This is a genomic window from Phenylobacterium sp., assembly GCF_030646615.1.
In the GTDB taxonomy this organism is placed as follows: Bacteria; Pseudomonadota; Alphaproteobacteria; order Caulobacterales; family Caulobacteraceae; genus Phenylobacterium.
The window spans coordinates 1-54,578 of record NZ_JAUSLG010000105.1; the positions used below are offsets into that span (position 1 = coordinate 1).

Below are 54,578 nucleotides of genomic sequence, written 5' to 3' on the forward strand. Positions count from 1 at the left end.
GCGGAGCGGGGTCCGGCCAGGTTGGCGAGGCCGAGGCGAACCGCGCCCCGGGCCAGGCGGCGCGCGCGGCCAGCGCCCCAGGCGGCGGCCAGGCCCAGCAGGCTGAGCGCCAGGAAGGCGCCCGCCGCCCCGCCGATCAGACCCGCCGCCGCCCAGCGGCTGGGGGCTGTGAGGATGGCGAGGCCCGCCAGGCCCAGGGCCGCGGCGACGGCCAGGATCGTCTCCAGGCCCAGCGTCGGGCGGCCCGACATCTCCTGGCGAAACAGGGACGACGGCGGCGTGGTCCGGACCCGCGCCAGGGGCCAGAGGGAGAAGGCCGCCGCGGCCAGCAGCCCGAAGGCGCCGGCGCGGATCAGGGGTTCCGGATAGACCGCGAACAGGGCCGGGATCGGCAGTTGGTCGGCGGCGAGCGCGCCGATGACGAGCGGCGTCACCGCGCCGATCCCCAGGCCGATGGCCACGCCCAACAGGGCCAGCGCGCCGATCTGGATCAGATAGATGTCACGTACCAGCGCCCCTTCAGCGCCCAGGGCCTTGAGCGTGGCGATGGAGGCCTTTCGCCCCTCCAGATAGGCCGAGACCGCCCCGCCGACGCCGAGGCCGCCGGCCACCAGGGAGGCCAGGCCAATGAAACCCAGAAAGTACTCCAGCTGGTCGATCAGCCGTCCGGCGCCGGCGGCGGCCTCGGACCGGTCGCGCGCCTGGAACACGGCGTCGGGGAAGGCCTCGCGCACCTCCTCGATGGCCGCCTTGGGGTCGGCGGCGGCCGGCAGCAGCACCCGCACCGCCTCGCCAAACAGGCCGCCGCCCAGCAGGCCGGTGGCCTCCACCGTGCCCACATCGGTCAGCACCCGGGGACCCAGCGCAAAGCCGCGGCCGATGCGGTCGGGCTCGGAGATCAGCACCGCGCCGACCCGCAAGCGCGCCTGGCCCACCGTGAAGATGTCCCCCATTTCCAGGTCCAGGCGGTCGAGCAGGGCCTGCTCCACCACAGCCCCAGCCACGCCGTCCGTCGGCGTCAGGGCTGCGGCCAGGCTTTCGGCGCCCTCCAGCTCGACCGCGCCCACCAGGGGATAGCCGTCCGCCACCCCGCGCACGTCCACCAGCCGCCGCTGGCCCTCGGCCGTCTGCGCCATGGCGTTGGCGCGGACGGAATAGACGCTGGGACCGAGGCGCGCGAACGCGGCGCGCTCCTCGTCGGTGAAGCGCCGCTGGTCGACGCTGAACACCACGTCGCCGCCGAGGATTTCCCGCGACTGGCTGGCCAGGCCCTGGCGGAAGGCCTCGGCCGTGGAGCCCGCCGCGGCGATGGCCGCCACGCCCAGGGCCAGGCAGGCCAGAAAGATGCGGAAGCCCGCGACCCCGCTCCTCAGCTCCCGCCCGGCGAACCGCAGGGCGAGCCTCATGCGTGAGCCTCAGGGGCTTCAGGCACGATCAGACCGTCGGCCATGCGCACGATGCGGTCGGCGCGGGCGGCCAGGGCCGCGTCATGGGTGACCAGGACCAGGGCCGCGCCGGCCTGCGCCAGCAGGTCGAACATCAGGTCGGCGACCATGGCGCCATTGGCGCCGTCCAGATTGCCGGTGGGTTCGTCGGCGAACAGAAGCTCGGGCCGAACCGCCAGCGCTCGGGCCAAAGCCACCCGCTGCTGCTCACCGCCGGACAGCTGATGGGGATAGTGGGTCAGCCGCGCCGCCAGCCCCACCCGGTCAAGCCAGGCGTCGGCCTGCGCCATCGCGTCGCGCCGCCCGGCCAGCTCCAGGGGGGCGGCGACATTCTCCCGCGCCGTCATGTTGGGCAGCAGGTGGAAGCTCTGGAAGACCAGGCCCAACCGGCCCCGCCGCAGGCGGGCGCGGCCATCCTCGTCCAGGGCGCCCAGGTCCTGGCCAAACAGGCGCACGGTCCCGCTGGTCGGCGTCTCCAGCCCGGCGGCCACCGAGATCAGCGACGACTTGCCCGAGCCCGACGGGCCGATGATGGCCACCGTCTCGCCAGGCGAAACTGTCAGGTCCACCCCGCGCAGGATCTTCACCGGGCCCGCCGCAGAGGGCAGGCTGAGGGTCAGGGCCGAGAGGGCGAGCGGTGGCGGCGCAGGCAGGTTTTCGGCCATGGGGCTCCCGATGGCGGGCTTAAGCGTTTCCTGCCCGCCCGGCCGACCTATATGGGGGACCACAGCCATGATCGCACGCCGAACCTTGCTCTCCCGTCGAACCCTTCTGCTGGGCGCCCTGGCGCTTGGCGCCGCCGGCTGCGGCGGCGAGGCCGTTCCGCCCGCCCCGAAAGACGCGCCTGCCGCCGAGCCACCGCCTCCGCCGGGGGGCGGCGCGGACCTGCCGGTGGTCGCCATCCTGGGGGACTCCATCACCGCCGGCTATGGCCTGCCGTCCCGCGAGGCGCTGCCGGCCCAGCTGGAGGCGGCCCTGGCGGCGGCCGGAACGCCGGTGCGGGTGCGGGCCGCCGGCGTGTCGGGCGACACCACCGCCGGCGCCCTGGCCCGGCTGGACTTCAGCATCCAGGACGACACCGACCTGTGCGTGGTGGCCGTGGGCGGCAACGACATGCTGCAGGGGATCGAGCCCGCGCGGATGCGCGCCAATCTGGAGGCCATCATCACCGGGCTTCAGGCGCGCAACATCCCGATCCTGCTGGCCGGCATGCAGGCGCCCCCCAGCTATGGCGCCTACGCCACAGACTTCGCCGCGGTGTTCGAGAGCCTCGCCCGCGACCACGACGTCCCCCTCTATCCCTTCCTGCTGGACGGCGTCGCCCTCGACCCCGCCCTGAACCAGGGCGACGGCATCCACCCCAATGCGGAAGGCGTAAGGATCATCGCCCAGCGCCTGGCCCCCGCGGTCGCAGGCGCGCTGGCGGGGGATTAGGAGGAGAAAAGTTCTCTTCTTGTTCTTTTATTCCTCCCGTCGCCGTGCCAAGCTTTTCAAGCTCTGCCGGGCGGGCGGACCGTATGGCGATCAACAGAAGGCGAGGAGGACGCACGGTGAAGATCAGGCCGTTTGCAGAGTTCGAAACCGAACTGCCCTATGACGGCGTCGAAGGCGACGAGTCGGTTGATTTCGAAGAGATTGTGCCTGCCGGCAAGAACATTGCCGAAGCCTGGGCGATAATCCTGAGGCCGCTCGGATATGAGGCCTCAGAGCCTATTCAGGACGACCATGGTTGGTGGCTCAACGTCAGGGACGGCCGATACAAGTATGAGCTTTTTATCGCCCGTGTGTTTGACAGTGAATGCCATCTTCACGCCAAGGAAGCGTTCGGACTTTTTAGAAGTAAGAATTTCCCATCGTTTTTGACCCAGCTGAACTCGGCGTTGAACGCCGATCCTCGCTTCATGAATATAGGTTGGGCCGGCTCCCTCAATGACAGGACCACGACACCTACGCCCGTTGTAGAATGAGCGAATGGGCCCGCCGGCCCCGCTTGCCAAGGCGCAGATCGGCCGCCCTACTGTCTCCATGAGCGAAGACAGCATCCGAGACCGTTCCCGCCGCACCCTTGAGCGCGCCCAGGCCCGTTATGAGGTCGATCCCTCCCTGCCCGCCACCGTCTGGTATGGGCGGGTGCTGGGGTTCCGATATCGGATCGAAGAGGCCATCGCGGTGTTCAGCGAAGGCCTGGAGCGGTTTCCGGATTCCTTCGAACTGTTGCGCCAGCGGGGCCATCGCTATCTGTCGACCCGGCGGTTCGCCGAGGGCAAGGCCGACCTCGCCCGGGCCGCGGCGCTGATCGAGGGCATGGCCGAGTGGATCGAGCCTGATGGCCAAGACAACGAGTTGCCGGTGCCGCCCACCAGCATCCAGTTCAACACCTGGTACCACCTGGCGCTCGCCCACTATCTGCTGCGCGAGTGGGATGAGGCCGAGGCCGCCTATCGCCAGTGCCTCAAATGGGTGCGCGAGGACGACTATGACGGGCTGACCGCCTGCAACGACTGGCTCTACATGACCTTGCGCCGCAAGGGCGACGAGACCGCCGCCGAAGCGGTGCTGGCCACCGTTCCCGAGGGCCTGGCCGATGAGGCCTTTGTCGAGGGGCCATCCTATTACCGCCGCCTGCGGATGTATCGCGGCGAACTGGCGCCCGAGGACCTGCTGAGCCCCGACAAGGGATCGCAGGTGATCCATGACCTGGAAACCATCTACGCCACCCAGGGCTATGGGGTCGGCAACTGGTATCTCTACAATGGTGAGACCGACCGCGCCCGGGCGGTGTTCGACCAGATCCTGCAGGGCCGCAGCCGCTTCGCCTTCGGCTACATCGCCGCCGAGCTCGACCTGCGCGAGATGGCGGAGGCGTGACGAAATGGAGCTGGCTGGAGTTCGCCCCCGCCTGCGACCTGGCGCGAGACGGTGGCGGTGAGAGAGGGATTCGAACCCTCGATAGAGTTTCCCCTATACACGCGTTCCAGGCGTGCGCCTTCAACCACTCGGCCACCTCACCACACCGGTCGGGGGCGGGCCCCCGGCGGAAGGGCGTCTATATAGCGAGGTGGGCGGCCGGGGCAAGCGGCCCTGTTCGGATGGCCTGCGGCGTCCTATCTGTAGGGCAAGAGCCATCCCTATCTGTCCGAGGTCGCCATGTTGTTCCGCAAGCCTGCCGAGATGCCGACGGCGCAGACCGCCCTGCCCGGCCGCAGCCAGCCGATCCCCACCGCCAAGACCCATTTCGTCAACGGTCAGCCCCTGCAGGGCCCCTATCCGGAAGGCTCGGAGACCGCGGTCTTCGCCATGGGCTGCTTCTGGGGGGTCGAGCGGCTGTTCTGGCAGATCCCCGGCGTGCATGTGACGGCGGCCGGCTATGTGAACGGCTTCACCCCCAACCCCACCTATGAAGAGGTGTGCAGCGGCCGCACCGGCCACACCGAGGCGGTGCTGGTGGTCTATGATCCCCGCGTGATGACCTATGAGCAACTGCTGAAGGTGTTCTGGGAAGGCCACGATCCGACCCAGGGCATGCGCCAGGGGGGCGATGTGGGCACCCAGTACCGCTCGGGCGTCTATGTGGCCAACGAGGCTCAAGGTTCGGCCGCGGCCGCCACCAGGGGCGTCTACCAGCAGGCCCTGTCGGCCAAGGGCCTGGGGGCGATCACCAGCGAGATCGTCGAGGCCGGCCCCTTCTATTTCGCCGAGGACTATCACCAGCAGTATCTGGCCAAGAATCCCGGCGGCTATTGCGGCATCGGCGGCACCGGCGTGACCTGCCCGATCGGGACCGGCGTCGAGGCGTGAGCCCGCAGGCGCTGGACACCGCCGCCCTGGCCCTGCCGGCGGCCACGCTCAGCGTCCAGTGGGGCGCTGAGCGTGTGTTCAAGGTGGGCGGGCGGATGTTCGCCGTCGCCAGCCCGGATGGCGGGCTGTCGTTCAAGGCCACCGACATTGCCTATGAGGCCCTGGTGGAGAGCGGCGTGGCGCGGCCGGCGCCCTACCTCGCCCGGGCGCGATGGGTGCGCTTTGATGACCTGGCCGCGCTTGACGCCGATGAGGTGGCGGCATGGCTGGCCACCGCCCACCGCTTGGTGAGCGCCAAGCTGACCCGCGCGCAACGGCAGGCCCTGGGCCTGGCCTGAGCTCGAGCTTAGGGTCCACGCCCCTCCACCGGCTTGACGCCCACCGGACTGTCGGTGATCGTCACCTGCAACCTTTGGACGTAGATTCGCCGTGCCTGAGCCCAAGGAGCCCGCGCCCTGGACGCCGCCCTGGCCGTCGTGGCTCAACCTATCGTGGTTGTCGGGCATTGCGCCCTGGGTGCGGTTGCTGACCCGGCTGGTGGTGGGCGCCTTCCTGCTGGCGAGCGTCTGGGGTGCGGCCACGACGCCTTCGGTCATGGCCGCGCTGATCGAGAAGGTGGCGCTGCAAGGCGCCCCCGCGGCGGGCTTCGCCGTCCGGATCGCCGTCTACGTCCAGATCGCCTGTGGTCTGGCCTTCATCACGGGCCTGCTGACCCGCTGGGCCGGACTGGTCTGCGCCATCCTCTTCACCGTGACGGCGGCGTTCGTCTATCGAAGCGGCGGGCTGACGGCGGCCATGCCAGCCGTCCTCCTGGCCTTGATCGGCCTGGACATGCTGGCCCGGGGTCCCGGTCCGTTCAACCTGCGCGCCCTGCTGGTCGGCCGCTGAAGGCTCTCAGGCCCGCGGCGTCTCGTCGACATCCTTGGCGCGGCTGGGGTTTGCGACGGCCGGCGGCGCGCCTTCCAGGACGGTGCGGATGTCGGCGATGGCGTGGGCCGCGGCGGAATTCCGCTGGCGCCAGATCAGCAGCGCCACGGCGCTCAGGGTCGCGACGATGAAGGCCGTGGCGCCGAAGATCCAGCTGGCCGCCGCCAGGGCGAAATAGTAGCCCCGCACCCCGGCGTTGAAGGCCGAGAGCGCCGGGTTCAGCAGCCGCCCCGCCGCGGAGCCATAGACGCCGGCCAAACCCACCGCCTCGTCCGGCGCCGCGCCCACCACGGCGATGGTGTAGTTGAGCTGGCGGATGGCCCAGATGAAATCCAGCAGGCCGCGCGCCAGGGTGATCAAGACCAGGGCCACCTGCACCTCGAACAGCAGCCGGGTGGAGGTCTCGATGACCAACAGGCTGGAGGCGCTGCGGAAGGCCGACTCGCCCCCGAACAGCACCCCGGACGCGCCGGCGATCAGGATCAGATTGGACGAGGCGAAGAAGGAGGCGGAGTTGATCGTATGGCCCAGGAGCTGGCTGTCCATCAGCCGGCTCTCCCGCCGGGCCATATTCCCCATCCAGGCGCTACGGATCACGGCCATGTCGAGATTGATCATGTGGCGACGCCCCAACGCCGCCTTGACCAGCGGCTCATAGGCCAGCCAGGCGATGGCGAAGATGGCGAGCGCCACGGTGTCCAGGGTGGAGAGTTGCAGGCCAAACATCGGCGCGGTTTCCTAGTCCTCCAGGATGCGACTGTGGCGGCGGCTGTCGCGCAGCAGCAGCGAGGTGATCAGCGCCACCCCCATGATGGCCGACACATAGATGTAGAAGGCGCTCTCCACCCCCTGCCCCTTGAAGCCCAGGGCGACGGCTTCGGCGGTGCCGCCGAACACGGCGTTGGCCATGGCGTAGGGCAGCGCCACCCCGAGCGCCCGGACGTGGGCGGGGAACAGCTCGGCCTTGGTCACCGCGCTGACCGAGGTATAGCCGGCGATGATCACGATCAGCACCACCATCAGGCCGAAGGCGATCAGCGGCTCGGTGACCCCGGCCATGGTGGTCATGATCGGATAGGTCAGCAGCATCCCAGCCCCGAAGGTGAAGGCCAGGTTGGTCCGCCGCCCCCACTTGTCCGACAGCCAGCCGAACAGGGGCAGGATGAACAGATAGACCACCAGGGCGGCGGCCGTGATGTTGGTCGCCGTCTCCTTGGTGAACCCCGAGGTGTTGACCAGGAACTTCTGCATGTAGGTCGTATAGGCATAGAAGGCGAGCGACCCGCCGGCGGTCAGCAGGAAGATGGCGGCGGTCTCCCACGGATGGTGGGTGAACAGCATCATGGTCCGCGCCCGCTCTGCGCCGGACGCCTGAGCGTTCTGGAACGACGCGCTCTCCTCCAGGCCCCGGCGGATCCAGAACACCACCACCGCCAGCAGGGCGCCGATGACGAAGGGAATGCGCCAACCCCAGGACTCAAGATCCTCGGTCGGCATGACCCGTTGCAGCAGGATCAGGACGCCCAGCGCCAGGAGCTGGCCCGAGATCAGCGTCACGAACTGGAAGCTGGACCAGAAGCCGCGGCGCTCCTTGCCGGCCATCTCCGAGAGATAGGTGGCGCTGGCGCCATATTCGCCGCCCACGGACAGTCCCTGGAGCAGGCGCGCGAGCAGCAGGACAGCCGGCGCGGCCACGCCGATCACCTCGTAGTCGGGGATCACGGCGATCACCAGCGAGCCCGCGCACATCATGGCGACGGCCAGGCTCAGCGCGGCCTTGCGTCCGGCCCGGTCGGCATAGAGTCCCATGATCCAAGCGCCGACCGGACGGGCCAGGAAGCCGATGGCGAACACGGCTGCCGCCTGCAGCAACTGCGAAGTCGGGTCGCCGGTAGGGAAGAAGTGCGGCGCGAAATAGAGGGCGAAGGACGAATAGGCGAACCAGTCGTACCACTCAACAAGGTTCCCCGCCGAGCCGCCGGCGATGGCCTTGAAGCGCTGGATGGGGGTCAGGCCAGGGACGAGAAGTCCCGGCGGCGCCTGAGAGTCTGCGCCTGTTTCAGTCGCCGTCATGCCCGCCGCCCCCCGGTGCGTCTTATCGTTCTGGCGATGCTAGAGCGCGTTCCGTAAAAGTGGAATCCGGTTTTCCGGATGAAACGCGCTCCAACTCTGAAGTCTAGAGCATGATCAACGATCAGGCGGGTCCGTCTGATCGTTGAATCATGCTCTAGGGACGTCCGCCCGCCAGCGGAAGCCCTCAATCGAGCCACCGCCGGCGGGATAGGGCCGGGAGAGGCTAGATCCGACCCATCAGCACCAGGATCAGCACGATCACCAGGATGAGGCCCAGGCCGCCTGACGGGAAATAGCCCCAGCTCCGGCTGTGGCCCCAGGTCGGCAGGGCGCCGATCAGCGCCAGGACCAGAATGATCAGAAGGATTGTGCCAAGCGACATCGGATGTTCTCCCAAGGCGCGAACCCCGTGGTCCGCGCAGCCTTGACCAGAGAACGAGCGCTAAAGGCGCAGGTTCCAGGCGCATCGGCGCAGAGGCGCCCACGGCGAGCGCGGGGCGGGCCGGCGCCTCAGTCGGCGGCGTCGGCGCTGTGCAGGTGGGCGTCGGACTCCTTCACCCCCAGCACATAGAGCCCACCGATGAAAGCGCCCTTGATCCGTGGCAGCAGCAGGAGGGTCAGCCCCGCCAGGGGCAATAGGGTGGCGGGGATCACCACCCAGAGCGGCGCCTGCCAGATGAACGGAAATAGCAGGATAGGGGCCACGATCAGGTGGCCCACGATCAGGATGGTGAAATAGGCCGGGCCGTCGTCCGCCGGATACTGGGCCAGGTCATGACCACAGGCGGGACAGGCCGGCTCCACCTTCAGATACCGCCAGAACAGCTGCCCGTCGCCGCACACCGGACAGCGGCCCTTCAGGCCACGCTTCAGGGCGGTGAAGAAGCTGGGACGTGCGGCCTGGGTCATGGAGACCATATGCGCCCTTCTCCGTCCCGGCGAAAGGGCGGCGCCCCGTCGCATGGTCGGCCTCTTCGCCGCCCCTCGGACGCGCCGCAGATGTCTAGCGCTTGATGTCCTCAGCCGTGCTCTTCACCGCTGAGCCTGCGGCTTCCATGTCGCGGCCGACGCCGGCCACGGTGTTGCAGGCCGAAACCATCAGGGCGGCCGTCGCGGCGGCCAGGATCAGCACCTTGCGCATCAGATGTCAGGTCTCCGGAGCGCCGGACCCCCTGGCCCAGCTTGCGGCGTGATCTAAGCGACGCCGCAGGCTGGGATCAATGAAAATGGCGCGGCCTCAGCCGGCGCTGTCGTCCTGCACGCCGGCGTCAGGAGCGTTCTTCTTGATCGACTCGATCATGGTCTTGGCGCTCGCCTTGGACGCATAACCCTCGGACGAGAACATGATCTCGCCATTGGAGGCGCGGAACCGCACGCGGAACTCGCCCGCCTTGTCCTTGAAGATTTCGAATTTGTAGGCCATCGCGCCCTCCCGGATGGAATTGTCGGAAACCCGACCTTGCCTCCCCTTCGGACGACGGGCAACCGCTTGGCCTCGGCCCGGGGCCAGGGCATGCTGGCGCCGAAAGGGGCCGTCGCTGGGGCGTGGCAGGCCCTAAGGACCACGGGCCCCACCGGGAAGGAAACCATGGTCGATCTGACCCATCTGCCGGCCGACGCGCCGGCGAACGCCATAGCCGCGATCCTCGACCGCGACGGCGCCCTCGTCCTCGACGCCGTCTTGACGCCCGCCATGCTGACCGAGCTCAGGGCCGAGCTTGCGCCCTTTGTCGAGGCCACGCCGGTCGGCCAGGACGGCTTCACCGGCGTGCGCACCACCCGGACAGGCGCCCTGGTCGCCCGCGCGCCAGCCTGCCGTCCGCTGGTGACCCACCTGCAGATCCAGGCGCTCTGCGCCCATCTGCTCAAGCCCAACTGCGAGCGCTGGCGCCTGCACCTCACCCAGCTCATCCGCATCATGGAAGGTCAGGGCGCCCAGCCGATCCATCGCGACCGCTGGGCCTGGGGCGCGCATCTGAAGGGGATCGAGCCGCAGCTCAACACCATCTGGGCGCTGACCGACTTCACCGCCCAGAACGGCGCCACCCAGGTGGTCCCTGGCTCACAGGCCTGGCCGGACGACCGCCGGCCGCAGGACCACGAGATCGCCCGGGCCGTCATGCAGGCCGGTTCGGTGCTGGTCTATACGGGCAGCGTCTTCCATGGGGGCGGCGCCCATCTCGGCGGCGAGGACCGCTGGGGCCTCAACATCACCTACGCCCTCGGCTGGCTGCGGCAGGAGGAGAACCAGTATCTCTCCTGCCCGCCGGAGATCGCCCGCACCCTGCCCCGGGACCTTCAGGACCTGCTGGGCTATGCGCTGGGGGGCTACGCGCTCGGCTACTACACCCCGCCCTTGGCCCCAGGCCAGGGGCCGGAAATGGTCCCGCCCAGCTACGCCCTGCGGGGCGAAGGCGAGGCGGCGGCGTTCGGAACGGCGGAAGATCTCGCCGCCATCGGCGCCCAGGTGCGCGGCGGCTAGGGAACGGGGGCGTTTCGGCTTCGTTCGGCAAGGGACAACTGTCCCCCAACCTGAAGGAGCCCCGCCATGGCGGACCTCGCCGAACTCGAAGCCAAGTTCTGGAAAGCCCTGAAATCCGATCGCACCCTGATGCTGGGGCTGATCGGTGTCGAGGAAGGCCACAGCCAGCCAATGACCGCCCAGATCGAGGGCGACCAGGGCGGTCCCATCTGGATCTTCAGCGCCAAGGGCGTGGATCTGGTGCAGGCCACGGGAGCTGGCCACCGGGCCATGGCCCACTTCTCATCCAAGGGTCATGAGGTGTTCGCCACCATCCACGGCCAGCTTGTCCCAGACAACGATCGCGATGCGATCGAGCGGCTCTGGAACCCCTTCGTGGCCGCCTGGTACGAAGGGGGAAAGGACGACCCCAAGCTGCAACTGCTGCGCTTCGAGCCGGAACGCGCCCAGATCTGGCTGAACGAACACAGCCTGTTCGCCGGCATCAAGGTCATGATGGGCCGCGACCCCAAGCAGGACTATGCCGACAAGGTCGGTGAAGTCCGGCTGAGCTAGACGCGGTAACTTGGGCGGCCCCTGGCGCGTCTAGGGGCCGCAGGTCCACAGGCCGTTGAAGACGCGGCTGGCGCCATCGGCGCGCTGATAGGTGAGCGTGGCCGGATTGGGGGGCGATTCCCCCCTGCCGATCGGGGCGCCGGTCACCTCGATCACAACCGTCTTGCCTCGGCCGGCGAAAGTCGCGCCGCGCAGAATGCCATCAAAGCCGCCCGGCGCGCCGACGCGCTCCACATAGTCGCCGACCTTCACCACCCCCTGGGCCGGCTCGGAGGAGGCCACGACGCCCTTTGCGTGCAGCAGGATCTGGTCCCCCTCGCCCACAAAGGCGCAGGCCAACTCCCCCGACAATCCGGCCGAATCGACTTCGTCGCCGGTGAGCCCGTTGAGCACGATGGCCGAGCCGTCGCCGCCCACGGTCTCGCCCGTCGTGGCCGGCGGCGACGCCGGAGGCCCGGTGTCGGGCGCAATGGGGGTGGCGGACGCCGGCGCCTCGGGCGACCCACGCTCCCCGGCGGGGTCCGAGCAGGCGGCCAGGGCCAAGGCGGCCAAGAGCGGCACAAGGGCCGTGCTGACGGGGCGGACGCCGCGGGCGGGGCGCCGGTTGGGAAGATGGGTCATACCGCAATGACGCAAGGGGAGCCGATCTGGTTCCCTCACCCCGCGCGCCGGGACTTGACCTGCCGGCCCTGGCGCCCTCGGTTGGCCAAAGCCCCGGCCCTGCCGCGGGGTCTCGCCACCCGGAGAAACAGCCATGCCGCGCCAGCCCAACGTCATCATCATCCTGGCCGACGACCTCGGCTACGGGGATATCGGCTGCGATGGCGGGACGCTGATCCGCACGCCACAGCTCGACCGGATGGCCACCGAGGGCGCGCGCCTGACCGACTTCTACGCCTCGGCCAATGTCTGCACCCCGTCCCGGGCGGGCCTGCTCACCGGCGGCTACGCCATCCGCCATGGCCTGGCCCGCGAGGTGATCCAGCCGGCCGACACCAACGGCCTGCCGCCCGAAGCCCCGACCATTCCGCGGCTGCTGAAGCCCGACTACGCCACCGCCCTGATCGGCAAGTGGCACCTGGGCCACGTCTCGCCCCACTGGCCGCCGCAGCGGTTCGGCTTCGACCGCTTCATGGGCCTGCCCTACAGCCACGATATGCGGCCGCTCACCCTCTATGAAGGCGAAGGCGAGGCGCCGATGAGCGAGTCCAAGGCCGACTTCGCCAAGCTGACCGAGCATTTCTTCAACGAGACCACCGCCTTCGTCGAGGCCCACCGGAACGAGCCCTTCTTCATCCTGCTGGCCCTGACGGCCCCGCACGTGCCCCTGCGCCCCAATCCCGACGACCCGCAGGGCTCGCCGGCCGGCGACTATGGCGAGGTGGTCGAAGAAGTGGACGCCCAGGTCGGCCGCCTGCTGCGGAGGCTGGAGGACCTCGGCCTGGCGGAGGACACGATGGTGGTCTTCACCTCCGACAACGGCCCCTGGTTCGAGGGCTCCACCGGCCCGTTCCGCGACCGCAAGGGCGGGGCGGCCTGGGAGGGCGGCTATCGCGTGCCCTTCATCGCCTGGCGGCCGGGGACGATCCCCGCCGGGACAGTCTCCGACGCCCTGGCCAGCAATCTCGACCTGCTGCCGACGATCGCGGCCATGGCGGGCCTGGAGCCGCCGACCGAGGGGATCGACGGCGCCGACCTCTCCGGCGTCCTGCTGCGGGGCGAGGCCTCACCCCACGACGAGGTGATCCTGTTCGACAATCTGCACGTGGCCGCCGTGCGCACGGCCCGCTGGAAATATGTGGTGCGGTCCTACTACCGGACCATGGACATCCCGCTGGACCAGCACCGCTATCCGCTGCTGTTCGACCTGAGCGTCGATCCCGGGGAGACCTACTCCCTGCTGTCGCTACATCCCGATGTGGCCGAAGACATGGCCCGCCGCGTCGCCGAAGCCCGCGCCAAGTACGCCCCCTTCGCCGAGGCTAGGCCCCCCGCCCCGGCCCCGGAGAGCGCGGAGACGTGGAAGGACTGAGGCGCGGCTGCGGCGCCTCAAATCAGAACCGGTGTGTGGCGAGGCTACGGGGGTCCTCCACCTGCGCGGCCTGATGTAGCTCACCCGACCGCGCCCTCGCCCGCCAGGACCGCGCGTGTCGCAGAGCGACTTGAAGCGTCTTGTCCATCCTGTCCAGATCAGCGATCACCAGCGATGGCTGGCCGTCCGCCGGCGCCTGGGCGATCCATCGGCCGTCAGGGCCGACCAGGCCGGCCGGCGCAGCGTCGCTGTGCTGCGCCGGCACGGAGAACCCGAGCCAGAAGGCGCCGCAGGCCGCGTGTCCCTGGGCCTGGATCGCAAACATCGGATCTCGCGAGAAGGTGGATATCAGGACCAGGTCCGCGCCGAGCTGCGAGCACTCCACGAAGAGTTCGGGAAACTGGATTTCGATGCACAGCAGGAAGGCGAGGCGGAAGCCGTCCACCTCCAAAACCAGCGGCCGCGCCCCGGGCGCATACCACTCTGTCACCTCCGAATAGGATAGCAGGCGCTTGTCGTAGCGGCCCGCGATCTCACCCCGGTCGGAGATCACATAGAGGCTGTTGTGCGGCCGGTGTGGCGGAGTGAGCCGATGGGCGGCGCCGATGACGGTCCAGAGGGAGAGGTCCGCCGCCAGGGCGGCCGTCTCCTCCAACTCGGCCCGCAGCGCCGACCAGTCGATGTTCCACCCGGCCAGCGCCTGCTTCCCCGGTCCGGAGGGGTAGCCGGACATGGCGCCTTCGGTGAACTGGATCAGCCGTGCGCCGGCGGCGGCGGCCTCGCGCATCTGGGAACGGATTCGGGGACCGTTCACGCGGGCGTCCAACGCCACCTCCGTCTGCGCGATGGCGATACGCACGCGTTCCGATGAGGCGGCGTTGGGCGCGGGGAATGTCAGGTGCGACGGGTTGGCCATTCCGGTTCGCGCCTCGGGTCTGGCCCTAGTCCGCGTCCATCTTCAGCGCCGCGATGAAGGCTTCCTGCGGGATCTCCACCTTGCCGAACTGGCGCATGCGCTTCTTGCCGGCCTTCTGCTTGTCCAGCAGCTTGCGCTTGCGGCTGGCGTCGCCGCCATAGCATTTGGCCGTCACGTCCTTGCGCAGGGCGCGGATGGTCTCGCGGGCGATGATGCGCCCGCCGATGGCCGCCTGGATCGGGATCTGGAACATGTGCGGCGGGATCAGGTCCTTCATCCGCTCCACCATGGCCCGGCCGCGCATCTCCGCACGGTTGCGGTGGACCAGCATGGAGAGCGCGTCCACCGGCTCGGCGTTGACCAGGATCGACATCTTCACCAGGTCGCCCACCCGATATTCCTCGATCGAATAGTCGAAGGAGGCGTAGCCCTTGGAGATGGATTTCAGCCGGTCATAGAAGTCGAACACCACCTCGTTCAGGGGCAGGTCGTAGACCACCAGGGCGCGGGAGCCCACATAGGACAGTTCCCGCTGCTCGCCGCGGCGGTCCTGGCAGAGCTTGATGATCGAGCCCAGGTGTTCGTCCGGGGTCAGGATGGTGGCCTTGATCCAGGGCTCGGCGATGGTGTCGATGCGCACCGGATCGGGCAGGTCGGCGGGGTTATGGAGCTCCATCTCCTCGCCATTGGTCAGTTGCACGCGATAGACCACGCTGGGCGCCGTGGCGATCAGGTCGAGGTCGAACTCGCGGGAGAGCCGCTCCTGGATGATCTCCAGGTGCAGCAGGCCGAGGAACCCGCAGCGGAAGCCGAAGCCCAGCGCCGCGCTGGTCTCCATCTCGTAGGAGAAGCTGGCGTCGTTCAGCCGCAGGCGGCCGATGGCCGCGCGCAGGTCCTCGAAGTCGTTGGCGTCCACCGGGAAGAGGCCGCAGAACACCACCGGCTGGGCCTCGCGGAAGCCGGTCAGGGCCTGGGCGGGGGGGCGTGTTTCGGCGGTGATGGTGTCGCCGACGGCGGCGTCGGCGACTTCCTTGATCTGGGCGGTGATGAAGCCGATCTCGCCGGGGCCAAGCTCTTCGGTCTCGGTCTGTTTCGGCAGGAAGACGCCGATCCGGTCCACCTGATAGGTGGAGCCGTTCTGCATCATCTTCACCTTCTGGCCAGCCTTCAGCGTGCCGTCGATGACCCGCACCAGCACGATGACGCCCAGATAGGCGTCGTACCAGGCGTCGACCAGCAGGGCCTTCAGCGGCGCCTCGCGGTCGCCCTTGGGGGCCGGCAGGCGGGTGACGATGGCCTCCAGCAGGTCGCTGATGCCGACGCCGGTCTTGGCCGAGCAGAGGATGGCCTCGCTGGCGTCGATGCCGATGACGTCCTCGATCTGCTCGCGCACCCGCTCAGGCTCGGCGGCGGGCAGGTCGATCTTGTTCAGGACCGGCACGATCTCGTGGTTGTTGTCGATGGCCTGATAGACATTGGCCAGGGTCTGGGCCTCGACCCCTTGGCTTGAGTCCACCACCAGGATGGAGCCCTCGCAGGCGGCGAGCGACCGGCTGACCTCATAGGCGAAGTCGACATGGCCGGGCGTATCCATCAGGTTCAGGACATAGGTCTCCCCATCCTTGGCCTTGTAGTTCAGACGCACCGTCTGGGCCTTGATGGTGATGCCGCGCTCGCGCTCGATCTCCATGGAGTCGAGCACCTGCTCCTTCATCTCACGCTGGGTGAGGCCCCCGGTCTCCTGGATGAGCCGGTCGGACAGGGTGGATTTGCCGTGGTCGATGTGAGCCACGATGGAGAAGTTGCGGATGCGCGAGAGCGGGGTCGACATGCGACCGCCTCTAGCACACCTGTGAAATTCCGCGAGGGGTCGAAGGGCCTCAGTCGCCCATGCCCAGCGTCTGAGCCCGGGCGCTCACCTTGGCCACCACGTGGTCCTGATAGGCCGGCCGCGCGCAGAGCCGTTGATGCCAGGCTTCCAGCGCGGGCAGAGCGGGACGCTCCAGGGCCTCCGGAATCCGGAACCAGCGATGGGCGACGACGCCCAGGGCGAGGTCGGCGACGGTGAGCCGATCGCCCATGACGAAGGCCCGGTCTTGCAGCTGGGCGTCGAGCACGGCGAAGGTCTCCGCCGCCGCCCGGATGGTCTTGGCCATTTCGGCCGGGTCAGGGGTCTGGCGGCGATAGGCGGTGCGGACCGAACCGATGGCCCGGCCGGGGGCGGCGGACCAGTCCATCCAGGCCTCAGCCTGCCAGCGCGCCGCCTCGTCGGCGGGCCAGAGGCCCACATCGGGACAGGTGGTGGCCAGCCAGCGGATGATGGCGCCCGACTCCCACAGGCTGAAGCCGTCGTCGCGGGTGATGGCCGGGATGCGGCCGGGCGGGCTGAGCGCGCGATAGGCCGGGTCGTCCCCGCCGCCGAAGGCGCCGCCCCAGTCGAGCCGCTTGCAGGACTGGGCTGTCTCGCCCAGCGCCCACATGACCCGCGCCGTCGCCGACGAATCCGCCCGTCCCCAGACCGTCAGCATGTCGCTCTCCCGCACCGTTCGGTCAGGCTGGACCGATCCTGCGACACGGGCTTGTCGGCTGCGGACCCCGGCGGATCGACAAGGCCCCAGCCTGTCATTCCGCCTGGCGCGCGAAGGTGCTGGACGCAACCCGCAAAGCGAATGAACTTCGCCGAGCCCCAGGGGAGAAGCTTGGAAAATGAACGGCCTACGGGACTCGATCGCCTACTTCTTCGATTCCAACGCCCTGAACCCCCATGGTATCTGTCTGATGTGGCGGCCGGAGCTGATCTGGACCCACGCCATTTCCGACGTCCTGATCGGGGTCGCCTATTTCTCCATCCCCCTGGCGCTGGGGGTCTTCCTCTGGCATCGGCGCGATGTGAGGTTCAGCTGGGCGATCTGGATGTTCGTCGGCTTCATCATGCTGTGCGGCGTCACCCACTTCATGATGGTCTGGACCCTGTGGAATCCGGACTATGGGATCGAGGCCCTGATCAAGGCCAGCACCGCGGCGGTCTCCGTCGTCACCGCCTTCGCCCTGTGGCCCCTGCTCCCCCGGGTGATCGCCCTGCCCTCGCCCCTCGAACTTGAACGCCGCATCGCCGAGCGCGACGCGGCCCTGGCCGAGTTACGCGCGGCCATGGACACCATGGTGGAGATGCGCGAGCACGAGGCCCGCCAGAAGCTGCTGCTGGACGAACTGAACCACCGGGTGAAGAACACGCTGGCCTCGGTCCAGTCGATCGCCGTCCAGACGCTCAGCCGCGAGGCCGAGCCCGAGGCGGCCAGGGCCACCTTCGTCGAGCGGCTGATGGCGCTCTCCTCGACCCACAACCTGCTGGTCAAGCGGAGCTGGGAAGGCGCCTCGTTCCATGATCTCGTCCAGGCCAGCCTCGACCACTATGGCCAGCCCTTCACCCTGGAGGGACCCGACCTGGCCGTGGCCCCGAACACCGCCGTCAGCCTCGGCATGGCCCTGCACGAACTGGCCACCAACGCGCTCAAATATGGCGCCTGGTCCCAGGGGGGCCGGGTCGAAATCGCGACGGGGGCTGACACGGCGTCTGGCATGCTGACCATCGTCTGGCGTGAGCGGGGCGGCCCGGTCGTCGAATCGCCTGGCCCCAGGGGATTCGGTTCGCGCCTGCTGGAACAGGGCGTGGCCGGCGAACTGGGGGGCGCCGTCAACCTCGCATTCGGCGGCGAGGGCCTGACCTGTACGATCCGCACCCCGATCGGGAGGGCCCTTCATCCCGAGGGCTGGACCTTCCCCACCCCCGCCCTGGCCTGAGCCGAGGCGTTTTCGTGGCGTGAACCCGGGCAGAACGGAGCCGCAGGCGACGACCAGGCGTTTCCGGTGGGCCTTGGCGTCCAGGGCGTGCCACCATCGCCGCCCGGCCGGAGATTCTTGATGTTCAGATCCCTCAGCATCCTCGTGCTCGCCGCCCTGGTGAGCGGCCTCCTGGCGGGCGCGGCCATCCATGCGGTGGAGACCCCCGCCCTCGTGGCCGGGGCCGAGACGGTCCAGGCCGTGGGCGTTCTCTGGTTGAACGCCCTGCGCATGACCATCGTGCCCCTGGTGTTCTCCCTGCTGGTGACCGGTGTCGCCTCGGCCGCCGACGCTGCGGCCACAGGGCGACTGGCGGGCCGGGCCTTCATGATCTTCGCCGCCGTGCTGCTGGTCGCGGCCCTGTATGGCGCGGGCGCCATCAGCGGTCTTCTGGCTCTTTGGCCGGTGGACCCGGCCAGCGGCGCCGCCCTGACCGGCGCCGTCCAGGGCGATTCCGTGCCGGCGGCGACCACGGGTTTCCGCGAATGGCTGCCGACGCTCGCGCCGGCCAATCCGATCCGCGCGGCGGCCGACGACGCCATCCTGCAGATCGTGGTGTTCGGCCTGGTGTTCGGCTTCGCCGCCACCCGCCTGCGCCACGACCTGCGTACGCCGCTCATCGGATTCTTCCAGGCTGTGGCCGAGACCATGATCGTCATCGTCCGCTGGGTTCTGATCGCCGCCCCGATCGGCGTCTTCGCCCTGGCCCTGGGGATCGGCCTGCGGACAGGGCTCGACGCGGCCGGCGCCCTGACCCAATACGTGCTGATGGTCTCAGCCGTGACCATCGGCGCGCTGATCCTGCCCTATGGCCTGGTGGCGGTCCTGCGGGGACACGACTTCGCCCGGTTCGCCCGGGCCTGCGCACCGGTTCAGGCCCTGGCCTTCAGCACCCAGAGCTCGCTGGCCTGCCTGCCGGCCATGGTGGAGCGCACCCGGGACGAGCTGGGCGCTTCGACCCAGGTGACCGGCGTGGTCCTGCCCCTGGCGGTGGCGGTCTTCCGCATGACCAGCCCGGTGGCCAACCTCGCCGTGGCCTTCTTCATCATCCACCTCTATGGCCTGGAGCCCAGCGCCGGCCAGATCGCCGCGGCCATCGCCGTCTCGCTGGCGGTGAGCGTCGGCGCCGTCGGCCTGCCGGGACAGATCTCCTTCTTCGCCAGCATGGCCCCCATCTGCCTGGCCCTGGGGGCGCCGGTGGAGATCCTGGCCATCCTGCTGGCCGTCGAGGTGATCCCCGACATCTTCCGCACCGTCGGCAATGTCACCGCCGACATGGCCGTGGCCGCGGTGGTGCGGCCGCCGGAGGAGCCCGCGCTGGCCGCCGAGGCGGTCACCGAAGCCGCCTTAGGGGGCGCATCCCAACCGGGGGCTAGCGCGTAGTCTGTGGGCAGCCCCGCAAGGAGACCCCGTGCCCCTCTGGCAGATCCTGACCCTGAACGCCCTGGTCCTGCTCGCCGCCTATGGTCTGCTGTGGGGGATCGCCCTGAGACTGCGCGATGTGAGCTTCATCGACGCCTGGTGGCCCACCGGCATGGCCCTGCTCGCCTGGACCAGCCTCGTCTTCAGCGGCGGCTCAGGCCTCCACGGCTGGCTCCTGGCCCTGATCGCCACCGCCTGGGCGGCGCGGCTGGGCGGGCACCTGTTCCGCCGCTGGCGTGGCCACGGCGCCGACCGCCGCTATGAGGAGATGCTCGCCGATGGCCGCGAGAAACGCGGCTGGGGCTTTCCCGCCGCCGCGGCGATCCTGGTCTTCGCCCCCCAGGCGCCGCTGCAATACTTGGTCGCCCTGCCGGTCCAGCTCGGCCAGATCGAGACGTCGGCGCAATTTGGCCTGCTGGCGGCGGTGGGAACGGCGCTGGCCCTGTTCGGCCTGGCCTTCGAGGCCATTGGCGATGCGCAATTGGCAAGGTTCAAGGGCGACCCCGCCAACAGGGGCAAGGTGCTCGACACCGGCCTGTGGCGCTATACCCGCCATCCCAACTATTTCGGCGACGCCTGCCTCTGGTGGGGCCTCTATCTGATCGCCGCCGAGACCGGCCTGGGGGCCTGGTCGATCCTTGGTCCCCTCCTCATCACCCTGCTGCTCACCAAGGGCAGCGGCGCGCCCACGGTGGAAAAGGGTATGGAGAACCGGCGGCCTGAATACGCCGCCTATATCCGCCGCACCTCGGGCTTCATCCCCTGGCCGCCCCGCGAGGCCTGACCGCCCGTCATTGCCAGGGCCTCCCTCAGAGGCTTAGCTGCCCCCAACGACAAGACAGAGGGGGGCTTGAGGCTCATGGCGCGACATCTGGGACGACCTTTTGGACGGCTCCTGGCGGGCCTCGCCGTCGCCGGTTGGACGACGGCCGCCGCCGCCCAGCCGACACGCACCAGCCATCAAGTCGCGGGCCTTGAAGCGCCGGCGGAAATCCTGGTCGACCAGTGGGGCGTCTCCCACATCTATGCGGCCAGCGTCCGCGACGCCTTCTTCCTGCAGGGCTACAATGTCGCCCGCGACCGGCTCTGGCAGATCGACCTGTGGCGCAAGCGGGGGCTCGGCCTGCTGGCCAAGGACTTCGGCCCCGACTTCGCCGCCCAGGACCGGGCCGCCCGACTGGTCCTCTATCGCGGCGACATGACCGCCGAATGGGCCGCCTATGGCCCCAAGGCCCAGGGCTATGCGCAGGCCTTCACCGCCGGGATCAACGCCTATGTGGGCGAGATCCGGTCCGGGGCACGCCCCCTGCCCGAAGAGTTCACGATCACCGGGACCAGCCCCGACCTTTGGCGCCCGGACGAGGTGGTGCGCATCCGCAGCCATGGCCTGACCCGCAACGCCGCCGCCGAGGTCGAGCGGGCGCAGATCACCTGCGCGGCGGGGCTGGAGGCCAACGCCCTGAACCGAAAGCTGGAGCCTCCCCGCGACCTGTCGATCCCCGAGGGTCTGGACCCCTGCGCCATCCCGGCCGGCGTGCTGGCCGACTACCGGCTGGCCACGAAAGGCGTCGAATTCACCGCAGGTCAGGTGGTCGCCCAGGCCGAGGACATCCCCGCCGACGCCATCGGCTCCAACAACTGGACCGTCGCCCCCTCTCGCACGGCGACCGGGCGCCCGATCCTGGCCAACGACCCGCACCGGGCCCATGGCGTGCCCTCCCTGCGCTACATCGTGCACATGGAGGCGCCGGGCTTCTCGGCCATTGGCGCCGGCGAGCCCGCCCTGCCCGGGGTCTCCATCGGCCACAACGGAACCATCGCCTTCGGCCTCACTATCTTCCCGGCCGACCAGGAGGATCTCTATGTCTACGAGACCGATCCGGAGGACCCGAACCGCTATCGCTATGGCGATGGCTGGGAGACGATGAAGGTCGTCACTGAGACCCTAGAGGTCAAGGGTCAGGCGCCGCGCACGGTCGAGCTGAAGTTCACCCGCCATGGGCCGGTGGTGTTCGCCGATCCTGTGCAGCGCCGCGCCTATGCCGTGCGCAGCGTCTGGAGCGATCCGGGGACCTCGGCCTATTTCGGTTCGTCGGACTACATGACGGCGCAGAACTGGGACGAGTTTTCCGGCGCCATGAGCCGGTTCGGCACACCCAGCGAAAACCAAGTCTATGCCGACACCGCCGGCAATATCGGCTGGATCGCCGCGGGCCGCGTGCCCGTGCGCCAGGGTTGGGACGGGCTGATGCCCGTGCCCGGCGACGGCCGCTATGAGTGGGCGGGCTATATGGACTCAAGCGACCTTCCCAGCCGCTACAATCCCGAGACCGGCTGGCTGGCCTCGGCCAACCAGTTCAACCTGCCGGCCGACTATCCCGCCGAGCGCCAGATCAGCTTCGAATGGAGCAATCGCGCGCGGATGGCCCGCATCACCCAGGTGCTGGAGGCCGACGGCGACCTCACCCTGGCCGAGGCCATGGCGCTGCAGACCGATCCCACCAATGTGACGGCCGCGAGCCTCATCCCCCTGCTGAGCGACATTCCGGCGCCCGCGCCGGACCTGGCCGCAGCCATCGCCCTGCTGCAGGCCTGGGACGGCCGGACAGAAGCCGACAGCGCTGCGGCCGCCCTCTATGAGGTCTGGCTGTTCAAGCATCTGGGGCGCGCCACGGTGAAGGCTGCGGCGCCCGCCGCCGCCCAGGCCCTGATCGGCCATGGCGATCAGCCGGCCATCAGCGACTACCTGACCGCCGCCGCGCCGGCCGAACGTGCGCCAATCCTCGCGGCCAGCCTGACGGCGGCCCTGAACGAGGTCCGCGAAAAACTCGGCCCCGATCCCGCGGCCTGGACCTGGGGCGGCCTGCACCACGCCCGCTTCGAGCACGCCCTGGCGCCCCGGCTCTCGCCGGACGCCGCCGAGCGGCTGGCGGTGGGTCCGGCTCCCATGGCCGGGACCATGCTGAGCCCCCTGGCGGCCACCTGGCGGCCCAGCGACTATCGGGTGGTGTCAGGCGCCTCGTTCCGCATGGTCCTGGATGTCGGCGCCTGGGACAACAGCGTGGCGATCAATACGCCCGGCCAGTCCGGCGACCCGGCCAGCCCGCACTATCGCGACCTCTTCCCCCTGTGGGTGAAGGGCGACTATGTGCCCCTGCTCTACAGCCGACCGGCCATCGAGGCGGCGACCGAGACGGTGCTGGCCCTGACGCCAGCGCCCTAGGGCCGCCTAGAGCGGCAGGTGGGCGATGACCTTCGGCGTCAGATAGGCGTTGATGCCCTCCATGCCGCCCTCGCGGCCATAGCCGCTCTCCTTGACGCCGCCGAAGGGCGCCTCAGGGCCCCCGACGGCGAAGGTGTTGAGGCCGACCATGCCGGCCTCAAGGTTGCGGCCAAGCCAGGCGGCGGTCTCCTGCGAGCGGGTGAAGGCGTAGGCGGCCAGGCCATAGGCCGTGCCATTGGCCCGCGCCATCGCCTCGTCCCGGTCGGTGAACGGGGCCAGGATGGCGATGGGGCCGAAGGGCTCTTCGTGCAGGATCGCGGCGGCGTCTGGCACGTCGGTCAGCACCGTGGGGCGATAGAAATAGCCGCGATTGCCCAGCCGCTCGCCGCCGGTCCGCACCTGGGCGCCGGCCTCGACCGCGCCGGTGACCGCCGCCTCCACCGCCGCCAGCCGGCGATCGTGGGCCAGCGGCCCCATCTCGGTGCGCGGGTCCAGGCCATCGCCGACCACCAGCTTCTCGGCCCCGGCCACGAAGGCCTCGAGCACCTGATCGTAGACCTTCGCCTCCACATAGAAGCGGGTGGGCGAGATACAGACCTGACCGGCGTTGCGGAACTTGCCCTGGACCAGGGTCTGGGCGACGTCGATGGGGTCCATGTCGGCGAAGACCATCACCGGCGCATGGCCGCCAAGCTCCATGGTGCAGGGCTTCATGTGCCCCGCAGCCTGCTGCGCCAGCAGCTTGCCGACGGGGACCGAGCCGGTGAACGACACCTTGCGGATGATCGGCGAGGCGATCAGGTGGGCGGAGATCTCCGCCGGCCGCCCGAACACCAGGTTCAGCACGCCGGCAGGAAGGCCGGCGTCCGCCAGGGCCTGGGCCAGCGCGATACAGCCGCCGGGCGCATCCTCCGGCCCCTTAAGGATCATCGAGCAACCGGCCGCGAGCGCGCTGCCGATCTTGCCCGCCGCCTGGGAGGCCGGGAAGTTCCAGGGGGTGAAGGCCGCAACGGGACCGACGGGATGCCGGGTCACGGTCCACATCAGGCCCGGCTGGTTGGCCGGGATCACCCGGCCATAGGCCCGGCGGCCCTCTTCAGCCGCCCATTCGAAGTGCCGGGCGCAGCCCTCGATCTCCATTCGCGCCTGGCTAAGGGGCTTGCCCTGTTCGCGGGTCAGGTCGCGGGCGATGGGGTCCAGGCGCTGGCGGATCAGCGCCGCGGCGCCGCGCAGCACCTCGGACCGGTGCAGGGGCGTGGTCTGGCGCCAGGTTTCGAAGCCCGCCTGGGCCACGGCCAGGGCCTCGTCCAGATCCGCCGCTGTGGCGACGGCATGGCGACTGACTACGCTCTCGTCGGCGGGGTTTAGAACCTCCAGCCATTCGCCGCCGCCGCCGGGCCGCCAGGTTCCGCCGATGAACAGCGGCCGGTCGCAGACTTCGGTCTGGGTCGCCACAGTCAACGGGCCGGCGCCTTGGACTTGGCTTCGGCGGCGGCCTCAGCCGCCTTCTCGGCCTGGTACTCATTCACCGCCTTGCGCTTGAACGGGTTCTCCTTGTGGATCGGGAAGTCGATCTTCAGCTCGCCACGGACGATCTTCTTGCGCAGATGCTTGGCGCCGTGGACGCTGAAGCCGGCCAGATGGTCCCCGGCCACGATGCGGGTGTAGCGGGAGGGGTTTTCCGCCGACACGAACTGCGGCAGCGGCTCGACCACCACGTCGTAGTCGACGGCGAAGAACAGCGGCATGGAGAAGCGCTCCTTGCCGGTGTTCACCACCCGGTGCTGGGTCGCCTTGAACCGGCCGTTGGTCCAGCCCTCCAGTAGGTCGCCGATATTGACGATGAAGGCGCCCTCGATCGGCGGGGCGGCGACCCATTCATCGGCGGCGTTCATCACCTGCAGGCCGGGTCCGCCGGTGTGCAGGATGGTGAAGCACTCGAAGTCCGAATGGGCCCCAATGCCCAGATGATCATTGTCCATGGGCCGGTCATTGGGCGGATAGTGCAGCAGCCGCAGCTGGGACGGCGTCTTCCTGGTCCGCTCAAGGAAGAACTCGGGATCCAGGTCGAGCCGCAGGGCGAAGGCCTCGAACAGCCGCTCGCCCACCTGACGCACGGCGTCATAATAGGCCATCACCTCATCCCGGAACCCGGGGATCCAGTCCGGCCACTGGTTGGGCACCAGCATCAGGTTGCCGGCCTTGAAGTCGGGATCGTCCTCGTCGATCTCGATGGCCAGGTCGAAGGCCGCATGCAGGCGCGGCTTGGTCAGATAGTCGTGCTCAGGGCTGGGCTCCACCAGGCGGTAGAGCTCCGGATCGCCATCATCGTCCTCGTCGGAGATCGGGACCCAGCCGCGGGTGCCGGGGGAGTGGCGGATGTGCACCCGCTGCCGCTGCTCAAGGGGCGAATAGTGGAACTGCTTCGACAGATCGTAGGTGCGGTCGATCAGCGACTGCGGCACCCCATGGTTCCGGATGTAGAAGAAGCCCACCGTCTCGCAGGCCCGGCCGATCTCGGCCACCGCGGCGGCCTTGGCTTCAGACTCGTCGCCCGCCAGGGCGGCGATGTCGATCACGGGGATTTCGGAGAAGGCGAGAAGCTTGGCTCCCATCTCGCCGACGGCTGGAACCTGATCGCCGGTGCTCATCGTGAACGCTCCATGGCAGAGCGGACAGGCTTCGGCGCCTGCGCCGCCGAGCCAACCTTGTCGGAGAATCCGGCCCGGCGCGCGGGGCCGGCGGGGGATCAAGCCCAAATCCCCAGTCAGTAATACGAATTGTTCAAATCGTAGTCGGGGCGCCCGGGGACGGCGCCCATCGTCCAAGCATTTCCCGCCGGCTGACAGGCGGCCCCCGCCATCGCTTGCCACGACGGGGGCGGAGGTATCGGCTCAAGGCAGCCCGGCGGGGCGGCCAGTGCGGAGGCGACCATGGGCTTGACGGATCGACGGGGCGAAAAAGCGTCTTCTGGCCAGGGACTTATCGGACGGCGGGGGTTGCTTCTGGGGGCCGGCGCGGCGGGCCTGGCCCTGGCGGCGGGGTGTTCCGGAGCCGGGGACGGAGGCGGCCGCAGTCTTCGGGTATCGACCTATGGCGGCAACTTCGAGCAGGCCATGAGCCAGCACATCTACCCCCTCTTTACCGAGGCCACCGGCATCCGGGTGGAGTCCATGCCCCAGCCCGCGGGCCTCCAGTTCCTCCTGCAGTTGATCGAGGCCAACAAGGCCGGCCAGACTCCGATGGACCTCTGTATCAGCGCCCCCGTCGACGTCATGCGCGGCAATGCCGCCGGGCTCTGGCGGGCCTATGAGGCCGCGCAGATCCCCAACCTTGCGAACCTGCCGGACTCCTATGTGACCCGCACGCCGGACGGGGTGGCCGCCGTCGGCGCGGTGGGCTGGTTCTTCACCATGGTCACCAATCCGCAGACCATCTCGCCCACACCCACCAGCTGGACCGAGCTCTGGGCGCCAGGACGCCGCAACGCCTGGGGCCTGGCCGGGACCGGGGCTGGACCGATGTACGAGGTCACTGCGGCGACCTATTTCAACGGCCCCGAAATGCTCAACACCCAGGAGGGCATCCGCGCCTGCGTCGAGAAGATGGCCGGCCTCAAGGCCAATACCCGCCTGTGGTGGGAGAGCGAGGGGACCATGCAGACCGCGCTGGAGAACGGCGAGGTCCAGGGCGGAGTCTATTTCGCCGATGTCGCCGAGACCCTGATCCAGAGCGGCGCGCCCCTGGAGGTGGTCTTCCCCCAGGAGGGTCCGGTGATCGATTTCGGCAGCTGGTGCCAGCCCTCGGCCTCCACCAAGACCGCCGAAGCCCATGAATTCATCAACTTCATGCTGACCCCGGAGGCGCAGAACCTGATCGCCTCGCGCATGAACGCCCCGCCGCTGATCCGCCCCGAACTGCTGACCCTGGACGACGGGGTGCGGGCCAAGGTGACCAGCCCCACCACCCCCATCGCCACCAATCTGGAGGCCCGGCGGCTGCACATGGACTTCATGGTCCAGCAGTTCAGCCAGATGCTGGCGAGCTAGGGGGCGGCGATGTTCGGACTGGAGCTGCGCGACCTCACCAAGGCCTATGGCGACCATCTGGCCGCCGACCATGTCAGCCTCTCCATTCCGCACGGGGAGTTCGTCTGTTTCCTGGGTCCCTCGGGCTGCGGCAAGACCACGGTCCTGCGGATGATCGCCGGGCTTGAGACGCCCACCTCCGGCGCCATCCTGCTGAACGGCAAGGACATCAGCGGCCAGCCCGCCAACAGCCGGCAGTTCGGCATGGTCTTCCAGTCCCTGGCCCTGTTTCCCCACCTGAATGTTGGTGAGAACATCGCCTTCGCCCTGCGCCTGCGCGGAGTCGACCCCCGGCGGCGCAAGGAACGCGTGGCCGAATTGCTTGAACTGGTCCGTCTGCCGGGCCTGCAGGCCCGCGCCATCAGCCAGCTGTCCGGCGGTCAGCGCCAGCGGGTGGCCATCGCCCGGGCGCTGGCCCAGGAGCCGCCGGTCTTCCTGCTGGATGAGCCCTTCTCGGCCCTGGACGCCAAGCTGCGCGAGGAGATGCAGAACGAGCTGCGCGCCCTGCAGCAGCGGCTGAAGATCACCACCATCCTGGTCACCCACGACCAGCGCGAAGCCATGACCCTGGCAGACACCATCGTCGTCATGGGCGAGGGCCAGATCCAACAGCACGGCCCGCCGGTGTCCATCTACAAGCGCCCGGCCAACCGCTTCGTCGCCGACTTCATCGGGGCCAGCAACCTGTTGCCGGTGCAGATCCTGGACGGACAGACGGTGACCTATGGGGCCACCGCCTTGCGGGTCGGCGCCACCTGCGGCGTGGGCGGGGCGCCGGCCACCCTGGCCATCCGGCCAGAGGATGTGGTGATCACCCGGGCGGGCGGCGGCGGCTGCAATGAAGTGGCCGGGATCATCAGTCAGGTGCGCGACATGGGCGCCTATGTGGAGTTCCGTGTCGCCTGCGAGGGCCTGGACATTCTCGGCGTCGCCGCGCCCCGGGACTGGATCGGCGCGGGCCTGGGCGAGCACGCCCATGTGCGCCTGCCCGTCGACTCCTGCCAGGTCCTGGCGAAATGACCGCAGCCGATATCGGGCTTACGGCGCCGACCGGCGACCTGCCGGCCAAGCCCCGCTGGATCCTCGCCGGCCTGCTCACCGGCCCGGCCCTCTACATCCTGATCATGGCCATCGTACCGGCCTTCCTCATGGTCCAGCTCAGCCTGGCCCATCGGGAGGTCGGCGGCCTCTGGTCTCCGGGCCTCGAACTCACCCAGTACCGGCAACTGGCGACGCCGCTGTTCGCAAGGATCATGGGATTCTCGCTGCTGCTGGCGCTGACCGGGGCGGCGATCTGCGTCAGCCTGGCCTTCCCGGCCGCCTATTTCATCACCCGCATGCGCCGCCGGGCGCAGGTGACATGGCTGGTCTTCCTGCTGGGCTCCCTGTCGCTCTCCGAAGTGCTGATCGTCTTCGCCTTCCAGGTGCTCCTGTCCACCAGCGGGACCCTGGCCGGCGCCCTGTCGGCGGTGGGGCTGCTGGCGCCCGGCGCCTCGCTCTATCCCAACTTTCCCGCCGTCCTGACCTGCCTGGTCTACCTGCTGCTGCCCTATGTGATCCTGTTCTTCTATCCGGCGCTCTCGCAGCTGGACCCGGAGGTGGAGCAGGCGGCGGCCACCATGGGCGCCTCGCGGATCTCGACCTTCGTAAGCGTCGTCCTGCCGATGATGCGGGGGCAGATCCTGACTGGCGTGCTGCTGGTGGTGATCTTCACCTTCGGCGCCTATCTGACCCCCCTGGTCCTCGGTCGGCCGCCGCAATGGACCATCGCCATCCACATCAACAACGCCGCCATGGGCGCCGGGAACCTGCCGCTCGCCGCCGCCTACGCGGTGGCCGTGGTGACCTTCATGGCGGCGCTGCTCCTCCTGACGCGGCTCCTGTCGCGCCGCCGGGGGGCCGAGGCATGAGCCTGTCGCCGGGCGTCATCCTGCGAAGGGGATTTCTGGGCCTCCTCGCCCTTTTCCTGGCCGCGCCCCTGATCGTGGTGCTGTCGGTGTCGTTCAACGCCACCCGGCGGATGAGCTTCCCGCCCACCGAATTCAGCCTGCGCTGGTACGGCGCGTTCTTCGGCGACCATGCCTGGATGGCGTCCCTGGAGCGGTCGCTGACCATTGCAGGCCTGGCGGCCCTGGTCTCGGTCTTGGTCGCCCTGCCGATCACCTATGCCATCTGGCGTTATCAGGCGAAGGCTGCGGCCGTCCTGGCCGGGATCGGCGGCGCCCTGTTCCTGATCCCCGGGGTCGTCGCGGCCCTGATGCTCTCGGCCTTCTGGGGGGTCACCGGCCATGTGGGACGCCTGGAAAATGTGGTGCTCAGCCACGCCATCGTCCTGCTGGGCATCCCCCTGTCCCTGCTGATGGTTGGCTTCCGCACCATCGACCAGGCCCAGGTGGAGGCCGCCTACACCATGGGCGCCCGGGATTCCGACGCCTTCCGCATGGTCGTGCGCCCGGCCATGACGCCCTATATCCTCTGCGCCTTCGTTTTCGTCTTTGTGCTGAGTATCAACGAATATCTGATCGCCTATATGGTGGCGGGCTTCACGGTCCAGACGCTGCCGATCAAGATCTTCGCCAATATGCGGCAGGGTTATGAGCCCACCATGTGCGTCGCCGCGGTGATCTTCATGGTGATGGGCTTCTCGGCCTTCGCCCTGATGTCCAAGGTCGCCGACCTGCCCCGTCTGATGGGCCGCACCCGCCCGCTGGAGGACTGAACCCATGAGCGCCAAGGTCCCGCCCGAAGTCACCGGCGTCTGGCGGCGCGAGGAGATCACCGCGCCGGGGGGCTACCGCGACGACACCACCCGGGTGTTCTGGGTGCAGGCCGACAGCTGGTACGGCGACATCCGGCTCAAGATCGATATTCCCCGCAAGGACGGCGCGGCAAGCTTCGCCGACTTCAGCGACGCCGAGCTGGTGGAGCTGGCCCAGGCCCAGGGCTTCGCCGGCCAGCTGACCGTGACGCCGGACATGTGCGCCTGGCGCCGCGATCTCGACTACCAGCCGCCGGGCCCGATCCCCGACGAGGGGACCTGGCGGATCGACGGCGACATCCTGATCGAAGGCGGCATCCATGCCGAATATGAGGAGATCTGGCGGCTGGAGCCAGAGAGCCACGGTCTGCGCGCCGCCTTCGGACTTGGCGAAGGCCAGGGCCTGCTGGTCGTCGCCGGCGACCACTTCCTGATGATGCGGGCGCGCCAGGCGCCCCTGCCGGCTGGCGAGTCCTTGCCGGTCCTGGTGGAGGCGGCCCTGGCCGAGGGCCAGCGAGAGCGGGCCTTCGCCCTGCTGGACATGCCGATCTCCTATGGCCGCATCAGCCAGGACTGGCGGGTCGTCCATTCCACCCTGCCCTGGCTCGAGGGCCGCCCCCTCTGGACGCGGCCGCCGCTGTTTGACGCCGAGACCAGCCAGCTTCTAGATGGCGGTCCCGCCCCCTGGGTCCTGCTGGAGCTCCAAGATCCCGCTGGCGACCTGCCCGATCTGTTCGCCCTGGCCACGGTCGCCGGTTCATCGCTATGAAGGCGTCCTCGACCGTCCCCCGATACGCCCGCCAGGTCCGCCTCGTGTCCATCGCCCCGCGCAAAGCCGCCAACACCACCGCCGGCTCTCAGCTCGCCCGGATCGGGGTGAGCCTGCCCGGCGCCCTGCTGGCCCAGGTGGACGACATGGTGGCCGAGCGGGGCCTGCCGGGGCGCTCGCAGCTGATCGCCGAACTGATCCGCCACGAGGTGGCCGAGGTGGATCGCGAGCACGGCGAAGACGTGCGCGCCGGCACCATCACCCTGATCTACCGCGCCGACAGCGGCCGGGTCCGGCACGCCCTGGCCCGGGTCCAGGGCGACTTTGTCAAGGAGGTGATCTCCTCCCAGCACGTCTTCCTGGAGGATGACCAGTCCCTGGAGGTGCTGCTGGTCCAGGGCTCAGGCGAGCGGCTTCAACAGCTTTGCGACCGTCTACGCGGGGTCCGCGCCGTCCAGCAGTTGAAGCTGGTGACCACCACTTCGCTCCTCCCACCCCTTCACGCCCATGGCGTGGCCGAGGACGACGAAGCCGCCGATCTCCGCCGCGCCGCGCGCTAGGCGTCTTCCGGCAGGACCAGCTGGCCCTGCGCCCGCCGGGCCTTCAGATAGGCGAAGGTGCGCGCGGTCTGGGCGAACAGATGCTCGCCCGACACCAGCCGACCATATTGCGCCGGGCGTTCGGCGCTGATGAAGCGGGGATCGGGCTCGACCACCGTGTCGAAGTCGCAGGTGGCGAAGAAGGGGAAGCTGTAACGCTCCTCGGCGACCTTGCGCACCCGGTGGCTGGTGGCGGTGAACACCCCATTGGTCCAGGCCTCCAGCATGTCGCCGATATTGATCACATAGCACCCCGGCCGCGGCGGGGCGTCGATCCACTGACCCGCGCCATTGCGCACCTCCAGCCCCGGCGCCGTGCCCCGCAGGACGGTGAAGAACTCATAGTCGGTATGGGCGCCGATCCCCTCGCGATCCTCGGCGGCGGGATCATAGGGATAGTGGATCATGCGCAGCTGGCTGGGCGGCCGCTGGCGGTGGGGCTCGAAGTGGTCCTCCGGCAGATCCAGGGCCAGGGCGAAGCCGCGGAACAGCCGCTGCGCCAGCTCCGAGACCGCGGCATAATAGGCGCTGGCCGCTTCACGAAAGCCTGGCTGGGCCGGCCACAGATTGGCCCCCAGCATCGGCGCCTCGGCCGCCGCGCCCGGCAGGTCGAGATTGAGGTCATAGGCCTCCTTGCGGTCGATGGTCCCGCCGGGAAACACCTCTTCGCCCTCCGGCACATAGCCGCTGTGGTTCTCCGACCGGCCAATATAGCTGGCCATCTTGGCGTCCATGGGCTGGGCGAAGAAGGCCTTGGCCGCGGCCAGGACATTTTCGAAGAGCCGTTCGTCCAGGCCATGGCCGGACACATAGAGAAAGCCCACCTCTCGGGCCGCAGCGCCCATCTGATCGGCGACGGCGCGGCGGACGGCCACGTCTGCAGAGCTCAGGCCGGCGATGTCGATCACCGGAATGCTGTCGAAGTCCACATTCATTCCCGTCCGCCCGTCTCCTGCCCGCCGCCTGGCGCCACGGGTGTGATTACGTTCCTTGGATTTCGTAATAACGCAGGCGGTGCAAGCCTGGCCGTGGAATCCCCTTTCGGCTGCCCGAGAAAGTGGCGCCCCAGGCATTTGGCGCCTGGGATTCAGGCGCTGGCCGTCCCGCCATTTCCCGCCGACCCAAGGCCATTGGAATATTACGAATTCTTCTGAATGTAATACTGAAGGGGACGCGCCAAGGCGGCGTGGCCACGGATGGAAGGGGAGTCCGAATGAGTTGGGTCAACGGATTACGCGCCTTGGCGATCGCGGCTGCGGGCGGGCTGGTGCTGGCGGCTTGCGGCCAGAACGCCGAGGAAACGGCCAAGGCGTCGGGCGCGGTTGAAGAGTACACCATCGGCTGGACCATCTATGCCGGCTGGATGCCCTGGCCCTATGCCGAACAGGCCGGCATCGTGAAGAAGTGGTCGGATAAGTACGGCGTCAACATCAAGCTCGTTCAGGTGAACGACTATGTGGAATCCCTGAACCAGTACACGGCCGGCACCCTGGATGGGGTGACCTCGACCAATATGGACGCCCTGACCATTCCCGCCGCCGCCGGCAAGGACACCACCGTGGTGATCGTCGGCGACTATTCCAACGGCAATGACGGCATCATCCTGAAGAACGGTTCGTCCCTGGCCGACATCAGGGGCCGCTCGGTCAACCTCGTGGAGAACTCGGTCTCGCACTATCTGCTGGCCCGCGGGCTGGAGAGCGCGGGCCTCGCCATGACCGACGTCTCCGTGGTCAACACCTCGGACGCCGACATGGTCGCCGCCTTCACCGCCCCGCAGACCACGGCTGTCGTGCCCTGGAATCCGCAGCTGGCCGAGATCAAGAAGCAACCCGGCGCGGTCGAGGTGTTCAACTCCACGGAAATCCCCGGCGAGATTCTCGACATGATGATTGTGTCGACCGAGGCGCTGGCGGCCAATCCGAACCTGGGCAAGGCCCTGGCCGGCATCTGGTACGAGACCATGGCCCTGATGAACGCCGACACCCCAGAGGGCCAGGCCGCCCGCGAGGCCATGGCCCAGATCTCCGGCACCGACCTCGCCGGCTATGAGGGCCAGCTGGAAACCACCTTCATGTACTACACCCCCCAGGCGGCCCTGGCGGCCATGACCGGTCCGGACATCGTGTCGGCCAATGACAAGGTCCGTCAGTTCAGCTTCCAGGCGGGTCTGTTCGGCCAGGGCGCCCGCTCGGTGGACGACATTGGCGTCAGCTTCCCGGGCGACCGGGTCCTGGGCAACGCCGAGAACGTGATGCTGCGCTTCGATCCGACCTATACCCAGATGGCGGTGGACGGCGCCCTCTAGGCCGCGCCACCCTGACGACGCCTTGCGTAACCGCGTACTCCTGATCGAGGTGACCGCCCCATGCGCCGATTGCTGAATGCTAGGCCGCGTGGCGGCGGTCGCCTCCTTCTGGGCCTCCTGCCCATCGCCATCCTGGTGCTGCTCTATCTGGTGGCGTCCCAGGCCCGCCATGCGGAGAACCCCCGCGACAAGATCCTGCCGACCCCGGCGGCCATGGCCCAGTCCATGGAGATCATGGCCCTGCAGAAAGATCCCCGCACCGGCGAGATCCCCCTGGTCGCCGACACCAAGGCCAGCCTCACCCGGCTGGGGATCGCCGTCGGCGCCGCGGCCGCCACCACCCTGGTGTTAGGCCTCTCCATCGGGCTCCTGCCCTATGCGCGGGCCGGTCTCGGGCCGCTGGTGGCCACCATATCGGTGATCCCCCCCATCGCCGTCCTGCCCATATTGTTCATTGTCTTCGGCTTGGGCGAGACGGCCAAGATCGTGCTGATCTTCGTCGGCATCACGCCCTTCATGGTCCGGGATCTCGCCTCCCACGTCGCCGCCATCCCCGAGGAACAGATCGTCAAGGCCCAGACGCTGGGCGCCTCCACCTGGCTGGTGGCCCTGCAGGTCGCCCTGCCCCAGGCCATGCCGCGGCTCATCGACAGCGTGCGGTTCTCGCTGGGCCCGGCCTGGGTGTTCCTGATCTCGGCCGAGGCCATCGCCTCGGATGTGGGCCTCGGCTACCGCATCTTCCTTGTTCGCCGGTACCTGGCCATGGACATCATCCTGCCCTACGTCGCCTGGATCTCGCTGCTGGCGGTGATCATTGACCTCCTGCTGCTGACCTGGAGCCGCACCGCCTTCCGCTGGGCCCACGCGCCGGGGGGCCGCCGATGACCCCGGTCCTTTCGTTCCGCAATGTCTGGGTCGAGTACGGCGACCATGTGGTGCTGGAAAAGGTCAGCCTGGACGTGGCGCCCGGCGCCTTCGTCTCCATCGTCGGACCCTCGGGCGCGGGCAAGAGCACCTTTCTGCGCCTGGCGCTGGGCCAGGAGGCGCCCAGCCGGGGGGAGATTCTGCTGGACGGCGCCCCCATTCCGCCTGAGCCCGGCCCCGACCGGGGCGTGGTCTTCCAGCGCTATTCGGTCTTTCCGCACATGACCGTGCTGCAGAACGTCATGTTCGGCGCCCGCTGCGACCAGGCGCCCCTCACCGGCCTGCTCATGGGCGCCGCGCGACGCCAGGCCAAGGCCGAGGCCATGGCGATCCTCGATCAGGTGGGCCTTTCGGCCTCCCTCAAGGCCTTCCCCCGGGCCCTGTCTGGGGGCATGCAGCAGCGCCTAGCCATCGCCCAGGCCCTGATCACCAAACCCCGCATCCTGCTGCTGGACGAGCCCTTTGGCGCGCTGGATCCCGGCGTGCGCCTGGACATGCACGAGCTGATCACCGGCCTTTGGCGCGAGCATGGGCTGACCATCCTGATGGTCACCCACGACATCAAGGAAGCCTTCAAGCTGGGCACCCGGGTCATCGCCGTGGACAAGCGCCGGCATGACCCCCACGCGCCGCACCGCTATGGCTCGACGGCGGTCTACGACTTCCCGCTGGACGACAAGCTGAAGACCGCGATCCCCAAGGAGATCGCGGTGATGACGGGCGAAGCCTAGATCTGACCTAGGCCAGGCTGGCGATATAGGCCCGCCAGCCGCCCAGATGGGTGATGTCCGTGGCCCCGGCCAGGGCGCGGGGTTCGGCGACGAAGCCCTTCACCGTGGTCCCGTCCTCCAGGCTCACCGTGCCGATGGCCAGCGGCGCCGGCACCTCGGCGGTGAAACTGCCGAAGCCCGCCATGTCCAGCTCATAGACCTCGACCTCGATGGCCGCGCCGTCGTCCTCGCCCACATGGATCAGGGCCGGCTTCGGCGGCGTCGTCTCCGCCATGGCGTAGAGCCTGTAGGCCGGCGCGGTGCGGGTGCGGGCCACCAGCCGGGCGTCGCGGGAGGTCAGCTGCCAGTGCAGGGGCATGCCGGCCAGGTGGGCGCCGACGACGCTCAGTCTGACGGTCTGCGGCTTGCCGGTGGTGTCGAGCTCAGGGGCGGCGGGCATGGGGCGGATTTCCTCATAGCGGCGGGCGAGGTCGAGCAGGGCTGTGTCTGCCCAGGCCGGACCGATCAGGGTGACACCAAAGCCTGTGCCATTCTCCCGGTAGCCGGCCGGCACGGCGATGGCGCTCATGTCGAGCAGGTTCACGAAGTTGGTGTAGAGGCCGAGATTGGCGTTGAGGGCGAAGGGCTCGGCCAGCACCTCACTGATCCGGTAGATGGTCGGCGCTGTGGGCAGCAGCAGGACGTCGATGCGCTCCCACAGGGCCTGGGCCGCGCGGGCGTGGTCCTGCAGCGCATAGAGGCCCTTGAAGGTCTCCAGGCCCGAGACGCCGAAGCCGGTCTGGACGATGGCCCGCACCACAGGGTGAACTGCGGCCGGCCGGGAGCGCAGCAGGTCCTCGATGGCGGCGGTCCGCTCGGCCACCCAGGGGCCGGCATAGAGCAGCTGGGCGGCCTCCAGCAGGGGGGCGATGTCCACCTCGACCAGGGTTGCGCCGCTGGCCGCCAGCCGGGCGATGGCCTGGTCGTAGAACCGCTCGGACGCCGCATCCCCCAGATAGTTGAGCTGGTCCAGACGCGGCACGCCCATGCGGAATGCCGGCCCCAGGGTCGACGCGGCCGGACCCGGCGGGCGGGAATAGGGATCGGCGGGGTCGAAGCCAGCGGCCACGGAATCCACCAGGGCCGCATCGGCGGCGGTGGCGGTGAAGACGGTGATGCAGTCCAGCGACCGGCAGGCCGGGACGAGGCCTGCGGTGCTCCAGCTGCCCTTGGTGGGCTTCAGGCCCACCAGGCCGTTGAACGCGGCCGGCACCCGGCCCGAGCCTGCGGTGTCGGTGCCCAGCGCGAAGGCCACCAGTCCTGCCCCCACCGCCACGGCGCTTCCCGAACTGGAGCCGCCGCTGACATAGTCGCGGTTGAACACGCAGGCCGGGATTCCATAGGGCGTGCGGCTGCCCACCAGGCCGGTGGCGAACTGGTCGAGATTGGTCTTGCCCATCATCACCGCGCCGGCCGCCTGCAGACGCGCCACCACCGTGGCGGTTTCGTCCGGCCTATAGGCAAAGGCGGGGCAGGCCGCGGTGGTGGGCAGGCCCGCGACGTCGATATTGTCCTTCACCGCGAACGGGACGCCGGCCAGGGGCAGGTCCTCGCCGGCGGCGATGCGGGCGTCCACAGCGCGGGCGGCGGCCAGGATGGCCTCGGCCTTGGGGCGCTCGATCCAGGCCTGGGGCTGGACCGCGTCATAGGCGGCGATCCGCGCCAGGCTGTCGCGGGCGACCTGCTCGGCGCTCTGGGCGCCTGACCGGACCTCGGCGGCGATGGCGGCGACGGACAGGCGGTCCATAGGCGGGCTCCGGCTCAGGCGGGTTCGATGGCGATCATTGGCGCGCCCGGCGCAATGGCCTGGCGTTCCTGAGCGTAGACCTGGCGGACGACGCCGGCGCCGGGGCTGGTGACATCGCACTCGGTCTTCATGGCCTCGATGATGGCGATGACGGCGCCCTTCTCCACCCGGTCGCCGGGCTGGACCAGCATCTTCCAGACACTGCCGCCGAGCGGCGCCTCCACCAGCTCGGCGCCGTCGGGGACCACGATCGCCTGCGCCTCGGGCACATCATCGGCGGCGCTGGCCAGGGCCTCGACCCGGGCGAACTCGCCGCGGCGTTCCCACTCGGCGCGTTCGGCGTCGAAGGCGGCCTCGCGGGTGGCCTGGAAGGCCTCGATGCTGGCGGCGTTGTCGGCCAGGAAGCGGCGGTAGTCCGACAGGCGAAAGGTCTCATGGTCGATCTGGATTTCCCGCCGGCCCAGGGGGAAGTCGCGCCGCCACGCGGTCAGCTCCTCGTGGCTGACGGGGAAGAAGCGGATCTGGTCGAAGAAGCGCAGCAGCCAGGGCTTGCCCTCGGTGAAGGCGTTCGTCTGCCGATAGGTGTTCCAGACCTGGATGGTGCGGCCAAACAGCTGGTAGCCGCCCGGTCCCTCCATCCCATAGACGCACATATAGGCCCCGCCGATGCCGACCACATTGGGCGGGGTCCAGGTGCGGGCGGGGTTGTACTTGGTGGTCACCAGCCGGTGGCGCGGGTCGATGGGGGTGGCCACCGGCGCCCCCAGATAGACGTCGCCCAGGCCCATCACCAGGTAGCGGGCGTCGAAGACGATGCGGTGAACATCGTCCTCGCTGGCCAGGCCGTTGATCCGCCGGATGAACTCGATGTTGTCCGGACACCAGGGGGCGTCGTCCCGGACCGAGGCCATGTACTTGTCGATGGTCTCGTAGATGGCCGGGTCCTTCCACGAGAGCGGCAGGTGGACCACCCGGGAGGGGATTTCGAAGTCGTCGAGGCCGCCCAGCCGGTCCTCGGCGTCGGTGAGTGCGCGCAAGAGCTCGGCCTGCGACAGCACCCGGCTGTCATAGTGGACCTGCAGCGAACGGATGCCCGGGGTGATGTCGATGACGCCCGGAAGCGCCATGGTTTTCAGCTCGAGCATCAGGGCGTGGATGCGCAGGCGCAGCTCGAGATCCAGGACGATGGGGCCATACTCCACCAGCAGGTGGCGGTCCCCCTGGCGGCGATAGACAGCGCGGGGCCGATGCCCGGCGGCCTCGATGACCCCCAGGATCGGGCTGTCGCTGGAGAGCACAGCGGGCGCAGGCATCTCCGGCATGGTCGGCGGCGCGGCGCCGGCGACCAGGGCGTCCTGGGTCTGCTCCGCGGCCACGGCCTCGTCGTCGCTGACCCCCTGGAAGCTCACCGTATCGCCGGGCGCCAGCTGGCCGGCCTTCCACAGGTCCGCCTGGATGATCACGAAGGGGCAGACGAAGCCCCCTAGGGACGGGCCGTCGGGGCCCAGAATGATCGGCATGTCGCCGGTGAAATCCACCGCGCCAATGGCGTAGGCGTTGTCGTGGATGTTGGAAGGGTGAAGCCCCGCCTCGCCCCCGTCCCGGCGCGCCCATTGCGGCTTTGGCCCAATCAGCCGCACCCCGGTGCGGTTGGAGTTGTAGTGAACCTTCCACCGGGCGCTGGCGATCATCGCCACATCGTCCTCGGTGAAGAAGTCCGGCGCCCCATGGGGACCGGCCAGCACGCGCAGGGTCCAGGCCTTGGTGAGGGATGGCTGCTGGTCCTGCGCCAGCGCCGCCCGCGGCGGCCCCACCAGGCCATCGCCCACCCGCAGCACGTCGCCAGCCGCCAGGGTCCGCCCGGCATGGCCGCCAAACCCCCCGAGGGTGAAGCTGGAGCGGCTGCCCAGATAGGCCGGCACGTCGATCCCGCCGCGGACCAGCAGATAGGCGCGCAGGCCCGCCCCCTTCACCCGCCCGAGCTTCAGGGTCTGGCCGGCGGCGATCTGGAAGGGGACGTAGGGGGCGATCGGCGCGCCATCCAGGCTCGCCTCCAGGGCCGCGCCAGCCAGGCAGACCGAGGCGGTGCGATTAAACAAAAGGGTGGGGCCAAGGGCGGTGATCTCCAGCCCTGCGGCGGTCTCCATATTGCCCAGCAGGCGGTTGCCCAGGCGAAAGGCCAGCGCGTCCATGGGACCAGACGGCGGCACGCCGACGTCCCAATAGCCCTGCCGGCCGGGATAGTCCTGAACGGTGGTCGCCGGCCCACCACTCAGCACACGGATGGTCTGCGGCTGAAAGGCGATGTCGGCCAGGGCCCGGGTCGAAACCTGGCCCGAGACGAAGGCCTCGCTGCGCGCCACCTGGCGCAGCCATTCCAGATTGGTCTCCAACCCCGCCAGCCGCGTGTCGTCCAGGGCCTGCTGCAGGGCCGCCACGGCCTGCTCGCGGTCCGGCGCCGTGACGATCAGCTTGGCCAGCAGAGGGTCGTAGAAGGCGCTGACCTCGGTCCCGTCCACCACCCACGAATCGGCGCGCACGTCGTCGGGGAAGCGGACCTGCGTCAGCACCCCGGAACTGGGGCGATAGTCCTGGCCCGGGTCCTCGGCATAGAGCCTCGCCTGGATCGCGGCGCCGCGGGGGGCGGCTTCGAAGCCCTCCAGGAAGCCATAGTCCCCGGCCGCGCCGCGGATCATCCAGGCCACCAGGTCCACGCCGGTGACCTGCTCGGTCACCCCGTGCTCGACCTGCAGGCGGGTGTTCACCTCCAGGAAGAAGAAATCGTCCCGCTCGGCGTCATAGAGGAACTCCACCGTGCCGGCCGAACGGTAGCGGGCCGCCGCCGTCAGGCGCACGGCCGCGGCGATCAGGGCCTGCCGCGTGGCGGCGGGCAGGTGCGGGGCCGGGGTCTCCTCAATGACCTTCTGGTTGCGTCGCTGGAGGGAGCAGTCCCGTTCGCCGAGCGCGACCACGTGGCCCTGGCCATCGCCGAAGACCTGCACCTCGATATGCCGGGCCTGGCGCACATAGCGCTCCAGGAAGACCCCGCCGTCGGAGAAGTTGCTGCCGGCCAGTCGGGTGACGGCGGCGAAGGCCTCGGCCACGGCGGCCTCGTCCTCGCAGACCCGCATGCCGATGCCCCCGCCCCCGGCCGTGGCCTTGAGGATCACCGGGAAGTCGATCGTCTGGGCGGCGGCCAGCGCGGCTGTGGCGTCGGTGAGGAGGTCGGTGCCCGGGGCGAGCGGCACGCCCTGGGCCTGGGCCAGGTCTCTCGCCGTATGCTTGAGGCCGAAGGCGCGGATATTGTCCGGTGTCGGACCGATGAAGGCGATCCCGGCCGCCTCGCAGGCCTCGGCGAAGGCCACGTTTTCGCTCAGGAAGCCATAGCCGGGATGGATGGCCTGGGCGCCCGTCGCCCGGGCGGCGGCCAGGATGGCGTCCACGTCCAGATAGGACTGGGCGGCGGGCGCCGGCCCGATCCGCACCGCCTCGTCGGCCTGGCTGACATGCAGGGAACCGGCGTCGGCGTCGGAGAACACCGCCACCGAGGCCACGCCCATCTCCTTGAGCGTGCGCAGGATGCGGCAGGCGATGGCGCCGCGGTTGGCGACGAGAACCTTGGTGAACACTGAACTGACCCTGCTCAGGCGGCGATGATCATGCGCACCGGCGTCGGATTGAAGCCGTTGCAGGGGTTGTTGATCTGCGGACAGTTCGACACCACCGCCACCAGATCCATCTCGGCGCGGATATCCACATAGAGGCCCGGCGCCGAAATGCCGTCCACGATGCCGAGCGCCCCGTCGGCCTCCACCGGCACGTTCATGAACCAGTTGATGTTGGAGACCATGTCGCGCTTGCCGCGCCCGTGGCGGGCGTTGGCCTGGAGGAAGTTCTCGACGCAGGCGTGCTGGCCCTTGGTGTGGTGGCCATAGCGCAGGGTGTTGCTTTCGCAGGAGCAGGCCCCGCCGATGGTGTCGTGATAGGCCACCGAGGTGCCCAGCACCGTGGCCATCGGGCTTCCCTCGTTCGACAGCAGCACCGAACCCGTCCGCAGGAAGATGTTGCCCTGGGCGGCGATGGTGTCCTGGGCGCTGTAGCGCTCGGCGTCGTCGGCGAGCGCGTACATCAGGAAGTCCACCGCCTGGTTGCCCTCCAGATCGATGATCCGCAGGACCTCGCCCTTGCGCACCACATGGTCCCAAGGGGCCAGGGCGGGTACGATCTCGTCGTGCAGGACGGGGCCGAGCAGTCCGGCCAGGGCGGTGTCGGTCATGGCGGAGCCCCTTCTAGCGGCGGAAATAGTCTTCGACGTTGAGGAAGGCGCGCTGGCCCTCCGGCGTCGCGTTGCGGATCGGATCGTCCATGGGCGTCATCGGCCCGCGCCAGGCGCTGACCCGTAGCGGCGTGACGCTGTACTCAGGACGGGGATCGCGGACATGGGGGCAGTTGGCCAGCACCACGATGACGTCCATCTCGGCCCGCAGGGTCAGGCTGCGGTTGGGGGCATAAGGCCCGACCTGCGTCTCCACCGCGCCGTCCGGATCGATCTTCACGCCCTTGAACCAGTTGATGCAGGGGTGGATGTCCTTGCGGCCCAGGCCGAACTTGGCGAGCGCCAGGGAGAAGCGGTCGCGGGCGTTGGGATGCGGCCCCCAGTTGTCGCCCGTCCCATAGCGCCGGGCGTTGGAGGCGGCGTTCGACGCCCCGCAGAAGGCGTCGTGCGTCTCCGCCCCGTCCTCCAGCAGGCTCATCATGACCCGCCCCATGTCCGACAGCAGCAGGCGGCCTTGGCCCAGATAAGCGTTCCACTGCACCTTGACCGTGTCGGCCACGTTCAGGCGTTCCACCGGGGTCTCGGCGTTGAACACCAGCATGGAGGCGCAGGCGTCGCCCTGCAGGTCGACGAGACGCAGCCGCGCGCCACGGTTCAGCCGCTTGGCGGCGTAGCCGCCGGCCCCGATCGTCTCTTCCCAGAGCATGTCTTCAGCCGCCACGCCCGCGGGCAGGTCGCGGGCCTCGCTTGGCGGCAGGGTCGGCATGGCCTCGATGCGGGTGGCCCCTTGCGCGCGGGCATGGGCCTGGGCGCTCTTGGGATCAGCGGTGGAGGAGCCGCTCATGCCGCGCCTCCGGCCTGGGCGGTCTTGCCCCCGCGGCCATGGGCATGCAGCGGCGGCAGCAGGGCGCGGGTGGTGACGAGGCGGATCTGGTGGACGCCGCGGATGCGGCGCAGTTCGTCGCACAGCCTATGCAGCCGCTCCGAAGGTCCCTGGACCAGCAGCACCTCCAGGGACTGGTCGTCCTCCAGGAAGACGTGCTGGGAGGAGATCACCTCCTTCAGGAACAAGCCTTGCGCCTGGGCGAGCGCCTGGCGCACCCGGCCGCTCTCGGCGCGGTAGATCAGGGTGATGGTGCCGGCCAGGATGGCGCCGTCCCGTCCCTCGCTGTGCTCGGCCAGTTCATGGCGAATCAGCTCGGCGATCATCTGCGATCGGCTGGGCAGGTCACGCTCGGCGACCATGGCGTCGAGCTGGGCCAGAAGTTCGGCGGGCAGGCTGACGCTGAGGCGGGCAAGCTGGGAAATCGGTTCCACGGTCATGGGGCGATCTTGGCTCTAGTATTACGTTCGTCAATTTTCGTAATACCGATTGGCGCCTCGGTCCAGGCCCCGCCTGCCACTTGGGCGCCTCGCAGGATTCGGCGCCTATAGCGTGGGCGCCTGCTCCGGCGGATCGCCATCGGGACCCGAACCCCTGGGGCGCGCCTTGTGTGACGCGTCTTGCGCAGACAGTCGGGCGAGAGTGATTGGCGCAGACCCATAACCTCCCTAACCTGCGCCGAACCGCCGCCGTAATGCGGCCCTTAGTTTCAAGAGAGTCGCATGACCGATTCGCCGCCGCCGAGCCCTATTGTCGAGGCGCCCGAAAAACGCACCCTGCTTCAGCGCTGGTGGTTCGATGTCGTCCTGTGGAAGCGGATTCTGCTGGCCCTGGTCCTTGGGGTGATCGCAGGCCTCCTGCTGGGCGAACAGGCGAACGCCATCAAATGGATCGGCGACCTGTTCGTGCGGCTGATCCGCATGATCGTCGTGCCCCTGGTCTTCGTCTCCATCGTCGCGGGCGTGGCAGGCATGGGCGATCCCCGGCGCCTGGGGTCGATCGGCGCCAAGACCATCTTCCTCTATCTGCTGACCACCGCCATTGCGGTCAGCGTCGGCATGCTCATGGGCACCCTGTTTGGTCCGGGCAAGGGCGTCACCTTCGAAGGCGTCACCCCTGAGGCGGTCGGCACAGCCCCGCCGGTCGCCGATCAACTGCTCGGCATCGTGCCCCTGAACCCCATCGAGGCCCTGGCCCGCGGCGACATCCTGGCGGTGATCTTCTTCTCCTTCCTGGTCGGCGCGGCCATCCTGGCGGTCGGCGAGAAGGCCGATCCGGTGCGCAAGCTGTTCGACTCCGGCGTGGAAATCGTCCTCTACATCACCCGCCTGGTGATGGAGACCGCGCCGTTCGGCGTCTTCGCCCTGATGGCCTGGGTCATGGGGACGGCAGGCCTCGGCGTTTTCTACAACATCTTCCTGCTGGCCGCGGCCCTCCTGCTGGGCTGTCTCCTGCACATCTTCGTCGTGCATGGCGGGATGATCCGGCTCATGGCGGGGCTCCCCATGTGGCCCTTCTTCCGCGACATTCCCGATGCGGTGATGGTCGCCTTCTCCACCTCGTCCAGCGCCGCAACCCTGCCGGTGTCCATGCGGGTGGCCGAGAAGAACCTGGGCGTCAGCCACACGGTGGCCTCCACCGCCCTGCCGCTGGGCACCACCGTCTCCATGGACGGCACGGCGCTCTATATCGGCCTGTTGGCCATGTTCACCGCCCAGGCCTTCGGCATCGAGCTGACGCTGACGCAGTACCTGCTGGCCGGCCTGACCACGCTCCTGGTGTCGGTGGGCACGGCGCCCATCCCGTCGGCCTCACTGTTCATGCTGGCGGCGGTGCTGACCACCATGGGCGTGTCACCTGAGCAGACCGCCCTGGTGGTGGGCTTCGTCCTGCCCTTCGACCGCCTGCTCGACATGACCCGTACGGTGGCCAACAACACCTCCGATCTGGCCGTGGCTGTCACCGTCGCCAAGTGGGAAGGCGAACTGGACGAAGCCTCCTATCGCGCCAAGCCCGTCGAATGAGGCTTTGCAAGCCTCGGGGCTTGCGGCTGGGCGGGGCATGGACGAACTAGACAGTCATGCTCTCGCTCACGCCTGAACTCTTCCTGCTCGTCACGGGCGTGCTCCTGCTGACGACGGTCCTGGCGGGCACCCTGTCCAGTCGGTTCGGGGTGCCGGCGCTGATCGGCTTCCTGGCGCTCGGCATGCTGGCCGGGTCAGACGGGCCTGGCGGGATCGGCTTCGCCGACTATCAGGTGGCCCAGACCATCGGCGTGGCCTGCCTCATCTTCATCCTCTTCTCCGGGGGGCTCGACACCCCCTGGAAGGCGGTTCGTCCCGTCCTGACGCCGGCCCTGGTCCTGGCCACGGTGGGGGTGGTGATCAGCGCCGGCATTGTCAGCCTGACGGCGATCCTGCTGCTCGAGTTCAACCTGCTGCAGGGCTTTCTTCTGGGCAGCGTGGTGGCCTCCACGGACGCCGCCGCCGTCTTCGCGGTCCTGCGCAATCAAGAGACCAAGATCCGCGAAGACGTGCTGGCGCTGATCGAGCTGGAGAGCGGCTCCAACGATCCCATGGCCATCTTCCTGGTGGGCGTGGCCCTGGCCCTGATCGCCGTCCCCTCCACGCCCCTGCTGAGCTTCGTGCCCGACTTCCTGCTGCAGATGGTCCTGGGCGCCGCCATCGGCCTGGCCATCGGCTATGGCTTCACCGTCATCCTGACCCGGGCCAAGCTGCGCCAGGGGGGGCTCTTCCTGGTGGTCTCGGTGGCCGCCGCCCTGCTGGCCTTCGGCCTGGCGGGCGTCCTGACCGGAAGTGGATTCCTGGCCGCCTATGTGGCTGGCGTCCTGGCCGGCAACCGGGAGTATCCTGGCCGTCGGGCGGTGTCGCAGTTCCAGGACGGCCTGGCCTGGCTGGCCCAGGTGGTGATGTTTCTCACGCTTGGGCTGGTGGTCTTCCCCCACCAGCTGCCCGGCGTCGCCCTGGACGGCCTGGCGATCACGGCGGTCCTGATGCTGGTGGCGCGGCCGGCCAGCGTCTTCATCAGCCTCGCCCCGTTCCGTCAGTTCAACTGGCGGACCAAGCTCTTCGTCTCGTGGGCGGGCCTCCGCGGCGCGGTGCCCATCGTCCTGGCCACCTTCGGTATCGTCGCCGGCGTGGAGGACGCCCAGTCGATGTTCAACATCGTCTTCTTCGTCGTCCTGGCCTCCAGCGTGATCCAGGGGCCGACGATCGGCCTGCTCGCCACGCGGCTCGGCCTGGACCGCAAGGCGCCGGCCAAGGCCCCCCCCGCCGGCGCCCCGGCCGCCAAGGTCGAGGAAACGGCGGCATGACGAGCCGCCGCGATCTCGCCCGCCTGATCGAAGGCGCCCGCAATATTGTGGTCTTCACCGGCGCCGGCATCTCCACGGAGTCCGGGATCCCCGATTTCCGCAGCCCCGGCGGGGTGTGGAGCAGGATGAAGCCCATCTACTTCCAGGAGTTCGTGGCCAGCGAGGCGACGCGCCGCGAAGCCTGGACCCGCGCCTTCGCCGGCCGCGCCGGCTGGACGGGCCGCGAACCGAACGCCGGCCACCACGCCGTGGCCCGCCTGGTGGCCAAGGGCCAGGTCAGCGCCGTCATCACCCAGAATGTCGACAACCTGCACCAGGCGTCCGGCGTGCCCGCCGACCGCGTGATCGAGCTGCACGGCAACGCCAGCTACGCCACCTGCCTGGCCTGTGGCCTCCGCCACGAACTGCCCCAGCTGAAGCATGAGTTCGAAGCCACCGGCGACATTCCCACCTGCCGCGAATGCGGCGAGCTGGTGAAGACCGCCACCATCTCGTTCGGCCAGGCCATGCCCGAATTGCCCATGAAGCGGGCCACGGCCGCGACGCTGTCCTGCGACCTCTTCCTGGTGCTGGGCTCGTCCCTGGTGGTCTATCCGGCCGCAGAGTTTCCCCTGCTGGCCAAGCGCCGCGGCGCCGCCCTGGCCATCGTCAACCGCGAACCCACCGATCAGGACGAGGCGGCCGACCTGGTCGTCCATGACGAGATCGGCCCAACCCTCAGCGAGATCGTGCCCATCGACAGCTAGGCCTGTTCAGGCCGCCGCGCTGGGCCGCCCCTTCACCCGTTCGAACCAGCCCGGCAGCCACTTGGCCTCGGCCGGCAGGGGCTGGCCCACCTGGGTCCCGAAGGCCAGGAAGCAGAACAGCAGGATGTCGGCCAGGCTGAAGCGGTCGCCGCACACGAAGTCGCGCCCCTCCATCAGCCCGTCGAGCCAGAGGATCTTGTCCTTGGCGATCGCCTTCAGATCCTCGGCCGCCTCGGGCCGGACCAGACGAAAGCGGCTCTCAAACAGGGCCCGCCCCTCGGCGGCGCGGAAGCCGCTGGTGAGCGGCTCGACAATGTTGAGGTCGATCCGCCGCGTCCACATGCGTGTTTCGGCCCGCTCGGCGGGTGTGGCGCCGATCAGCACCGGCTGCGGCGCGATCTCCTCCAGGTATTCGCAGATGGCGGTGATCTCACAGACGACGGTTCCGTCGTCCAGCTCCAGCGCCGGCATCTGGCCGGCCACATTGACCTTTTGCGCATAGGGCGGCTGGCGGTTCTCGCCCTTCATCAGGTCCACCTGCTGCTGGGGAATATCCAGGCCCTTCTCGGCCATGAACATGCGCACCACGTGCGGATTGGGCCCGACGGAATTGTAGAACTTCATGGCGGCGCCTCCCTTGGCTCTCATTGGCGATGAGTTGAGGGTGTTCACCTTGGGTCAGGTCAAGCCTGTTGCGGACAGGGGGCCGCCGGATCGTCGTCGGCGCAGGCTTCCTCCATGCCGGCGAAGTGGTCACCCCGGTCGCTGGCCTCCAGGGTGGGCGCAGGCTCGGCCCGAGCATGGGTGACGACCTCGGCGCCCTCGGTAAGGGTCCGGTGGATCGGGCATTTCTCGGCGATCTCGATGATGCGCGCCCTCTGGTCGGCGTCGAGGTCGCCCTCCAGCCCCACCTCGCGGACGAACCGGTCCTTGGTCGTCGCCGTGCGCGCCTCGTGGGTGACCTCTACGCTGACCTTGTCCAGGGGCCAGCCCTTGCGGTCGGCATAGAGGCGGCAGGTCATGGCGGTGCAGGCGCCGAGCGCCGCGCCCAGCAGGTCATAGGGGCTTGGCCCTGAATCCAGGCCGCCCACATCGACGGGCTCGTCGGCCAGGAACCGGGCGGGGCCGGCCTGGACGGCGACCTGGAACTTGCCCGCCCCGGTCTCCTCCACCCTCACCGCTTCGCTGGAAATCTCAGGAACCGCTGCGGGCGCGGTGAGATAGCGGGCGGCCCAGGCGGCGATGACGGCGGCGGCATAGTCGGAATCGGTCTTGGCGGTCAGCAGATGATCAGCGTCGTGCAGGGACACGAAGCTCTTCGGGTGACGGGCGGCGACGAAAATCTCCGTGGCGTTGTCGATGCCCACCACCTCGTCCCGCGGCGCATGCAGGATCAGCAGGGCCCGCTTCAGATGCGCGATCCGCTCGGCCTGGTTCTGCTGGGCCAGGTCGGCGACGAAGCCCGCGCCCAGCTCGAACCGGCGGCCGGCGATCTCCACCGGAACCGGCCCCGCGCCCTCGCCAGACGACTCTGCGCCCTCGATATGGCGCAGGACGTGTTCAGCCGAAGCCGGCGCATTGACCACGGCCACGGCGCGCACGGTGGAGCACTGGCCCGCGGCGGCCAGCACCGCGGCCCCGCCGAAGCTGTGGCCCACCAGCACCTGAACCTCATGACCGGCGACGTTCATCGCCTCGACGGCGCTAACCACATCGGTGACATCGCTGGACAGGCCGGCGCCGAAATCCCCCTCGCTCTCGCCGAGGCCAGTGAAGTCGAAGCGCAGCACCCCGAAGCCCTCATCGGCCAGGGCGCGGCTGATCCGCACCGCGGCGTGCGAACGCTTGTCGCAGGTGAAGCAGTGGGCGAAGACGACATAGGCCCGCGGCGTCGAGGCGCCGGTCTCCAGAACCCCGGAGAGGCGTCGCCCGGCCGAATTCTCGAAGTCGAATCTCACGCCGGGCATGCGGTCTCCTTTGCGCGCGTTGAGCGCTTGACGGGCGGTCGATGGCGGCCGCCCGTCGATCTCGACCAATGACCAAGATCAGACGGCCGTTCCGCCGCCGGATGTTCCTCAGCCGCCGAGCTGGTCCACCAGGTACTCAGCCGAGGACACGCGGAATTCGCCGGGCTCCTCGATGTTCAGGGACTTCACCACGCCGTCCTCGACGATCATGGAATAGCGCTGCGAGCGCTCGCCCATGCCGAACTTGGCGGCGTCCATGGTCAGGCCCACGGCGCGGGTGAAGTCGCCGCTGCCGTCGGCCAGCATCATGATGTCCTCGCCGACCGCCTGGCTCTCCCCCCAGGCCTTCATGACGAAGGCGTCGTTGACTGACAGGCAGGCGATCACATCGACGCCCTGACCCTTGAGGGTCTCGGCCTTGTCCACATAACCCGGCAGGTGGCGGGCCGAGCAGGTGGGGGTGAAGGCGCCGGGCACGGCGAACAGGGCGACCTTCTTGCCCTTGAACACATCGTCGGTGGAGACCGGCTTAGGGCCGTCCAGGGTGGCTTGGGTGAGGGTGACTGCGGGCAGCTTGTCGCCGACTTTGATGGACATGGCTGTGCTCCTGAAGGCTCGCCGGAATGGGCGCGGACCCAGCACATAACGCTTTGACCGAACCCTTCAACCTCGGTGCGACCGATCTGTCTTGAAAGCGCCGCGTTCAGCCTCAAACTATAGGCCATGGCCTATATCGACCCTGACGCCGGCCCGAGCGGCGGCTATCTCTCTGGACAGCTGCTGATCGCCATGCCTGGCATCGGGGACCCGAGGTTCGAGCGCGCCGTGGTGCTGGTGTGCGCCCACGACGACGAGCACGCCATGGGTCTGACGGTCAATCGCCCGGTGGACGGGCTGATGCTGGCCGACCTTCTGGAGCGTCTGGAGATCGAAGCCACCTCCGGCGCCTCGGGGGATCTTGATGAGCCCATCCTGATCGGCGGCCCGGTGGAGCGCGAGCGGGGGTTTGTCCTGCACACCTCGGACTATCGCAGCGAGAGCAGCCTGCCGGTTGGCGACGATCTGGCCCTGACCGCCACCCGCGAGGTGCTCGAGGTCCTGGCCCATGGCCGGGGGCCGCGGCGCAGCGTCATGGCGCTCGGCTATGCCGGCTGGGGCGCTGGCCAGCTGGAGCAGGAGCTGCGCGACAATGTCTGGCTGACCTGCGCGGCCGACGAGATTCTGCTGTTCGGCGATGATCACGACCACAAGTGGTCCCTGGCCCTGGCGAAGCTGGGCGTCGATCCGGGCCTGCTCTCGGCCGCGGCAGGCCAAGCCTAGTCTCGGCGGGCCTAACCCCGGGCCTTCACAGGCGCCGCGCCGTCCACGTAGCTTTCATTGAGATAGACCTCGGCTTCCTGGGCCGACAGGGCGGGGGCATAGCCGTATCCCTGGCCGTAATCGCAGCCCAGGGCCAGCAACTGGCGGGCCATGCCGGCGTTCTCCACGCCCTCGGCGACCACCTCCAGGTCCAGGTCCTGGCCAAGCTTGACCACCGAGGAGACGATCTTGGCCGAGCCGGCGTCGGTGGCCATGGTCCGTACGAAGTAGCGGTCGATCTTCAGCGTGTCGAAGGGCAGCCGGGTCAGATACGAGAGCGACGAGAAGCCGGTGCCGAAGTCGTCCAGGGCCAGGGCCGCCCCGGCCTGGCGCAGGTTGCGCAGGATCACCGCGGCGCGGTCGGGATCGCGCATGACGTCGCTTTCGGTCACTTCCAGCTTCAGGGCGCCCGGCGGCAGGCCGGTGTCGCGCAGGATCTGGATGACGTCGGGAATGAGGTCGGGGCGGTCGATCTCGCCGGTGGACAGGTTCACCGCCACCGTCAGCTCGCCGGACGCCCTGTGGGTGTCGCGCCAAGTGGCCAGTTGGCCGGCGGCTTCGCGCATCATGTGGGCGCCAAGCGCGCTCATCAGGCCCATCTCTTCGCAGAGCGGCAGGAACTGGTCGGGCGCCAGCAGGCCGCGCCTCGGGTGGCGCCAGCGGACCAGGGCCTCGAAGCCGGAAAGCGCGCCGGTGGAGAGGCGCACGATCGGCTGGTAATAGGGCATCAGTTCGCCGCGGCCGATGGCCCCGCGCAGGTCGCTCTCCAGGGCCAGCCGCGAAAGGCCGTCACTTTCCAGGCTTCGGCCATAGGCCGCCGCCCCGCCCCGGCCGCCGGTTTTGGCCGCCTCGACGGCCAGCTCGGCCCGGCGCAGCAGCTCGGCGGCCTCCGGCGCCTCGTCGCCGCCCTTGGCCCGCACCGCGCCCACCGAGAGGGTCGGATGGATGTCAAAGCCCGCCACGCGGAGAGGCCGCTCCATGGCCTGGCGAAGGATCTCGCTGGCTGGCGTGTCGCCCACCAGCGCCAGCACGCCGAACTCATCCTCGCCGACGCGGGACAACAGCACGCCAGGGCGGAAGGCCGCGGCCAGCCGCGAGCCCAGAGCCGCCAGCACCAGATCGGCGCGCTCATGGCCCAGGGCCTCGTTCAGCCGGCGCAGGCGGTCGAGATCGGCCACCACCAGTTCATAGTCGCCGGGATGCTGCAGGTGTTCGCGGGCGCGCAGGATGAAGCTCTTGCGGTCCAGCAGGCCCGTCAGGCTGTCGAGGTCGGAGGCGGCGAACTTGGTCTCGGCGGCGACGACGCCGGCCGCGCGGACGCCCTCCTCAAGCCATATCCCCCGCCAGATACAGACCCCGCCGCCGCGCATCCGCAGACGCACCGCCACCTCCGAGCCCGGCTCCTGCACCCGCAGCACATCGTCAGCGCGGGCGCGGTCCTGAGGCAGGGCCAGGGCTCGCATGGCGGCCGAAGAGCATTCCGGCGCCAGGGGGCCCAGGCCAAGGGCGCGCGAGGCTCCGGTGAAGCGGAGCTGGTCGCGCTCCGGCTCCCAATGCCACAGCGCCACATCGGCTGCGCCCAGCGCTTCCAGTGTGGTGGTGGCGTCCCAGATCCAACGGTCGCTCGGCATGGCCTCTCGAGGCCGGCGCTTGCCGGCTAAACTGAAACTGCGTCCGCCGACCGGTCGCTCCCACCGCGGGGAGAGACCTGTCCGAACAGGACATGATCTCGCCAAACGCCGTTAATTTTCAGATAAGCCTTGGCGAACCCTTCCTCCTGGAAGCCCGCCTTGGCGAGCAGCCGGCGCGAGGCGTCGTTGTGCGGCAGACAGGCCGCCTCCAGGCGATGCAGGCCGAGGGTGTCGAAGGCGAAGCCGTTGAGCGCCCGGGCCGCCGCCAGGGTCAGGCCCCGCCGGGCGAAGCTCTGACCGCACCAGTAGCCGACTGTGCCCATCTGGGCGACGCCCCGGCGGATATTGGACAGGGTGATCCCGCCGCTGAGGGCGCCGTCGGATTCCTGGAACACGAAGAAGCTGAAGGCGACCCCAGCGTCCCGGTCACGGGCATAGGCCGACAGGCGGCGACGAAAGGCGACACGGGTCAGGTCGTCTGCGGGCCAGGTGGGCTCCCAGGGCTGGAGAAAGGCCCGCGACGCCGCCCGCAGCTCGCGCCACTCCGCATAGTCGGCGAGCCGCGGCGGACGCAGCAGCACGCCGTCCCCCACCACGCGCAACCCGCCTTCCGAGGCGATCCAGTCCAACAAAGCCATTGGTGAATTGCGGCCATGAAAAGGCGCGCCGTCAAGCGTCGCTGATGAAGAAGCTTCAGGCCCGCGCGAACAACGCCCTGGTGAAGGCCTGGGCCGCAGGACCGGCCTGACGAGGGCCCAGCACCGAAACCGCGGCCCGGCCGCTGGCGCACATGGCCGCTCCCAGGCGGGCGAGGTCGGCCGGCCTCACAGCCTCGATCCCCGCAGCGATCTCGGCCGGCGGCAGGGGCCGGTCGAACAGCAGGAGCTGGGCGGCAGTCTGTTCGGCGCGGGCCAGGGGCGATTCCCGCATCATGAACATGGCGCCCTTGAGCTGGGCCTTGGCGCGGGCCAGCTCGGCCTCCCCGACGCTCTGCCCGAGACCCGCGATCTCGCCGGCCGCCACCTTGGCCAGCTCGACGGCGTCCTTGGCCGCGCAGCCGGCGAAGACGCCGAGCACGCCCTGGTCGGCATAGGTCTCGCTATAGGCGTCCACCGCATAGGCCAGGCCGCGCTTTTCCCGGGCTTCCTGGAACAGGCGCGAGGCCATGCCGCCGCCGAGGATTTCGGCGAACAGGCGCAGGGCGAAATAGTCCGGATCGCTGACGCCCACGCTGGGCAGCAGGAAGACCAGATTGGCCTGTTCCAGCGCCTTGGCGCTCACCGCCTCGCCGCCGGTGAAGATGGCGGGCGGCGCGGCGGGCGCACCCGTGGCGGGCGGCCTGGCGCCCCCGAAGTCCCGCTCGGCCAGGGCCAGCAGGGCGGCCTCGTCCACCGCGCCTGCGGCGCTGACCACCAGGGACTGGGGATCGTAGAGGCAGGCCCGCCAGTCCGACAGGCTGGTGGGATCGGCGCTGGCGATCGAGCCCGTGGTGCCCAGGATCGAGCGCCCCAGGGGCTGGTCCCCATAGGCGGCGGCCTGGGCCATTTCGAACACCAGGTCGTCGGGGGTGTCAGCGGCCTCGGCGATCTCCTGGCCGACCACCTGCTTTTCCCGGGCGAGGTCGCCTGCGTCCATGCGTGGCGCCAGGACCAGGTCGGCCAGCACGGCCGAGCCCAGGTCGAGACCGCCCGTCAGGCAGCGCACCTGGAAGCTGGTGCGCTCATAGCCGGTGGCGGCGTTGATCTGTCCGCCCTGGGCCTCGATGGCCTCGACGATCTCCATGGCCGAGCGGGCGCCCGCGCCCTTGAAGACCATGTGTTCCAGCAGGTGGGACCAGCCCGATCGGGCGCCGTCTTCGTACCGCGCCCCACGGCCCGCCACCACGCACAGGGCGGCGGTCTCCAGCCCGGGGATCGGGTCGCAGACGACCCGGACGCCATTGGTCAGGCGATGGACCGCGGCCAAACCCTAGATCTCGGCGAAGGCGCGGACGCAGGCCTTGATGGCCTCGGCGTCGGCCGGCAGCCGGTCGAACCGTTCGGGGCGCGCGGCCAGGCTCTGGGTCCAGCGCGGCAGGTCCGGCGTCACCGAGGTGGCCGCAGCGACCGCCTCGGGGAACTTCGCCGGATGGGCGGTGGAGAGCACGATGATGGGGCCGGGCAGGTCCCGGGCCTGGCGCAGGGCCGCCACGCCCACGGCGGTGTGCGGATCGATCAGCTCGCCGGTCTCGTTCAGGGTGGCGAGCATGGTGCGGGCCGTCTCGTCCTCGCTGACCGCCACGCCGGTGAACAGCTCGCCCATGAAGGCCTGGGCCGCCGGCGGAATATCGATATGGCCGGCCTCGCCGAAGGCGGCGAAGGCCCGCGCGGTCTCGACGGCCTCCCGGCGCACGGCCTCGAAATAGAGCCGCTCGAAGTTGGAGGCCGACTGGATGTCCATGGCCGGGCTCTGGGTGGGCATCACCTCGCCACGGGCATAGCGGCCGTCGGCGAAGGCGCGCGCCAGAATGTCGTTGGAATTGGTCGCCACCACGATGCGCTCGATGGGCAGCCCCATCTGGCGGGCGACGAAGCCGGCGAAGGCGTCGCCGAAATTGCCGGAGGGCACGCAGTAGGAGATGGCCCGCTCCGGCGCGCCCACGGCCACGGCGGTGGTGAAGTAGTAGACACTCTGGGCCACAATCCGGGCGAAGTTGATCGAGTTGACCCCGGTGAGGTCCACGGCCTGGCGCAGGCTCTGGTCCTGGAAGGCCGCCTTCACGATGGCCTGGCAGTCGTCGAAGGTGCCCTGGACGGCGACGCAGCGGACATTGTCCTCGGTCGCCGTGGTCATGAACCGACGCTGGACCTCGGAGATCCGGCCCTCGGGGAAGAGGGCGCACACCCGCACATGGGCCCGGCCGCGGAAGGCCTCCACGGCCGCCCCGCCGGTGTCGCCCGACGTGGCGCAGAGGATGGTCTGAACCCGGTCCTGGCCGGCCAGGACATGGTCATAGAGGCGGGCCAGCAGCTGCATGGCCACGTCCTTGAACGCCAGGCTTGGCCCATGGAACAGCTCGGCCAGGAAGGCGTCGGGGGCGAGCTGGACCAGTGGCACGACCGCGGCGTGGGCGAAGGTGGCGTAGGCCTCCTGGCACATGGCGTTCACCGCCTCGCGCGGAATTTCCTCACCGGCGAAGCGCGCCAGGACCTCAGCGGCCACATGGGCGTAGGGCTTGCCGCGGAAGGCCGCGATCTCATCTGAGGTGAAGGCCGGCCAGGTCTCGGGCACATAGAGCCCGCCGTCGGGGGCGAGCCCGGCCAGGACCGCGTCTACGAAGCCGACCGCCGGGGCCTGGCCCCGGGTGGAGACATACCGCATCAACTCTTCCATCTGCGCCAGAGCATGGCGGCATAGACGGCGATAAGGGCGCCCGCAAGGCCGAACCAGGTCAGGGCGTATTCCAGATGGCGGTTGGCGATCTCGCCGGGAAGGGGCGTGGGGTCGAGGGCGGCGAAGTCGGGATTGCTGGAGGTCTCGGCCAGCAGGAAGACCGGGGCCGGGGCCTCGGCGCCCAGGGCCTGCGCCATGGCCGGCACGTCGCTGCCGTACCACAGGTTCTGGGCCGGCTGATTGTCGGGGGTGACGAAGTTGGGGGCGTCGGGCTCGCGGAGCAGGCCCACCACCTCGACGGGCGCGGCGCCGCGCTCACTGGCCACCGGCGGGC

At 69.3% G+C, this 54,578-nt stretch carries 54 protein-coding genes and 1 tRNA gene (1 of these 55 running past the window's edge); 26 read left to right on the top strand and 29 right to left on the bottom strand.

Going from position 1 to position 54,578, the window contains the following annotated elements:
* A partial coding sequence (locus tag Q7S93_RS18700) for an ABC transporter permease (RefSeq protein ID WP_304716332.1) occupies positions 1-1,406 on the bottom strand: 1,406 nt, incomplete at its 3' end.
* Positions 1,403-2,110, bottom strand: coding sequence for an ABC transporter ATP-binding protein (locus Q7S93_RS18705; RefSeq protein WP_304716337.1), 708 nt, complete (start codon positions 2,108-2,110; stop codon positions 1,403-1,405). The genes Q7S93_RS18705 and Q7S93_RS18700, both read right to left, overlap by 4 nt.
* Positions 2,111-2,177: 67 nt before the next feature.
* On the opposite strand from Q7S93_RS18705, the gene Q7S93_RS18710 reads away from it, so the two are divergent.
* The 3 genes from Q7S93_RS18710 to Q7S93_RS18720 all read left to right on the top strand — a co-directional run bounded on the left by Q7S93_RS18710 (position 2,178) and on the right by Q7S93_RS18720 (position 4,313).
* Positions 2,178-2,879 carry an arylesterase gene (locus Q7S93_RS18710; protein WP_304716341.1) on the top strand — a complete coding sequence of 234 codons (702 nt, stop codon included), beginning with the start codon at positions 2,178-2,180 and terminating at the stop codon, positions 2,877-2,879.
* Between the two features lie 116 nt (positions 2,880-2,995).
* The gene (locus Q7S93_RS18715) at positions 2,996-3,412 is read left to right on the top strand and encodes a hypothetical protein (RefSeq protein ID WP_304716343.1); all 417 of its coding nucleotides are present in this window, start codon (positions 2,996-2,998) and stop codon (positions 3,410-3,412) included.
* A gap of 4 nt (positions 3,413-3,416) precedes the next feature.
* The gene (locus tag Q7S93_RS18720) at positions 3,417-4,313 is read left to right on the top strand and encodes a tetratricopeptide repeat protein (RefSeq protein ID WP_304716346.1); all 897 of its coding nucleotides are present in this window, start codon (positions 3,417-3,419) and stop codon (positions 4,311-4,313) included.
* Between the two features lie 52 nt (positions 4,314-4,365).
* Here Q7S93_RS18720 and Q7S93_RS18725 read toward each other — a convergent pair.
* Positions 4,366-4,455, bottom strand: a tRNA-Ser gene (locus Q7S93_RS18725).
* 137 nt (positions 4,456-4,592) lie between these two features.
* On the opposite strand from Q7S93_RS18725, the gene msrA reads away from it, so the two are divergent.
* The 3 genes from msrA to Q7S93_RS18740 all read left to right on the top strand — a co-directional run bounded on the left by msrA (position 4,593) and on the right by Q7S93_RS18740 (position 6,131).
* Positions 4,593-5,243 carry a peptide-methionine (S)-S-oxide reductase MsrA gene (gene msrA, locus Q7S93_RS18730; protein ID WP_304716351.1) on the top strand — a complete coding sequence of 217 codons (651 nt, stop codon included), beginning with the start codon at positions 4,593-4,595 and terminating at the stop codon, positions 5,241-5,243.
* Positions 5,240-5,581: an MmcQ/YjbR family DNA-binding protein gene (locus Q7S93_RS18735; protein WP_304716352.1), complete on the top strand. Its 342-nt coding sequence runs from the start codon at positions 5,240-5,242 to the stop codon at positions 5,579-5,581. Before msrA ends, Q7S93_RS18735 begins: the two co-directional genes overlap by 4 nt.
* 91 nt (positions 5,582-5,672) lie before the next feature.
* Complete coding sequence (locus tag Q7S93_RS18740) at positions 5,673-6,131, top strand: DoxX family protein (protein WP_304716353.1); 459 nt, start codon at positions 5,673-5,675, stop codon at positions 6,129-6,131.
* A 6-nt stretch (positions 6,132-6,137) separates the two neighbouring features.
* Here the strand turns inward: Q7S93_RS18740 and Q7S93_RS18745 are convergent, their stop codons facing one another.
* The 6 genes from Q7S93_RS18745 to Q7S93_RS18770 all read right to left on the bottom strand — a co-directional run bounded on the left by Q7S93_RS18745 (position 6,138) and on the right by Q7S93_RS18770 (position 9,666).
* Entirely contained in the window at positions 6,138-6,896 is a 759-nt protein-coding gene (locus Q7S93_RS18745) for a DUF599 domain-containing protein (protein ID WP_304716354.1), read from the bottom strand.
* Positions 6,897-6,908: 12 nt separating this feature from the next.
* On the bottom strand, positions 6,909-8,243 hold the full coding sequence (locus tag Q7S93_RS18750; protein ID WP_304716355.1) for an MFS transporter: 1,335 nt from the start codon (positions 8,241-8,243) through the stop codon (positions 6,909-6,911).
* Positions 8,244-8,466: 223 nt separating this feature from the next.
* Positions 8,467-8,625, bottom strand: a complete 159-nt coding sequence (locus Q7S93_RS18755; RefSeq protein WP_304716358.1) for a DUF3309 family protein — start codon at positions 8,623-8,625, stop codon at positions 8,467-8,469.
* Positions 8,626-8,753: 128 nt separating this feature from the next.
* Entirely contained in the window at positions 8,754-9,161 is a 408-nt protein-coding gene (locus Q7S93_RS18760) for a DUF983 domain-containing protein (protein WP_304716359.1), read from the bottom strand.
* Between the two features lie 85 nt (positions 9,162-9,246).
* Positions 9,247-9,384, bottom strand: coding sequence for an entericidin A/B family lipoprotein (locus Q7S93_RS18765; RefSeq protein WP_304716361.1), 138 nt, complete (start codon positions 9,382-9,384; stop codon positions 9,247-9,249).
* Between the two features lie 96 nt (positions 9,385-9,480).
* Complete coding sequence (locus Q7S93_RS18770; protein ID WP_304716364.1) at positions 9,481-9,666, bottom strand: YegP family protein; 186 nt, start codon at positions 9,664-9,666, stop codon at positions 9,481-9,483.
* A 165-nt stretch (positions 9,667-9,831) separates the two neighbouring features.
* Between Q7S93_RS18770 and Q7S93_RS18775 the strand changes: the two genes are divergently transcribed.
* Positions 9,832-10,725 (top strand): phytanoyl-CoA dioxygenase family protein, encoded by an 894-nt coding sequence (locus Q7S93_RS18775; RefSeq protein ID WP_304716365.1) that lies wholly within the window; start codon positions 9,832-9,834, stop codon positions 10,723-10,725.
* A 66-nt stretch (positions 10,726-10,791) separates the two neighbouring features.
* Positions 10,792-11,280, top strand: a complete 489-nt coding sequence (locus Q7S93_RS18780) for a pyridoxamine 5'-phosphate oxidase family protein (protein ID WP_304716367.1) — start codon at positions 10,792-10,794, stop codon at positions 11,278-11,280.
* Between the two features lie 30 nt (positions 11,281-11,310).
* On the opposite strand, the gene Q7S93_RS18785 is transcribed toward Q7S93_RS18780, so the two are convergent.
* Positions 11,311-11,901: a hypothetical protein gene (locus Q7S93_RS18785; protein WP_304716368.1), complete on the bottom strand. Its 591-nt coding sequence runs from the start codon at positions 11,899-11,901 to the stop codon at positions 11,311-11,313.
* 133 nt (positions 11,902-12,034) lie between these two features.
* On the opposite strand from Q7S93_RS18785, the gene Q7S93_RS18790 reads away from it, so the two are divergent.
* On the top strand, positions 12,035-13,312 hold the full coding sequence (locus Q7S93_RS18790; RefSeq protein WP_304716371.1) for a sulfatase family protein: 1,278 nt from the start codon (positions 12,035-12,037) through the stop codon (positions 13,310-13,312).
* Between the two features lie 22 nt (positions 13,313-13,334).
* On the opposite strand, the gene Q7S93_RS18795 is transcribed toward Q7S93_RS18790, so the two are convergent.
* The 3 genes from Q7S93_RS18795 to Q7S93_RS18805 form a co-directional block, all read right to left on the bottom strand.
* Complete coding sequence (locus Q7S93_RS18795; RefSeq protein WP_304716372.1) at positions 13,335-14,171, bottom strand: carbon-nitrogen hydrolase family protein; 837 nt, start codon at positions 14,169-14,171, stop codon at positions 13,335-13,337.
* An 82-nt stretch (positions 14,172-14,253) separates the two neighbouring features.
* Positions 14,254-16,059, bottom strand: coding sequence for a translation elongation factor 4 (gene lepA, locus Q7S93_RS18800; RefSeq protein ID WP_304716373.1), 1,806 nt, complete (start codon positions 16,057-16,059; stop codon positions 14,254-14,256).
* Between the two features lie 49 nt (positions 16,060-16,108).
* Entirely contained in the window at positions 16,109-16,756 is a 648-nt protein-coding gene (locus tag Q7S93_RS18805; RefSeq protein ID WP_304716375.1) for a glutathione S-transferase family protein, read from the bottom strand.
* A gap of 178 nt (positions 16,757-16,934) precedes the next feature.
* On the opposite strand from Q7S93_RS18805, the gene Q7S93_RS18810 reads away from it, so the two are divergent.
* From Q7S93_RS18810 to Q7S93_RS18825, 4 genes are all read left to right on the top strand, one after another.
* Entirely contained in the window at positions 16,935-18,029 is a 1,095-nt protein-coding gene (locus tag Q7S93_RS18810) for a sensor histidine kinase (RefSeq protein WP_304716380.1), read from the top strand.
* 120 nt (positions 18,030-18,149) lie between these two features.
* Positions 18,150-19,451, top strand: coding sequence for a dicarboxylate/amino acid:cation symporter (locus Q7S93_RS18815; RefSeq protein WP_304716381.1), 1,302 nt, complete (start codon positions 18,150-18,152; stop codon positions 19,449-19,451).
* 28 nt (positions 19,452-19,479) lie between these two features.
* A complete protein-coding gene (locus Q7S93_RS18820; RefSeq protein WP_304716383.1) occupies positions 19,480-20,274 on the top strand; it encodes a DUF1295 domain-containing protein in 795 nt (264 codons plus the stop codon).
* A 75-nt stretch (positions 20,275-20,349) separates the two neighbouring features.
* Positions 20,350-22,713, top strand: coding sequence for a penicillin acylase family protein (locus Q7S93_RS18825; protein WP_304716385.1), 2,364 nt, complete (start codon positions 20,350-20,352; stop codon positions 22,711-22,713).
* 6 nt (positions 22,714-22,719) lie between these two features.
* Here the strand turns inward: Q7S93_RS18825 and Q7S93_RS18830 are convergent, their stop codons facing one another.
* Entirely contained in the window at positions 22,720-24,168 is a 1,449-nt protein-coding gene (locus tag Q7S93_RS18830) for an NAD-dependent succinate-semialdehyde dehydrogenase (protein ID WP_304716447.1), read from the bottom strand.
* A gap of 2 nt (positions 24,169-24,170) precedes the next feature.
* Positions 24,171-25,364, bottom strand: coding sequence for an isopenicillin N synthase family dioxygenase (locus Q7S93_RS18835; protein WP_304716387.1), 1,194 nt, complete (start codon positions 25,362-25,364; stop codon positions 24,171-24,173).
* Positions 25,365-25,712: 348 nt separating this feature from the next.
* Here Q7S93_RS18835 and Q7S93_RS18840 point away from each other — a divergent pair, with 348 nt between their 5' ends.
* The 6 genes from Q7S93_RS18840 to Q7S93_RS18865 are packed head-to-tail and all read left to right on the top strand — an operon-like array spanning position 25,713 to position 30,888.
* Positions 25,713-26,762, top strand: a complete 1,050-nt coding sequence (locus Q7S93_RS18840; RefSeq protein ID WP_304716390.1) for an extracellular solute-binding protein — start codon at positions 25,713-25,715, stop codon at positions 26,760-26,762.
* 9 nt (positions 26,763-26,771) lie between these two features.
* On the top strand, positions 26,772-27,821 hold the full coding sequence (locus Q7S93_RS18845; RefSeq protein ID WP_304716392.1) for an ABC transporter ATP-binding protein: 1,050 nt from the start codon (positions 26,772-26,774) through the stop codon (positions 27,819-27,821).
* Positions 27,818-28,711 carry an ABC transporter permease gene (locus Q7S93_RS18850; RefSeq protein ID WP_304716394.1) on the top strand — a complete coding sequence of 298 codons (894 nt, stop codon included), beginning with the start codon at positions 27,818-27,820 and terminating at the stop codon, positions 28,709-28,711. The genes Q7S93_RS18845 and Q7S93_RS18850 overlap by 4 nt, the downstream gene beginning before the upstream one ends.
* Complete coding sequence (locus Q7S93_RS18855; RefSeq protein WP_304716395.1) at positions 28,708-29,520, top strand: ABC transporter permease; 813 nt, start codon at positions 28,708-28,710, stop codon at positions 29,518-29,520. The genes Q7S93_RS18850 and Q7S93_RS18855 overlap by 4 nt, the downstream gene beginning before the upstream one ends.
* Positions 29,521-29,524: 4 nt before the next feature.
* A complete protein-coding gene (locus Q7S93_RS18860; protein WP_304716397.1) occupies positions 29,525-30,328 on the top strand; it encodes a hypothetical protein in 804 nt (267 codons plus the stop codon).
* Positions 30,325-30,888: a CopG family ribbon-helix-helix protein gene (locus Q7S93_RS18865; RefSeq protein ID WP_304716399.1), complete on the top strand. Its 564-nt coding sequence runs from the start codon at positions 30,325-30,327 to the stop codon at positions 30,886-30,888. Before Q7S93_RS18860 ends, Q7S93_RS18865 begins: the two co-directional genes overlap by 4 nt.
* Here Q7S93_RS18865 and Q7S93_RS18870 read toward each other — a convergent pair.
* Entirely contained in the window at positions 30,885-31,862 is a 978-nt protein-coding gene (locus Q7S93_RS18870; RefSeq protein WP_304716400.1) for an isopenicillin N synthase family dioxygenase, read from the bottom strand. The two genes, Q7S93_RS18865 and Q7S93_RS18870, sit on opposite strands and share 4 nt — an antisense overlap.
* 278 nt (positions 31,863-32,140) lie before the next feature.
* Between Q7S93_RS18870 and Q7S93_RS18875 the strand changes: the two genes are divergently transcribed.
* The 3 genes from Q7S93_RS18875 to Q7S93_RS18885 are packed head-to-tail and all read left to right on the top strand — an operon-like array spanning position 32,141 to position 34,890.
* Positions 32,141-33,235: a putative urea ABC transporter substrate-binding protein gene (locus Q7S93_RS18875; protein WP_304716401.1), complete on the top strand. Its 1,095-nt coding sequence runs from the start codon at positions 32,141-32,143 to the stop codon at positions 33,233-33,235.
* A gap of 60 nt (positions 33,236-33,295) precedes the next feature.
* Positions 33,296-34,120, top strand: a complete 825-nt coding sequence (locus Q7S93_RS18880) for an ABC transporter permease (protein WP_304716402.1) — start codon at positions 33,296-33,298, stop codon at positions 34,118-34,120.
* A complete protein-coding gene (locus Q7S93_RS18885; protein ID WP_304716403.1) occupies positions 34,117-34,890 on the top strand; it encodes an ABC transporter ATP-binding protein in 774 nt (257 codons plus the stop codon). The genes Q7S93_RS18880 and Q7S93_RS18885 overlap by 4 nt, the downstream gene beginning before the upstream one ends.
* A gap of 7 nt (positions 34,891-34,897) precedes the next feature.
* Here the strand turns inward: Q7S93_RS18885 and atzF are convergent, their stop codons facing one another.
* The 5 genes from atzF to Q7S93_RS18910 are packed head-to-tail and all read right to left on the bottom strand — an operon-like array spanning position 34,898 to position 42,275.
* Positions 34,898-36,676, bottom strand: coding sequence for an allophanate hydrolase (atzF, locus tag Q7S93_RS18890; RefSeq protein ID WP_304716404.1), 1,779 nt, complete (start codon positions 36,674-36,676; stop codon positions 34,898-34,900).
* 14 nt (positions 36,677-36,690) lie between these two features.
* Positions 36,691-40,305 carry an urea carboxylase gene (gene uca, locus Q7S93_RS18895; protein ID WP_304716405.1) on the bottom strand — a complete coding sequence of 1,205 codons (3,615 nt, stop codon included), beginning with the start codon at positions 40,303-40,305 and terminating at the stop codon, positions 36,691-36,693.
* A 14-nt stretch (positions 40,306-40,319) separates the two neighbouring features.
* The gene (locus Q7S93_RS18900) at positions 40,320-40,952 is read right to left on the bottom strand and encodes an urea amidolyase associated protein UAAP2 (protein ID WP_304716408.1); all 633 of its coding nucleotides are present in this window, start codon (positions 40,950-40,952) and stop codon (positions 40,320-40,322) included.
* A 13-nt stretch (positions 40,953-40,965) separates the two neighbouring features.
* The gene (locus Q7S93_RS18905) at positions 40,966-41,796 is read right to left on the bottom strand and encodes an urea amidolyase associated protein UAAP1 (RefSeq protein ID WP_304716409.1); all 831 of its coding nucleotides are present in this window, start codon (positions 41,794-41,796) and stop codon (positions 40,966-40,968) included.
* Positions 41,793-42,275, bottom strand: a complete 483-nt coding sequence (locus Q7S93_RS18910) for a CopG family ribbon-helix-helix protein (RefSeq protein WP_304716411.1) — start codon at positions 42,273-42,275, stop codon at positions 41,793-41,795. Before Q7S93_RS18910 ends, Q7S93_RS18905 begins: the two co-directional genes overlap by 4 nt.
* A gap of 282 nt (positions 42,276-42,557) precedes the next feature.
* Between Q7S93_RS18910 and Q7S93_RS18915 the strand changes: the two genes are divergently transcribed.
* The 3 genes from Q7S93_RS18915 to Q7S93_RS18925 are packed head-to-tail and all read left to right on the top strand — an operon-like array spanning position 42,558 to position 45,915.
* The gene (locus tag Q7S93_RS18915; protein ID WP_304716413.1) at positions 42,558-43,859 is read left to right on the top strand and encodes a dicarboxylate/amino acid:cation symporter; all 1,302 of its coding nucleotides are present in this window, start codon (positions 42,558-42,560) and stop codon (positions 43,857-43,859) included.
* 56 nt (positions 43,860-43,915) lie between these two features.
* On the top strand, positions 43,916-45,169 hold the full coding sequence (locus Q7S93_RS18920; protein WP_304716417.1) for a potassium/proton antiporter: 1,254 nt from the start codon (positions 43,916-43,918) through the stop codon (positions 45,167-45,169).
* Positions 45,166-45,915, top strand: a complete 750-nt coding sequence (locus Q7S93_RS18925; RefSeq protein ID WP_304716418.1) for an SIR2 family NAD-dependent protein deacylase — start codon at positions 45,166-45,168, stop codon at positions 45,913-45,915. Before Q7S93_RS18920 ends, Q7S93_RS18925 begins: the two co-directional genes overlap by 4 nt.
* A 6-nt stretch (positions 45,916-45,921) precedes the next feature.
* On the opposite strand, the gene Q7S93_RS18930 is transcribed toward Q7S93_RS18925, so the two are convergent.
* From Q7S93_RS18930 to Q7S93_RS18940, 3 genes are all read right to left on the bottom strand, one after another.
* Entirely contained in the window at positions 45,922-46,539 is a 618-nt protein-coding gene (locus tag Q7S93_RS18930; RefSeq protein ID WP_304716420.1) for a glutathione S-transferase family protein, read from the bottom strand.
* Positions 46,540-46,598: 59 nt separating this feature from the next.
* Entirely contained in the window at positions 46,599-47,882 is a 1,284-nt protein-coding gene (locus Q7S93_RS18935; RefSeq protein ID WP_304716423.1) for a bifunctional alpha/beta hydrolase/OsmC family protein, read from the bottom strand.
* 108 nt (positions 47,883-47,990) lie between these two features.
* The gene (locus tag Q7S93_RS18940) at positions 47,991-48,479 is read right to left on the bottom strand and encodes a peroxiredoxin (protein ID WP_304716424.1); all 489 of its coding nucleotides are present in this window, start codon (positions 48,477-48,479) and stop codon (positions 47,991-47,993) included.
* 126 nt (positions 48,480-48,605) lie between these two features.
* Between Q7S93_RS18940 and Q7S93_RS18945 the strand changes: the two genes are divergently transcribed.
* Complete coding sequence (locus Q7S93_RS18945; RefSeq protein WP_304716427.1) at positions 48,606-49,202, top strand: YqgE/AlgH family protein; 597 nt, start codon at positions 48,606-48,608, stop codon at positions 49,200-49,202.
* An 11-nt stretch (positions 49,203-49,213) separates the two neighbouring features.
* Here the strand turns inward: Q7S93_RS18945 and Q7S93_RS18950 are convergent, their stop codons facing one another.
* The 5 genes in view from Q7S93_RS18950 to Q7S93_RS18970 are tightly spaced (at most 55 nt apart) and all read right to left on the bottom strand, a layout consistent with a single transcriptional unit that may run on beyond the window.
* Entirely contained in the window at positions 49,214-50,872 is a 1,659-nt protein-coding gene (locus Q7S93_RS18950; RefSeq protein WP_304716429.1) for a putative bifunctional diguanylate cyclase/phosphodiesterase, read from the bottom strand.
* Between the two features lie 26 nt (positions 50,873-50,898).
* Entirely contained in the window at positions 50,899-51,510 is a 612-nt protein-coding gene (locus tag Q7S93_RS18955) for a GNAT family N-acetyltransferase (protein WP_304716430.1), read from the bottom strand.
* Positions 51,511-51,565: 55 nt separating this feature from the next.
* Positions 51,566-52,837: a M16 family metallopeptidase gene (locus Q7S93_RS18960; RefSeq protein ID WP_304716431.1), complete on the bottom strand. Its 1,272-nt coding sequence runs from the start codon at positions 52,835-52,837 to the stop codon at positions 51,566-51,568.
* 3 nt (positions 52,838-52,840) lie between these two features.
* Positions 52,841-54,232 carry a threonine synthase gene (thrC, locus tag Q7S93_RS18965; RefSeq protein ID WP_304716433.1) on the bottom strand — a complete coding sequence of 464 codons (1,392 nt, stop codon included), beginning with the start codon at positions 54,230-54,232 and terminating at the stop codon, positions 52,841-52,843.
* Positions 54,232-54,578: the 3' end of an SURF1 family protein gene (locus tag Q7S93_RS18970; protein WP_304716434.1), read on the bottom strand. It continues 388 nt past the right edge of the window; only the last 347 of its 735 coding nucleotides appear in the window; its start codon lies beyond the right edge, outside the window; it ends in the stop codon at positions 54,232-54,234. Before Q7S93_RS18970 ends, thrC begins: the two co-directional genes overlap by 1 nt.

What these genes read in the sequence shown, in the direction of transcription:
- Q7S93_RS18705 (WP_304716337.1), bottom strand. Translation starts at nt 2,110, where the DNA reads ATGGCCGAAAACCTGCCTGCGCCGCCACCGCTCGCCCTCTCGGCCCTG.
- Q7S93_RS18710 (WP_304716341.1), top strand. Translation starts at nt 2,178, where the DNA reads ATGATCGCACGCCGAACCTTGCTCTCCCGTCGAACCCTTCTGCTGGGC.
- Q7S93_RS18720 (WP_304716346.1), top strand. Translation starts at nt 3,417, where the DNA reads ATGGGCCCGCCGGCCCCGCTTGCCAAGGCGCAGATCGGCCGCCCTACT.
- msrA (WP_304716351.1), top strand. Translation starts at nt 4,593, where the DNA reads ATGTTGTTCCGCAAGCCTGCCGAGATGCCGACGGCGCAGACCGCCCTG.
- Q7S93_RS18745 (WP_304716354.1), bottom strand. Translation starts at nt 6,896, where the DNA reads ATGTTTGGCCTGCAACTCTCCACCCTGGACACCGTGGCGCTCGCCATC.
- Q7S93_RS18750 (WP_304716355.1), bottom strand. Translation starts at nt 8,243, where the DNA reads ATGACGGCGACTGAAACAGGCGCAGACTCTCAGGCGCCGCCGGGACTT.
- Q7S93_RS18755 (WP_304716358.1), bottom strand. Translation starts at nt 8,625, where the DNA reads ATGTCGCTTGGCACAATCCTTCTGATCATTCTGGTCCTGGCGCTGATC.
- Q7S93_RS18760 (WP_304716359.1), bottom strand. Translation starts at nt 9,161, where the DNA reads ATGGTCTCCATGACCCAGGCCGCACGTCCCAGCTTCTTCACCGCCCTG.
- Q7S93_RS18765 (WP_304716361.1), bottom strand. Translation starts at nt 9,384, where the DNA reads ATGCGCAAGGTGCTGATCCTGGCCGCCGCGACGGCCGCCCTGATGGTT.
- Q7S93_RS18770 (WP_304716364.1), bottom strand. Translation starts at nt 9,666, where the DNA reads ATGGCCTACAAATTCGAAATCTTCAAGGACAAGGCGGGCGAGTTCCGC.
- Q7S93_RS18775 (WP_304716365.1), top strand. Translation starts at nt 9,832, where the DNA reads ATGGTCGATCTGACCCATCTGCCGGCCGACGCGCCGGCGAACGCCATA.
- Q7S93_RS18780 (WP_304716367.1), top strand. Translation starts at nt 10,792, where the DNA reads ATGGCGGACCTCGCCGAACTCGAAGCCAAGTTCTGGAAAGCCCTGAAA.
- Q7S93_RS18785 (WP_304716368.1), bottom strand. Translation starts at nt 11,901, where the DNA reads ATGACCCATCTTCCCAACCGGCGCCCCGCCCGCGGCGTCCGCCCCGTC.
- Q7S93_RS18790 (WP_304716371.1), top strand. Translation starts at nt 12,035, where the DNA reads ATGCCGCGCCAGCCCAACGTCATCATCATCCTGGCCGACGACCTCGGC.
- lepA (WP_304716373.1), bottom strand. Translation starts at nt 16,059, where the DNA reads ATGTCGACCCCGCTCTCGCGCATCCGCAACTTCTCCATCGTGGCTCAC.
- Q7S93_RS18805 (WP_304716375.1), bottom strand. Translation starts at nt 16,756, where the DNA reads ATGCTGACGGTCTGGGGACGGGCGGATTCGTCGGCGACGGCGCGGGTC.
- Q7S93_RS18810 (WP_304716380.1), top strand. Translation starts at nt 16,935, where the DNA reads ATGAACGGCCTACGGGACTCGATCGCCTACTTCTTCGATTCCAACGCC.
- Q7S93_RS18815 (WP_304716381.1), top strand. Translation starts at nt 18,150, where the DNA reads ATGTTCAGATCCCTCAGCATCCTCGTGCTCGCCGCCCTGGTGAGCGGC.
- Q7S93_RS18825 (WP_304716385.1), top strand. Translation starts at nt 20,350, where the DNA reads ATGGCGCGACATCTGGGACGACCTTTTGGACGGCTCCTGGCGGGCCTC.
- Q7S93_RS18835 (WP_304716387.1), bottom strand. Translation starts at nt 25,364, where the DNA reads ATGAGCACCGGCGATCAGGTTCCAGCCGTCGGCGAGATGGGAGCCAAG.
- Q7S93_RS18845 (WP_304716392.1), top strand. Translation starts at nt 26,772, where the DNA reads ATGTTCGGACTGGAGCTGCGCGACCTCACCAAGGCCTATGGCGACCAT.
- Q7S93_RS18850 (WP_304716394.1), top strand. Translation starts at nt 27,818, where the DNA reads ATGACCGCAGCCGATATCGGGCTTACGGCGCCGACCGGCGACCTGCCG.
- Q7S93_RS18855 (WP_304716395.1), top strand. Translation starts at nt 28,708, where the DNA reads ATGAGCCTGTCGCCGGGCGTCATCCTGCGAAGGGGATTTCTGGGCCTC.
- Q7S93_RS18860 (WP_304716397.1), top strand. Translation starts at nt 29,525, where the DNA reads ATGAGCGCCAAGGTCCCGCCCGAAGTCACCGGCGTCTGGCGGCGCGAG.
- Q7S93_RS18865 (WP_304716399.1), top strand. Translation starts at nt 30,325, where the DNA reads ATGAAGGCGTCCTCGACCGTCCCCCGATACGCCCGCCAGGTCCGCCTC.
- Q7S93_RS18870 (WP_304716400.1), bottom strand. Translation starts at nt 31,862, where the DNA reads ATGAATGTGGACTTCGACAGCATTCCGGTGATCGACATCGCCGGCCTG.
- Q7S93_RS18875 (WP_304716401.1), top strand. Translation starts at nt 32,141, where the DNA reads ATGAGTTGGGTCAACGGATTACGCGCCTTGGCGATCGCGGCTGCGGGC.
- Q7S93_RS18880 (WP_304716402.1), top strand. Translation starts at nt 33,296, where the DNA reads ATGCGCCGATTGCTGAATGCTAGGCCGCGTGGCGGCGGTCGCCTCCTT.
- Q7S93_RS18885 (WP_304716403.1), top strand. Translation starts at nt 34,117, where the DNA reads ATGACCCCGGTCCTTTCGTTCCGCAATGTCTGGGTCGAGTACGGCGAC.
- atzF (WP_304716404.1), bottom strand. Translation starts at nt 36,676, where the DNA reads ATGGACCGCCTGTCCGTCGCCGCCATCGCCGCCGAGGTCCGGTCAGGC.
- Q7S93_RS18900 (WP_304716408.1), bottom strand. Translation starts at nt 40,952, where the DNA reads ATGACCGACACCGCCCTGGCCGGACTGCTCGGCCCCGTCCTGCACGAC.
- Q7S93_RS18905 (WP_304716409.1), bottom strand. Translation starts at nt 41,796, where the DNA reads ATGAGCGGCTCCTCCACCGCTGATCCCAAGAGCGCCCAGGCCCATGCC.
- Q7S93_RS18910 (WP_304716411.1), bottom strand. Translation starts at nt 42,275, where the DNA reads ATGACCGTGGAACCGATTTCCCAGCTTGCCCGCCTCAGCGTCAGCCTG.
- Q7S93_RS18915 (WP_304716413.1), top strand. Translation starts at nt 42,558, where the DNA reads ATGACCGATTCGCCGCCGCCGAGCCCTATTGTCGAGGCGCCCGAAAAA.
- Q7S93_RS18920 (WP_304716417.1), top strand. Translation starts at nt 43,916, where the DNA reads ATGCTCTCGCTCACGCCTGAACTCTTCCTGCTCGTCACGGGCGTGCTC.
- Q7S93_RS18925 (WP_304716418.1), top strand. Translation starts at nt 45,166, where the DNA reads ATGACGAGCCGCCGCGATCTCGCCCGCCTGATCGAAGGCGCCCGCAAT.
- Q7S93_RS18930 (WP_304716420.1), bottom strand. Translation starts at nt 46,539, where the DNA reads ATGAAGTTCTACAATTCCGTCGGGCCCAATCCGCACGTGGTGCGCATG.
- Q7S93_RS18935 (WP_304716423.1), bottom strand. Translation starts at nt 47,882, where the DNA reads ATGCCCGGCGTGAGATTCGACTTCGAGAATTCGGCCGGGCGACGCCTC.
- Q7S93_RS18940 (WP_304716424.1), bottom strand. Translation starts at nt 48,479, where the DNA reads ATGTCCATCAAAGTCGGCGACAAGCTGCCCGCAGTCACCCTCACCCAA.
- Q7S93_RS18945 (WP_304716427.1), top strand. Translation starts at nt 48,606, where the DNA reads ATGGCCTATATCGACCCTGACGCCGGCCCGAGCGGCGGCTATCTCTCT.
- Q7S93_RS18950 (WP_304716429.1), bottom strand. Translation starts at nt 50,872, where the DNA reads ATGCCGAGCGACCGTTGGATCTGGGACGCCACCACCACACTGGAAGCG.
- Q7S93_RS18955 (WP_304716430.1), bottom strand. Translation starts at nt 51,510, where the DNA reads ATGGCTTTGTTGGACTGGATCGCCTCGGAAGGCGGGTTGCGCGTGGTG.
- thrC (WP_304716433.1), bottom strand. Translation starts at nt 54,232, where the DNA reads ATGCGGTATGTCTCCACCCGGGGCCAGGCCCCGGCGGTCGGCTTCGTA.